Consider the following 57,671-nt stretch of genomic DNA (forward strand, 5'->3'; position numbering starts at 1 on the left):
AACTATGGCTCACCATCTAATCAGCTGAAAACCTTGAGAAAATGGTGTGATATTTAATCCTTATCTACTACAGCCCCCCAAAATTAAGTAATGATTTAGCCGATAATTGTTTGTGATAAATTAACTGTGTAAGTTGTACGTAATGTGACATAAAAACTTAGTATTTTAATCACGTAAAAATAGGGCGTTTTTTGATTGAGAAGGGGGTAGGTAACTGTTTTTTATTTTTGAGTTAGGGTAGTTAGTAAAAGGATAAAACGAGGAAAGAAGACGAGGATAAAAAAGCAGGAAGGTCTGCATCATTATGCTGAAGCACGACTGTAGTAGGATAGAAAAACACGACTGAAATCGTAGTTAGTTTCAGAAGCTAACTACGTTAATAAGTTTGAGATTAGGTTATTTATGTTGATGCTTAGCTAGCCCTGACTAAATCAAGTCAGTGTTAAGCCAGTGCTAAATGAGTGACACACCAGCTCCAGACATCGTCGACAGTCGGTGTTGATAACGAATTCTTCTTGCGAACGAGATAATAGTCTGGAGCAAACGTTAGCGTTGATTCGCATAATAAATCAACTTTATCTATTCGGTCGCGGTCAAAATTAGATGGTTACCAGTACGCCAATGATTACCCTGAGATGATCGAATTAGAGTCTCGGCAATAAGATATATCTTTTTATAGGATTTTGAAGCGTTATTGACTAAGTTTTAGCTATGGCATAAAGACGACTATGTAGTGGCTTTCCCTACTCAATACTCAGTGCTTGAGATTTATGCAACTACCTGAATGATAACTCCTGATATGCCTTACAACTGAATAAACAAGTCCAAAAAGCCGTTGTTTTTTGGACTTGTTTTTATGTATCACAGTTATTTTAAAAATATACTAAAAACTATATCCGCTCCTTTGCTCAACGTAAAAACAATAATTAATATGTCTGTTTCGGCAGTGCTCTTGACTGATAGCGGCTGTAATAAAAAATCGCTAAGCCAGGTATATACAGCAGCAAGGACAACAGCAAGTTATCCACGCCAGCAGCATAAATTAGCCAGATACCATAGACACTCGCGCCCAGACCGATGGCTTTGATGCTCCAGCGTTCTAATTGTGCAAATGATACTTTGACCAGATACGCCCCGACTAAAAAGTAAGGAATCAAAATCATCGAGGTGGAGATAATCACCAAGGTGTTATAGCCTTTACCGGTCAAAAAGATCATCAGTAAGCACAACTGCACGGTCAAACTGGTTAGTAGTAATGATGCCGTTGGCGTGCCTTGTGCGTTTTGCTTGGTAAATATACGTGGAAACGCATTGTACTTCGCCGCGGTAAACGGCACTTCAGCCGAGTAGAGAATCCAGCTCAGGTAAGATGCTAATACCGAGATGATAAGACCAATACTGATAACCCATTTACCCACATCGCCCGTCATTTGCGCCATAATGCCAGCCATTGATGGGTTGCTAAGCGCTGCCACATCCACACGGCTCATGACCCCGAGAGAGAGCAGGGTAATGGCAACATATAGTACCAACGCAAACAATACACCGATGTAAGTGGCTCGGCCGATATCAGCGCGCCTCTTCGCACGTTGCGATAAGACAATCGCGCCCTCGATACCCGTAAATACCCATAGGGTGATCAGCATCGTTCCTTTGACCTGCTCCATAAATGGCACGTCTAACGTCGTACCTGCGCGGTCAGCATTAAAGGTCTGCATATCAAAGGCATAATAGGCAAACACGATAAAAGCAATGAGCGGTAAACTTTTTGCCAAGGTCGCCAGCAAGTTGATAAAGGCCGCTTGCTTAACGCCGCGCAGTACCAAATAATGCACTAGCCATAAAATGATAGACTCACCGACTAGCGCCCACAGCGTGTTGCCTTCACCAAAAACAATACTTGTTGGTGTATCAATAAAGCTACCCAGCGCGGCAAACGCCACGACCAAGTAGCCAACCACACCAATCGTCGCACATAGCCAGTAACCCCATGCTGAAAAGAAGCCTGCCAAATCGCCAAACCCTGTTTTGGCATAGGTATAAATGCCGCCATCCAGCTCAGGCTTTAAGCGTGATAAATGCAAAAAGCAGCCTGCGAGGAACAAAATACCCACGCCGGTGATGATCCATGCGGTAATGATGGCGTTCACGCCTGCCACTTCGGCCATGTTTTGCGGTAGGCTAAAAATACCCGCACCGACCATCGAGCTAAACACGATGGCAGTGAGCATGGTTAGCCCAATTTTTTGTCCATTTTGCATCGTGCGATCTCTATTTTGTTGAGGTGCCTGTCGTCAAAGTATCTGTTGTCAAAGTGCTTGTGAAATGCTGGCTCAATGCCTGAATATGCTCTGGGCCAATACCGCAGCAACCGCCAATCAGTGATGCGCCTTGGGTTTGCCATTTTTTTGCCCAAACCAAGTATGCAGGCGGGGTTAGGTCATCGCGCACTTCATCGAGGCCATCATTAGCGGTGGCGTCTTTTGGCTGTGGTGGAAAAGCGTTGGCATACGCGCCAAGTTTGATGTGCGTGGCATTCTTGTCTTGCAACACGCTTTGCGCTACATCAAGCGCTTGATCAATCACTTCTGGCTGACAGCAGTTAAATAAGATTGCTTCTACATTGATATCTGCCATTTTGGTAACGGCTTCTTTTACCGTCTCACCTGAGCGCAAACGCGGTACATCGAGATGCTCGCTGTCTTCTAGGGTGAATGAAACCCATAACGGCTTATTGTCAGCATCGAGCGTGTCCAGTAGCTCGCGAACAGCGACAGATTCAGCGATTAGGCTTTGGGTTTCTGCCAGCCAAAAATCCACATATTCGCTCAAACCTTTGATAAGTGGCGTGGCGATATCTTCCACGTGATCCGCGTCAAACAAATCGGCACGATATGAGCCAAATAGTGGCGGGATGGAACCTGCAATCTTAGTGTCGCGGCCTTCCATCTCGACTGCAGCGCGCGCCATCTCGCCTGCTGAGGTAGCCAACGCTTGCGCTTGATTGGCAAAACGCTCTTCGCCAATATGAAAGGGTACGAGCGCATAGCTGTTGGTGGTGATGACCGCTGCGCCGCTTTGGATAAAGGCGCGATGCACGTCACGGACGATCTCAGGCGCTTCTATCATTGCCAGCGCCGACCACTCAGGCTGACGAAATGGTGCGCCACGTTTGGCTAGCTCTCGACCCAAGCCGCCGTCAATAATTGTGATTGCGTCAATTGACATAATAAGTCCCTCTTTATAGTGAATAGGTACATCTACTAAGACTCTATAGTCAATTCTCTATAAAAGAGTGACAGCGTTAACCTCACTTGAAATATCACAGTTACATCTGCGCTTGGTTGCCTTGTCTCTCTTTCAAACTGAATCAGCTATATTTTGAGAAATAGAGTTATTTAAAGGGACGAAATACTAGGCGTAATAAGGAGTAGATGCAACCAAAAGTTTAGTAATAATGTTAATTGATTACTTTTGGCATCTGGTTGCCTTGTTCGAGTATAGGTATTGCATGGTTTTTCTGATGAGGTCTATACAAATTGTGAGTAAATACGAGGTGACGATGACTTTTAGTCAGACATAAAAAAGCAGACATCATAGATATCTGCTTTTTTTAACTGTTCTTTAACTTGCAATTAGACTTGAGGCTTGATCAAGTATTTCTCACCAGTCGCCTGTTTGCCATAAGCGGCGATTGATTTTAACTGTAGCGCTTCTTCTAGGGTCACTTCATGCGTATAGCTGCTCGCAAAGGTGGTGGTGATTTCTTCTGCCACGCGTTTGCGCATGGACTGAACCGTTTCACTACCAAGTTTGCCAAGTGCATTGAATAATAAGAAACCATTCACACCCCACGCAAAACCAAAGTTACGGTTTAAGGTGATTGGACCACGGTCTAAGGCGCCATAAATATAAGCTTGTTTAAAGGTATTTGAGCCATAGACGCTGTATTCTTCTACGTCACGAGTGATAGCGGCTTCCATACAGTTTAGAATATCGCTGGTGAGCTTACCGCCACCGATAGGGTCAAACGAAATCGTAGCGCCTGTTTCAGTAATTGCGGCGGTCAAATCAGCAAGGAACGTCTCACTGCTTGAGTTCACCACATATTTTGCGCCCATATCGCGCAATAGCTTTTCTTGCGAGTCTTTACGGACGATATTCACCAAATCAATACCGTCTGCCATACAGATACGGTTTAGCATTTGACCAAGGCTAGAAGCAGCTGCTGCATGTACGATGGCTTTGTGGCCTTCAGCGCGCATGGTTTCGACCATTGCCAGTGAGGTGAGCGGGTTTACAAAAGACGATGCGGCCTCGGTAGCTGTCGTGCCGTCTTGCATTTCTATGCAGCTTCTTACATTGACACAGTGGTATTGACGATATGTACCGCCACCAATCACTGCAACCATTTTGCCCATGAGTACTTGTGCGGCTTCTGATGAGCCTGCTGCGACGACTGTACCAGCGCCTTCGTTACCGACAGGCGTGTCTTTGTTTACCCGCGTTTTGAGTGATGGCATGAATTTCGCAGGCACATCAGCAGTAATGATCGGGCTGTCATCAGTGCCTGATTGTACAGCGGTTGACATATCAGCGGCGCTGAACATCACACCAAAGTCAGAAGGGTTCAATGGCATGGCTTCCATGCGAACGACAACTTCGTCAGCACCGGGTTGCGGCATCTCGATATCTTTTAAAGACAGGGTTAATTTGTTGTCATCACTGATGGTTGAAACCAGTTGTTTATTTTTATCGGTCATAAGATTTGCTCCTGCAAATAGTTAGATTTCTAGACCAATCCCTTTACGGCATTGGTCGTTCTTTAGGTTATTGAATTTTAGTAATTTTCTTAATGTGGCTCATTTTTAGTAGCCACATTGCCACAAGTTATTTAGCATTTGCGGCTTGGATTAGAGCCTTAACGTGTTGCATAAACTCAGGCATGTTTGCTTGACTGTCCGCCTGAACACTTTTTGCAATGTCGGTTTCACTCATGGCTTTGTTCCATTCTTTCATGCCGTCTACTTCTGCCAGTACATCCCACTCAAGCTGAGTCGCTCCAAAAGCGTTGACAATAGTGTTGACGTGATGCACATAGATGTCAGCCATGGTGAATTGCTCGCCTGCAATCCAAGGCGAAAATTGACATAAGCGATTCATAGCAATAATACCGCGGCCCAATACTTGACGTACTTCCTCTTTGACTGCGTTAGGTGCTTGAGTACCAGAAAATACGTATGGAATCAGTCGACGGCTTGGTAGCTCAAAATACAGCTCTGCTATTTTCATAATCTGACGTACAGTCGCGCGTTCTGCTGCATCGGTAGGATATAGCGGCTTTTCAGGATACGTTTCTTCAAGGAAGTCACAGATCACGCTCGACTCTGACAGATTAAAACCGTCAGGCATGGTGATCGCAGGTACTTTACCCACTGGACTAACAGTTAGTAGATCATCACTACCAGCGTACAAAAGATCCTCTTGAAATGGGATACCCTTATATAAAAGAGCGTGTTTTACTATATTGTAATAGTTGCTTGCAGCAAAGCCGTGCAAAGTAATCATAAGTCCATTTCCATTATTAGAGTAAAAGTTGTAGTTTTTAATTTAAACACATTATTACTGGTTTTAATGTGGTTATATATAAAGGAAAACGTGAATCACTATTGCTTTTTAAGCAACAATAAGACCAAAATACTTAAAAGCAGCAATCAATCAATGATCAACTAGCGATGAGATGGAGAGGTTAATTGGATCAGTTACGGGCAATACGCTATTTCAGCAAAGTCGTAGAAACAGGCAGTTTTACTAAGGCGGCAAGTGCATTTAATGTGCCGCCATCCTCACTATCTAGACGAGTGTCTGATTTAGAAAAGAGCTTGGGCGCGACACTATTAAAGCGCTCGACCCGAATCGTTAAATTGACCGAAGTAGGGCAGGTCTATTATGACGATATGCAGCAAGTATTGGATCAGCTCGAACAAAGCAAAGAAACAGTACGCAGTTATCAAACGACGCCAATGGGGCGGTTGCGCATCAGCTCTATGGTGGGTTTTGGTGAAAAAATACTGCTACCACTGCTGGATGAATTTGGTGAGTTGTATCCAGAGATTGTGCTAGATGTAAGTCTCAGTGATGAATTATCCGCATTGGGACGTGACGATGTCGACATTGCGATTCGCGGTGGTTATGCACCAAATGAGCGATTGCTTGCCATTAGGCTCATGGACAATGGGTTTATACCGGTTGCGTCGCCCAGTTATTTAGAGATGCATGGCGAACCTAGTCATGTGATGGAATTAAAGGAACATAAAGGCCTGTATTTTAAAGCGCCAAACGGGCCAACGCCTTGGCTCTGCTATGTGGCCGATCAGTGGCATGATGTCTCAGGGCCAGCAGTGGCAATTTCAAACAATGGACTATGGCTAGCAAAAAAGGCTTGTGATGGTGAAGGGGTTTTGATGTCCACTCGCTGGGCACTACCCTCATATCTTGAGTCAGGCGCATTGCAAGAGATTAAATTTGAGCATCCATTAGCAATCACGCAGCACGCTGATATGGCCGTATATCTGCTGTATCAAAAGCAGCGCTATCTAGTGCCTAAGGTAAAAGCCGCCGTCGATTTCTTGGTTGAGAGGATAAAAGTAGGAAGTGTAGATAAATAGCCTAAGCAATATTTTGTGATTGACTTATAGTAAATAAATATTCTGCTAACCTAATTTGTGTAGACTAGCGTTAGGATGATCAAGTGCCTAAAGAGGATGATGGTAGTCTTGATGCATCGAGCAAGTAACGACTTAGTCTAACAAGCGATAATGCAACATAAACAGCAGATTGCATAAATAGTAAAATGCTAACACTTAAGGATAAATTATGCCTCTGTATAAGTATTTGACAGTTGAAAATACGTTGAGAGTTTTAGAAGGCTCTGTAAGATTTACTCAACCAGGGGCTTTTAATGACCCATTTGAAATGGTGCCGGAATTATATATACCAGAAGATTTTGAACCTAAAGAGATATCTATTAGCTTTGATATCCTTGCTCCAAGAAGGCAGCCGAGTGTTGGTGAGTTGAAGGTTGACTTTGAGTCTGACCATTGTAATGACATAAATTCTAGAAATATTTTAAGTTCGTTGAATCAGTCCATTGGCATTTTGTGCTTATCTAAAAATGAGTCGTCTCTATTAATGTGGTCTCACTATGCTGGTGAGTACTCTGGAGCTGTTATTGAGTTTGATGAAGAGCACGAATTTTTCAAAGGCTTATTTGATATAGATTATCGAGAGTGTAGACCGAAGAAGGACATCAGTTCTTATGTAAGTGGTGAATCACCAATTCCGATAGCCGAACTTTGTGTAAAGCCCAAGGACTGGGAGTATGAAAAAGAATATAGAATTGTTAGAAATCTATCGGATTGTAAGAAAGTTCGTGAATATAATGGTTTTCCTGTATATGTAATGGACGTTCCCTTAGATGCGATAAAGTCTATTACCTTCGGTGAAAGGATGCCTGTAGCAGCTCAAAGAGAAGTGTGGCATAAAATCAAGAATACGAATATCTCATTAAGTCTTGCTGCTATTGCAAACTGGGGATACGAGTTTAGAAAGGAACCTATTAAATATAATTAGCCTGTTTCTGAAATGAATCCTTTAATAAGCCCAAGGACAGCCCATATATTTACCGAGCTTCAAAATGAGTTTGGTGAAATAGCTCGTTGGATAATTAAAGAGCATAAATTGAGCGATGTTGCTAATCACACACTGTAAAGTGTTTGCAAGCACAAGCAGGCGGAAGATTTACTTGCTAGCACTCCGTAGTTTTAACTAGTGATTTAATTCGTTTATTGGACTAATCGTAACGCTTTAGGCCCTACATATATATAAATAACGCATTTACTTTATTGACCCTGTCCTAGATCCTCTAAGATAGCGCAGTCTGCATTATCATCGCCTGCGCAATGATCAAAAGAATTCTGTAGCGAGTCGACCATCTCCTGCAATTGCGCAATTTTTTGATTTAACGTTTCGATATGCTCTTGTGTCAGTTGCTTAACATCTGCACTCTGACGATTGGCATTTTTACGCAGATACAGTAACTCTTTCATTTGCTTGGATGAGAATCCCAAGTCGCGAGAATGTCTTAAAAAGCATAAGTCGTCTATATCGTCTTCAGAATACAAACGATAACCTGAGTTCGAGCGATTTACGGTTTCTAGCAAGCCAATCTGCTCATAGTAGCGAATCATTTTGGTAGAGATACCTGATTGCTTTGATGCTTGACCAATATTCATATTTATCCTCCTAGGGCGTATCCTCAATTCAATAGATAGTCATCTAACTGGGCTAAAAATGGACTTAAATAACCTGTGTATTTAAACCCTATATGGATATCCTTTACGATTCTATATTTACTCTGTAGCGGTTTAGTAGTTCGCTGACTATGCTTTAAAATACTTGAGGCGTAACGCATTACCTAAGACAAAAACAGATGACAGCGCCATGGCGGCTGCCGCAAAAATGGGTGAGAGCAGGATACCAAATGCGGGATACAAGACACCTGCGGCAATCGGAATCAAAGCAACATTGTAAATAAATGCCCAAGCCAGATTTTGTCTGATATTACTGATAGTTGCTTTACTCAAGGCAATTGCAGTAGGTACGCCTTGCAGACTTCCTGACATTAGCACCACTTCAGCTGCCTCAATCGCCACGTCTGTGCCTGTACCAATGGCCAATCCAACATCGGATTGAGCCAATGCAGGGGCATCATTGATACCGTCACCAACAAATGCCACTCGGCCATATTGCTCTTGCAACTGGCGTATTGCATCTACTTTGCCTTCGGGTAATACTTCTGCTACTACCTGATCGATATTCAATTGTGTGGCAATCGCTTGGGCAGTATGGCGATTATCACCTGTAATCATGGCCACTTTTAAGCCCAACTTATGTAGTGCGGCGATGGCGGCATGAGTCGTCTCTTTAATAGGATCTGCAACGGCGATGATAGCAGCCAACTGTTGGTCAATAGATACATAGAGTGGGGTTTTACCTTCTTGCCCCAAACGTAGCGCGTCTTGTTCAAAAAGTGCAACATCAAGCCCCAATTGTTGCATATAACGATCTGCGCCAATATGAATCACTTGGCCTGCCACGTTTGCTTGAATACCCAAACCTGTCATCGCCTCAAAGTCAGTGATAGGCAGCAGTTGAATGTTCTGTTGTTCTGCGGCTTGTACAATGGCTAAGGCGATTGGATGCTCAGACTTTGCTTCAACCGATGCCACCACACGTAAGACCTGTTCTTTCTTAAACCCTTGTTGGACTTGGAAATCCGTTAAGGTAGGTTTGCCTTCAGTCAATGTGCCTGTTTTATCAACGGCAACTACGCTCACATCCTGAAGCATTTGTAGCGCTTCACCTTTACGGAATAGCACACCCAATTCTGCACCACGACCCGTACCGACCATAATAGAAGTGGGAGTGGCCAATCCCATTGCACAAGGGCAGGCCACAATGAGCACGGCAACCGCATTGATTAAGCCAAAGGTTAAGGCAGGGTCAGGACCAAAAATCAACCAGACAATAAAGGTCAATGCTGATAAAAACATCACTGCTGGTACAAACCACATGGTGACTTTATCCACCAATGCTTGAATCGGTAATTTAGAGCCTTGGGCTTGTTCTACCATACGAATGATTTGTGCCAAAACAGAATCTTCACCGATGGCCGTTGCTCGAATATTCACGGTGCCATTTTGATTGATAGTACCGCCGACCACTTGATCGCCTGCTTGTTTTTTCACAGGGACAGGTTCACCAGTAATCATAGATTCATCAATATAACTGTGACCGTCAACGACTTCGCCATCGATAGGCACACGCTCGCCTGGACGAATCTCAACTATCATTTGTGCGGTGACGTTTTCTACAGGGACTTCAATGACTTTGCCATCTTGGTGTACACGAGCGGTCTTTGCCTGCATGCCCACTAAATGCTGAATGGCCTCAGAAGTACGACCTTTAGCCTTTGCTTCAAAATAACGTCCTAATAAAATCAAGCTCACAATCATGGCAGCGGCTTCGTAGTAGACGTGCACCGTGCCTTCAGGTAACGCTTGCGGGATAAAGGTCGCTATGAGGGAAAAGCCATACGCTGCGATAGTACCAATCGCCACTAGCGAATTCATATCTGGCGCAAAACGCAATAAGGCTGGCACGCCTTTTTGATAAAAGCGTTGGCCTGGAAAGAGTAGTACCAACGTGGTCAAGACAAACTGTATCAGCCAACTTTGCTGAGTGCCGAGGTTATTCACTACCCACATATGAAAGGCGGGAATCATATGCGAACCCATTGCTAAAATGAATACGGGCATTGACAACAGCGCAGAAAATCCCAAATCTCGTTTAAGCTGATTTTGCTCCGTGGCTTTCTTATCTTGTCGATCACTTTGGTCTTGTTCTACCAGTTTGGCCTCGTAGCCCGCTTTTTTAACGGCCTCAATTAAGTCACTCGTTTTTATTTGAGCGTCGGCTTTAATCCAAGCGCGTTCAGTCGCAAGGTTTACTGTGGCTTGTTGCACGCCAGCGACTTTGGCCAAGGATTTTTCTACTCGTCCAACGCAAGAGGCACAGCTCATGCCTTCTATGGATAGCTCGATAGGCTTGGTTTCAGTCACCTTATAGCCTGCACGCTCTACCGCTTTGTTTAACTGGGCAACATCTAAAGGCTGCGATGAATAAACAGTCGCCTGTTCAGTGGCAAGGTTTACCTCAGCTTTTTCAACGTGCTCAATATTTTTTAACTGCTTTTCGATACGCCCAACACAAGACGCGCAACTCATGCCTTCAATGCTCAGCACTTCATGATAAGTAGGGGCTTTAGTGTTTTTTGTTTTCATAACAACCTCTGTCGTTTTTGATTCTGTTTTTAATCGTATTTTTAATTCTATAGTGACAGCATATAGGTTGACATCATGGTAAGGTCAAGCGTATTTCTTTGAATACTTTTAAACTCATTTATAGTAGCGCCTTATATTTATCGTTAAGTTCAAAATAGCTCGATTATGGTTTATTGTTGAAGGTGTGGCTGTATTAATTCTAAAATAGGGCAGGATAAATGGCTGATAATAAGATAAACTGCCCAGCGAGCGCTGATAGGGTTCGATAACTCTCGATCAATTCACTGTATTTGGCTGCTAGCGAATAAAGTACCAATAATAAACACGGCTAGCAATGACAGAGTACGCCGTCAACAGCAGGTGATATCAGCACCGTTAACACAAAATATTTATACAAGACCATTGATATTAAGGCACATCACTATGGAAGAAGTACCAAATACGATAGAACAAAGACCCGTATTCATGCCCAAAGTCAACAGTGACAATTTGGTAAAAACGGATATGGTTATGTTTGAGCGACATGTGGGATTTGCGACCAGACAAAAGAAAAAATCCATCAATGACTTACAACAAGTCATTCGCAAAAAGTATGGATTTAAGCAAGTGTTAGAGCTGTCTAGCAAATCTGGTAATAAGCTAAGTTTTCCGCTAAGCCCTTTCAGCTTACAGATTACGGATGAGCATGATGGCAATCCATATAGTGTCGAAAATGCTTTTCAAGCCAGTATGGTTTTTGAAGATGGTGGTCCTTATCTTGATTTGCTGACAGTAGCGCCAAGACAAGCCCGCAAAGATGAGCGATTGATGACCTCAGGCGAGCTCATTGGTTATAATTATTTTGGTATGGAGTGGGGCGTAGAACCGTTAACGACATTTTATGATTGGCTGTACGTGAATGCGCTCAAGCAAAACCCTCAGCTGCATGAGGAAGTGATTCAATATCAGGGATTTACTGATATTACTTTTAATCCTAAAAAATCCATCCATAGTGCAGCGTATGCGTTGGCGCTGTTTGTGGCACTGCATAAACGAGAGTTGCTCGATAATGTTGAAGACCCAATGGCATTCTATGACTTATGCAATAATTTTAAAATCAGCAATACTGAGCACCTACTAGAAGAAGGTTGGATCTGATCGTCAAATCAGCTTGCTTAAATTTGCTTGAGCCGAAAGTCACGATACATTATGTATCGTGGCTTTTTTATGTCTCTATGTTTAAAGCTATATATTCTCATCCCAATACGGCGGCGTGCCATAGTAGTTGGTCATAAAATCGATGAAGCATCTGACTTTGTGAGGTAGTAGTTTTCTATGGGCATAGACGGCATACAATCCCAAAGGGTCAGGTTCATATTCGGGCAGTACTATGTCCAACTTGCCAGTACTTAATGCTTCGCTAGCAATGAAAGTCGGCTGTAATATCAATCCTCCGCCTGCAATAGCTGCTTCAACGAGTACGTCGCCATTATTACTATGGAAAACGCTACGTTCTTTGAATTGTTTGGTTTTCAGGTATTTGTAGATCTGACCCTTAGTTTCGACATTCATATAGCTATAATGCAAATAGCGATGCGATTCTAAATCCTCAAGTTGCTTAGGTGTGCCATGAGCTTTGAGGTACTCGGGCGAGGCGCATAATACCACGCGAATCGGAGCAATCTGCTTGGCGATAAGCGATGAGCTTTGGAGCTGTCCGATACGCAGGGCAATATCAAAGCCTTCTTCAACGATATCTACTTTTCGATCACTCAACTGCAGATCAACGGTAACTGACGGATAGCGCTCCTGAAAATCAGTGATGAGTTTTGCCATATGCTTTAAGGCAAAGGAGACGGGCGCACTGATGCGCAGGACGCCTTTGGGATGCTGCTGTAAGCCGCCTAACTGCGATGCCATCTCATCAATACTCAATAAAATCTGCTGCGCGTGCGTAAAGTATTGACTGCCAGCTTCTGTCAGGCTGACTTTGCGTGTAGTACGGTTGAGCAGGCGAGTATGTAGTTCCTCCTCTAGCTTTGCTACATACTTGCTTACTAGCTGCGGCGAGAGCTGCATCGTAATAGCCGCTTTACTAAAGCTACCTTCTGTCACTACCGCGACGAAAGCGCGCATGGCATCGATTCTATCCATATCTGTCCTTATAACTCTCTCGATATCAAACCCACTATAAACAGTATGTTGATAATTATTCAATATAACTGAGCTTACTCTTTTATAGCGTTGATAGTAAAGTGTGCCTATATCATTTTCGACACTATTTATTCTAATCATACGTTATGGAGTAAGCATCAATGAAATCATCACTATTAAATACTATTTTGACATCAAAAGCTGGAGTGGCGGCTTTAGTGCTTCGGGTACCCGTTGGCTTAATTTTAGCAGCACATGGCGCCCAGAAGCTATTTGGTTGGTTCGGTGGTAATGGGCTAGCAGGTACGGCTCAATGGTTAAGCAGTATGGGTATGGAGCCTGGCTACTTAATGGCAATACTAGCAGGCGGTGCTGAATTCTTCGGTGGTCTAGCTCTGGTATTAGGTCTGCTAACCAGACCGGCCGCTTTAGCCGCAGCTTTTACCATGTTGGTGGCTATTTTTTCTGTCCATATCAGTAATGGGCTGTTCGCTGATAATGGTGGTTATGAATACGCGCTAACATTGATGGTGGCTTCGCTTGCTCTAGCCATCCAAGGTGGCGGTTCCTTCAGTATGGATAAGGTATTGTCAGAAAAATTAGGATAGGTTTTATAGTTGTAAATAGCTTTATTCAATTTTACTGAATAAAGCTATTTAATAAGAGCCATTTAAGAAAAGCAACAAGGGGAAAGCCATGACAACACTTTTATCTAATGAGCCAGTCAGCCAGCCTGTACTGTTTATACCGCATGGTGCAGGGCCTTGTTTTTTTATGGATTGGCAACCAGCGGATACGTGGTATGAGATGGCAACGTTTTTAGAGGGCATTTCTGCTCGTTTACCTGAGCGACCAAAGGCTATCTTAATCATTAGTGCGCATTGGCAGACGGCTGAATTTAGTATCACCGCTAGTAAGCAACCTGATCTCATTTATGATTATTATGGCTTTCCTGAACATACTTATAGTTTGACTTATCCAGCCTCAGGCGCACCAGCATTGGCGGAGAAAGTCAGTAGTCTACTGACAGAGGCAGGGGTAAGCAATAAACAAGATGCGGAGCGTGGGTTTGATCACGGGGTATTTATACCGCTCAAGCTAATGTTCCCTGAGGCGGATATTCCAGTGGTCCAACTATCCTTGCGTCATAATTTAGACCCGAAGGCGCATTTAGCTGTTGGTCAAGCACTGGCGTCACTGCGTACAGAGGGTGTGCTAATCGTCGGTAGCGGCATGAGCTTTCATAATATGCGCGGTTATGGTGATACCAGCTTTACTGAACCATCAGAGCGTTTTGATGAATGGCTAACGAATACTGTGGAATCAGCAGATTCGGATAAACGACTCACGGCATTGGCCAATTGGAAAAATGCTCCTCACGCGCTTGACTCACATCCACTAGGGGCAGAGGAGCATTTGTTACCGCTTATGATAGCGGTAGGTGCAGCAGGACGTGACAAAGGGCACAAGATTTACTCCCAGCAAGTGCTAAAAACACAGTTGTCAGCTTTTCAGTTTGGGTAAGTAGTTTGAAAAGCATAGATCATGGTGTTTCAGCTTAATTGTCAAAAATAAAACATCCTTTGAATCTCAGAATCAAAGGATGTTTTAGGTTAATGTAGTCAATCCTCTATAAAAGAGTGACAGCGTTAACCTCGCTTGAAGTAGTACATTACATCTGCACTCCGTTGCCTTGTCTCTTTTTTAAACTGAATCGAGTACAGAGCAGTTATTAACAACCTATCAAAATAAGAGATAACGTCGCTTATTATTCATACTTTGCCACTACATTATTTCCGTCAAGTTCAAATTTAAAGACTTTCGATGTCGTTTCAAAGTTGGCTATAGCTAAGTCAATTATTATAGATTTCGTAATTGCTCGATTAACCAACGATGTATGCCACTGTCAGCAGTACGTGGATGCCATGCTGCGATGACCTTAAAAGTAGGCGGCAATGCTTCAACCTCAAGTTCTTTGACCTTACTGCTTGGCAATAATCGCGAAGGATAAAACGCAATCATGTCAGTCGTGTGCAAAATATCTGGTACAGCCGAAAAGCTAGGAACCGACATCACAATATTTCGTTTTAGACCTTTTTCTGCAAACCATTGATCATGAGAGCCGCGTAAATTAGCACGCGAGGGTGACACTACTAGCTGCGCGTGTGCAGCCACTTGCGCCAGCGTTAATGGCTCTGTGGCAAAGGTGTTTTCACAACCTGTCACGCATAAATGCTGCTCTTCAAATAAAGTCACATACGATAAGTTATCAGGGATAAACTCTGGAAAGGTAATCAACAAATCAAGCTCGCCTGCTGCTATCAGCTGATTGATATTGTCCGAGGCAAAATCACGGACGATCAGCTTCAGATCAGGTGCGTCGCGTCGCGTAATATTAAACAATTGCGGTAATAATGCCTGCGTCGCATAGTCAGTCGCACTAATCGTAAATATGCCTTTATATGTGTGCGGCATAAAAATCTCTGGCTCTAACAAATCCTCCAACTGTTTTAATATCTGGTCAATAGGTTGCTGCATCGATAGCGCCTTTGGCGTTGCCACCATGCTATTGCCTTGACGAATAAACAGGCGATCATCAAACACCTCGCGTAACTTACGCAGCTGCTCACTGATGGCTTGTTGGGTCAGCCCCATCTTGCGTGCGACTTGTGACAAGTTTTTCAGATCAAGTAACGCTTGTAATACTCTAAGCTGCTTAATATCGAGCCGATTCATTCCATTCATCATGCATACCATTAATAGTTGTATCTTAAACAATAACTGGTTGTTTCTAATTGTACCCTCAAAACGCTATGCTGACCAACATTGCTTAAGTAGCCACTAAATGAGCTGTTAAGCATCAAAACAGGCCGAATACCTTTAATAATAAGCCATCAGCTGCTTTAAAAGAGACACTTATGACACAAACTATTCCAGATACAAAGACATTATTTTCCTCTGTAGCACTTGGGCCTTATACGCTCAACAACCGTATCGTAATGCCACCGTTGACACGCTCTCGTAGCACGCAACCTGACAATATCCCTAATGACTTAATGGCCAGCTATTATGCACAGCGTGCGTCAGCAGGCTTTATGGTGACGGAAGGTACGCAGATTGAGCCAAGAGGTCAAGGTTATGCTTGGACGCCAGGTATCCATTCATCAGCCCAAGTTGAAGGTTGGAAAAAAGTCACGCAAGCAGTACATGACAAAGGCGGTATTATTTTTGCTCAGCTTTGGCATGTAGGCCGTGTGTCGCACACCAGCTTGCAGCCTAATGGTGCTCAGCCGGTAGGGCCGTCTGATATTACCGCTGATAACGTCAAAGTATTTATTGAAACAGGTCCAGGTGCAGGTGCATTGGCTGATCCAAGTGAGCCACGCGCTCTCAGTACCGATGAAGTTGGTGAGTTGGTAACGATGTATGCGGCCGCTGCGCGCAATGCATTGGAGGCGGGTTTTGATGGGGTAGAGCTGCATTGTGCCAATGGCTATTTGGTCAATCAGTTTATCTCTGAGCACACCAATCACCGTGATGATCAATATGGTGGGTCGTTGACCAATCGTTTGCGCTTCTTAAAAGAAATCGTCGCTGCTGTCAGTGATGTGGTGGGTGCTGATCGTTTAGGCGTACGCTTTGCGCCATTATTTGCGAGTACGGATGAGACGCGCGTGTATTTAGGCTTGGTAGAGTCAGATCCCCATCATACCTATGTCGAAGCAGTCAAATTGCTTGAGCAAGCGGGTATTGCTTATTTGTCCATTGCAGAAGCTGATTGGGATAATGCGCCTGATTTACCAGACACTTTTTATCAAGCAGTCAGAGAAGAGTTTTCAGGCCGTATTATTTATGCTGGCAAGTACACGGTACAAAAAGCTGTGAACATTTTAGAAAAAGGCTACGGTGATTTATTCGCGTTTGGTCGTCCTTTTATCGCCAATCCTGATCTGCCAGAGCGTATTGCCAATAACTGGCCATTGAATGAAGTAGATCCTACCACGATGTATGGTGGTACTGATGTGGGCTACAGTGATTATCCTTACTATCAAGAATAGCAAAGTATATAAACAGTGACTGAGATAAGGCCATTAATACTAATGGCCTTATTTTCATTTATAAATTTGTGACTTGTTGGATATTCACAGACAGTCAATCTTTAAGCGACAATTATTGTTTTTGTCGCTTAAAGGTTTTTCTTTTATCGTTTTATCAATAGGTAGTAGGCAATGAATCAGAATTCCAAAGACAGACTTATACGCATATTGATAGGATATGTCGGACTTTATCCAACGCTCCTAATCGTATTGACGTTATTGAAGCCTGTGACCCAAGGATTAAGCCTGCCAGTGGTGGTATTAATTGAAACCATCATACTCGTTCCATTGACACAGCTAGTTTCCTTCCCACTAGCAGGCTGGATCATTGAGCGTCTGAGCAGAAAAAAGTAATCGCTTTTCGCAGCGTTCACTGGTACACCATTCTCTTATTCAAGCTCATCAATCAACTGTTTCATTTCATCAATTTCACGTTTTTGAGCTTTTATAATATCATCAGCAAGCTGTTGCACACGCGGATCTTCAATATCAGCGCGACTACTGGTGAGAATGGCAATCGAGTGATGCGGTATCATCGCCTGCATCCAATCGACTTGATCGACAGTCCCTTGAGATCTAACGCCCCAAATACCAACTACAAACATCAATACACTTAGACCATAGATCATCAAATTGACCTTGGTCTTCTTATACATATTGGTCATAAATGCCAACATGACGACTGCCATACCGGCACCCATGTATAGCGCCATATAAGCTCGGGTTTCACTAAAATAAATGTGATCCCACTGGTAGGTATTGAAGTACATCATGATATACATGATGACAGTCGATGTCAGAATCATTAAGGTAAATTTTACATAAGGGTTCATATTTTTTTGCTTAGCAGCTTCCATGATATGACCTCCATTGTTTTGTTAAATTAAAATGGGTAGACAGTTAAAACCAGAATTTAACCCCCGCAGTCAAACTACTGCTATCAACTGATTCATTTTCTTGACGTCGTTGGCCACGAGCCTTGCCAAGCGCTGTCTCATAACTAACACCTACATAAGGAGCTAGCTGGCGACTGAATGTCTCGTAAGTCAGCCTGACCTCAGTTTCCATCTCATTAAAGCCTTTGGTAATACCATTATCATGGTCATCTTTACTAAAGGCAGTCAGTCCAACCTCCGGTATGACTACCCAATGCTGATCCAAACGCCATTCGTACTCTGCGCCCAGATCAAGACGAAGTTGACCATCGGTATATAAGTAGGCTCTCGCATCCGTTTCTATAAAATAAGGCGCGGTACCGACAATACCTGCCATTACGGCAGCGTTGTCGTTTTCAGTATCGTAAGCGACACCAGCTTCACCATTCCAGAAAATGCTCAGTGGTTTCCAATAAGCAAGGGAGCTCAAGCTGTCTATTTCTTTATCATCTTTAGTCTGAGCACTACCTTCCGTGCGTAGCCTGATACGATTACTGTCAGTACCATACCAACCCGTCGCCTCGAAGTTGATTTGATCTTCATCAAACTGATAGCCCAAGTCGTCTACTGACACTCCCCATAATGGCATGCTGCCCATCATCATTGGCTTACCATACTGCCCGTAGGGAACCCCATTTGAATAGTCTGGACTGCGAGCATCGGCTGGTGGCTGCCCACCTTGCATACCAGACATATCCATACTGCCATGCTCCATGCCCGACATATCCATGCCGCTATGATCCATATCAGACATATCGCCCGACATATCCATACCACTATGATCCATATCAGACATATCACCTGACATATCCATGCCACTGTGATCCATATCAGACATATCGCCCGACATGTCCATACCACTGTGATCCATATCAGACATATCACCTGACATATCCATGCCGCTATGATCCATATCAGACATCTCAGCAGCTGTTGCAAAAGAGGATGTGAGCAAGACTAGCGATGACAAACCAATGAATGGCAGATTTTTCTTAGATATTTTCATAATAAGCCTCATATTTGAAGGTTTGTTAAACAACGGCAACTTCTCGGAACATACCAGCTTCCATGTGATAAAGCAGATGGCAATGCCACGCCCATCGCCCAAATTCACCCGTCACATCAAAGCTAATCTTTTGCGCAGGTTGCACCACAATCGTATGTTTGCGTACCTGAAAGTCTCCAGATGGCGTGCGCAAATCACTCCACATACCATGCAGGTGCATCGGATGATTCATCATCGTGTCATTGACTAAGGTAATACGTACGCGCTCGTTAGGCTTAATATTGACAGGGGTTGCATCCTTAAACATGACTCCATCTAAGGCCCAAATATAGCGTTCCATGTTACCCGTTAAATGTAGCTCGATCTCTCGGGTAGGCTTACGCTGCTCTGCAAATATGGCCTCATCGACAGAGTGCAGCTGACTATAATTCAGCACCTCTCGATTGATATTGCGCAGATTAATACCGGGATCATCGAGGTTCATACGTGGACTATCGACACGCATATCAGATTTGAAGTCATACTCGGTCTTAGCATGCTTTGCTTTATAGCCTTTATCACCCATCGCACCCATCATATCGGCCATGGTCAACCATTCGATCTTATCCATAGCAGGTATTGCAGCACGAGCGCCTTTTTTGGTTGCAAGCGTGGTCGCGACATAGCCTGAACGATCAATGTTTTGGGCAAATATGGTATGTGCATCTTGAGTAGGCGTGACAATGACGTCATAAGTCTCAGCCACGCCAATGCGGAAATCATCAATCGCAACGGGTGCGACGTCAATACCATCTGTTGCTACCACAGTCATTTTGAGACCCGGTATACGCACATCAAATATCGTCTGTGCTGAGGCGTTGATAAAGCGTAGTTTGACGGGCTGTCCCGCTTTCACTAGCTGTGTCCAATTGGCGGCTGTGGTCTTACCGTTCATCAGATACGTAAAAGTCTTCTCACCAGATAGATCGGTGAAATCCGTCGGCATCATGCGCATCTGATTCCACATTTTGCGCTTATCAAACGCAGTTTTCATATCTGTTGCGGCAATATCAGACAATAGTTTTTTGAAATCCGGCAAATGATAGTTATCAAAATCAGCGCGCTGTTTGAGCAACTTCAAGAGATTGTGCGGATCGCGGTGCGTCCAATCACTCAGCACGATTACATGGTCTTCCTCGATTGGATGACGCTCACGGCCTTTGGGTTCAATGACGATAGCACCAAGCATACCGGTTTGCTCTTGGAAACCACTGTGTGAGTGATACCAATAGGTGCCTGATTGTTTAAGTTTGAATTTATAGGTAAAGGTGCTATTTGCAGGAATACCATCGAAACTGATACCTGGTACGCCATCCATCTCAAAAGGTACGAGCAAGCCATGCCAATGGATAGAGGTTGACTCATTCATCTGGTTATGAACACGAATGGTTACTGTATCGCCTTCACGCATCTTTAGCGTTGGCGCTGGCAGCGAGTCATTAATCAGCGTCGCCATACTCGACTTGCCATTAACAGTAACGAGCTTCTTGCTGACATACAGCTCAAACTCATTACCGGTTAGGATAGGTACGATATGGTCAGATTTATCACTGTTGACGGCTACATTCTGCTGGCCTTTACCGAGCGCACTATTGGCAATAGACGGTAGGGTGGACAGCATGGATGCCCCTAACAAGGTAGAAGATCCTGTCAAAAAACGCCTGCGGTTAAGCATAGTTTTGTTCATAATAATTCACCTGATTTATATCCATAAAGTGAGAGTTGAGTCTGTATTTATCAGCTAAGTCTATGACTTTGGTCACTTATTAATAGAGCTGGATAAGCGATTTAAACGACAACCAAGCTAGATTTGCTGCTGCGGTGTGTCAATAGTTGCATAAATAGCTGTTGAGCCATCTTTATTAAGCTGCATCACTTTATATGGCATAAATTTATCTTGGTATTCCATACCTGGGCTACCGACTGGCATGCTCGGTACGGCAAGACCGATCGCATCACTTGGCGGGTTTTTTAGGAACTGCGCCATATACTTAGCAGGGACATGACCTTCAAATACGTAGCCATCAGTAGTGACGGTGGTATGGCAAGAGCGCATTTGCTGCGGTACGCTGTATCGCTCTTTAAACAAGGACACGTCTTCGACATTCTGTGCGGTTGCGTTTAGGCCATGACCTTCGGCATAACCGACCCATTCTTTACAGCAGCCACAATTGGCATCTTTATAGACGGTGGCTGAGATGTTTTTTAGGATAGTTGATTGGGTATCTGAAGGAGCGCTGACTGGCATTATTTCAGCTGTTGGTTGCTCCGTGTGCGTAGCAACAGTTGGCTCAGTCGCTGGTGTTGAGTCAGCAGCAGCGGAGTTAGGTTGACTACAAGCGGCAATCGTTAACGATAACGGCAATACCACGATCGCCGAGAGCACACAGCCAGATATCAGATTATGTTCATTAATAAATCTATTCATAAAACCACTCCCGAGCGTCTGTCTGACGATTAAATATTATAAAAATTAGAGCCACATCACTGGATAAAATAGCACTGGACAAAATAGTGCTAGCAAAGCTTAAAACTCAAATCGCAAAAAGCAGCACTATTGAGCACTGCATTTTGTACAAAAAATCAATGTTGCATGCCGGATCCATCACCTGACATATCCATCTCACCATCAAATGACATATCCAACATACTATCGTCTAACCGAGTCGTTAGCATGGTGTACTGGTTTTCATTTAAGTCAGGTAACGATCTAATAAAAGCAACCATCGCCCATATTCTGTCATCATCGTGAGTAGCGCCCCAAGCGGGCATGCCAGACGCCATAATGCCATGTTTAATCGCCCAAAAGCTTTGTCTGGCACCAGCCTCGTTTTGATAGCGCTTAACGATATCCGCCTCAGTAAAGTTAGGAGGCTTTGGGTACATACCGCTATTTAAATCTGTGCTGTTGACGCCAGGAGACAAATGACAGCCAGCACACATATCTTTGTAATCTGCACCGCCCGAGCTGATCATTTCTGCCTTCTTTAAATTGGGAACCAAAATATTCTTACTGGCATGTTCAATTGAGCGTGTGCGGGCAGTTTCTAAAAAATCGTAAACCAGCGGACTATGAGCTCGATCAGCACCGATATTTATCATGCCGCTAGTCACCGTAATAAAAATGCCCACAATAGCGACAAAGACAGTAAAAAGTATTCCTAACAAAAACTTCATAGGTTTGTCCTAAAAATCCATTTTATTTAATATCCCATTACTGCTTGATCAGCTTCTCTGACAATATAGTCAAGTCTATATAAATCCGCTACAGCGTCATCCTCGCTAAGCATACTAATGTATAACTTGCACTCGGTTTCCTTGTATCGAAATTATATTGAACTGACTATAGTATTGAACTTATAAATTGATATTTAAGAATCGCTATCGCTGCTCACACAGTGCTTTTGGTACATCGCTTTCATTTTGCTCATGTTAGCCATCATGGCTTTCATAGCAGGATCATTCATATCCATTTTGCTATGATCCATTTTTTGCATCATCTGCATATGCTTTTGCATTTTCTCACAGTTCATTTGGTCTTTTTCAGCGTGCATTTTGGGATCGTGTGCCAACGCAGAGGTTGAAACAACTAAGGCTATAGCAGTTGCTACGATTGATTTAGAAAGTGGCATTGATTTGAGCAGTGGCATTGGTTTGAATAATGACATGGTAAATCCTTATTTAAATTGGTATGTAGTCGAAAAGACTTTAAGATATTAAGTTACTTTAAAGCATACTTTAGTGATTCTGACAGAGAGATGACGGTAAGATTACAATTCTGTCATCTTGAGATTTTTTGATGTTCAAAGTGGGGTTATGCTTTACTATGCTAGGTAAGCGTGAAAGGTATATGGGAAGCTATTATGAAAGTGCTGCTGGTAGAAGATGAATTGAAGCTTGGCGAGTACATAAAAAAAGGCTTAACGGAAGCTGGGTTTATTGTGGATCATCACATAACAGGTTTAGATGGCTATCATGCATTGATGACGGAAGAATTTAGCGTGATACTGATGGATGTCATGCTACCTGATGTTAGTGGCTTTGAGCTAGTGCGCAATTACCGAGCGGCAGGCAAGCATACGCCTGTGCTCTTTCTAACGGCAAAAGATGACTTAAGTGACAAAATAAAAGGGATTGAAATTGGAGGCGATGATTATTTAACCAAGCCTTTTGCGTTTGCAGAATTGATCGTCAGAATCAAAAGCTTATTACGACGTGCCAATCAAGCCGATTATCAAAGTACGATTATGCAAATAGCAGATCTTAAAATGGACATTGCTAAGCGCACTGTGCATAGAAAAGACAAGGCTATTAAGCTCACGGCAAAAGAGTTCTCATTATTACAGTTTCTATTAGAGCGCCGAGGTGAGGTGCTACCTCGCTCAGTCATCGCCTCTCAAGTATGGGATATGAATTTTGAAAATGATACCAATGTGATTGATGTGGCGATAAGGCGTCTTCGCATAAAAATAGATGATGAGCATGAGGCAAAGCTGATTCATACTGTGCGTGGTATGGGGTACCGATTGGAGGCTGTCGATACAGTGCTTGATAATAATCCATCTCACGAAGCTGGCAATATCTAATATGAAATATAGGTTTGATAATCGGCGCTTGCCACTATTATGGCGTACTGTGTTGTTGCTCACGATATTTGTTGTTATATCGCAGGTTATTATTTATATATGGATACAACGTTCTGTCAAAGGCCATTTTGAGCAAATGGACGCTGAGATTATGACTCATGCGGCTTTTAACCTACGTAAACGAGTGATAGAACCTAGTAGCCCTATAACTTCCCAAACCCTACCAAGCTCTCAATATACATTGGATAGTCAACAGCCGCTAAGAGCGGCACCTGACGTAATGCCTGATAGAGATACTTCTACCGCAGCGATATCAGATGAAGCTGATCATCAGCATTCTTCTTGGCTGGATTACGATCTAAAAACCATTATCGCTAATAAAGAAGGGCAGATACTGTCTAGTACCCCCAATAACTTTGCTCAAGAGCTAGGGGCAGGGTTTAACCTATTATCACTGAAACAAGATAATGATAAGCAACAGTTTGTGATGAATATCAACAGCCGATATTATCGAGCAATGGTCATTGAAGACGACAAAATGCTCGCGCTTATCGCATTGCCTATAGATGTGCATCATCAGTATTTATTACAGTTCAATCGTCAGCTTAGTATGATTTTGTTCGCGATTACCTTGTTGCTCGTCTCAGTAGCGGCATTGGGCGTGTACTGGGGTTTTGCACCTTTGGCGACCATCGTCCAAAAAATGAAAACAATGAATCCTGACAGATTGGATGACAGAGTCACGGTCAGTGATATGCCGTTAGAGCTGCGACCACTAGCAGAATCTTACAACTCAATGATGGCCAAGCTTGAAAGTAATTTTGAATCATTGTCACGGTTTTCAGACAATATCGCCCATGAGCTGCGCACTCCAATCGCGACACTCAGCACGCAAACGCAAGTCATGTTAAACAAACCGAGAGCTAGTGATGAATACATTGAGCAGCTACACCATCAGCATGACACCTTAGAGCAGCTATCGGCCATGATAAATAATATGCTGCTGCTAGCAAAAACCCAAAAAGGATTGAGTGACTCGCAAATCAGTCACGTGGATACGGACAGTTTAATCACCAAGCTCGTTGATTACTACGAAATGATTGCAGAAGACCGAGGTATCGCTATTGAAACCAAAGGTGAGTTCAGCGCTGTTTTAGGAGATAAAAGTTTATTACAAAGGCTCTTTGCTAATCTGATATCGAATGCGATTTATTATGCTGCTCAAGATAGCGTTATAACCATTAGTGCAGATAGAGTAAACTCAGATGAGATGGTGGGTACAACAATAAGCAGTCTTCAACAATCAAAACAAGCTGTTTTACGAATGACCATCACTAACCAATTAGATGAGCCATTGACACAAAGTGAGGCAGATAAGTTGTTTGAGCGCTTCTATCGACATCATAAAACAATAGATCGCCACACAGGAACAGGTTTGGGTCTATCTATCGTACAGTCTATCGTTGGGGCGCATAACGGTAACGTCAGTATTACTATAAAAGACGATGATTACTTTCAAGTAAGTGTCGAGTTATTAGCAGAGGTTTAATCTTTTAGTAGTCAACGCTAAATATTCAACCTGAACAGATAGATTTGATAGGCTATTGCCTTGAAAACGAGCTGATAATGACCAAGTAAATGTATGTCTAGTGCCCAATATAAAGCTAGAGATTATTACAAGGCAATAGGTAGAACAGTAAGTCGATAACGAACATAATACTTAAAACACAATCATAAAAATCAATTAGGGAATGACTATGCATATCACAGCTAATTTTGATGCAGGCAACATTGACATTATTAATGCAGACAACAAAAAAGACATTCAATTAGCGATTCGCCCAGATGTTGGTGGCGAGTTCTTTCAGTGGTTTAACTTTCGTCTGTCAGGTCAAATAGGAGAGCAGTATGTTCTCAATATTCTGAATGCAGGAGAGGCCTCTTATCTGGAGGGTTGGGAGAACTACCAAGCGGTGGCTTCTTATGATCGTCAGCATTGGTTCCGTCTGCCAACCTCTTACAAAGATGGCAAGTTGACCATCGTGGCAGAGTTAGAATGCGAAACCATTCAGATTGCTTATTTTGCGCCTTATAGCTATGAGCGTCATCAAGATTTATTGGCCGCTGTGCAAGTGCATCCGCTAGTGACGTTAGAGCATCTAGGCGAAACGCTTGATAAACGTGACTTGACCCTAGTCAAAATAGGTGACGGTGCTGCTCACAAGCGCAATATATGGATTACTGCTCGTCAGCATCCAGGTGAGACGATGGCTGAATGGCTCATTGAGGGTTTGTTGTATAGCTTGTTAGATAGCGATAATGCGACTGGCAAACAGTTATTGGACAAGGCAAACTTTTATATTGTCCCTAATATGAACCCTGATGGCAGTGTACGTGGACACCTGCGTACTAACGCTGTCGGAACCAATTTAAACCGTGAATGGCAAAGTCCAAGCTTAGACAAAAGCCCTGAAGTGTTTCATGTGATTAATAAAATGGAAGCGACGGGCGTGGATCTATTTTACGATGTGCATGGCGATGAAGCATTGCCGTATGTATTCCTTGCTGGGTCACAAGGGACGCCAAGCTACAGTGACCGTCTTGCTGGACTACGTGATAGATTTTCAGAGGTATTAAAGTTAGCCAGTGCTGATTTTCAGTCTGAGATTGGCTATGAGATTGATGCACCAGGTGCTGCCAATATGACCGTTGCCACCAATTGGGTAGCAGAGCGTTTTGATTGTCTTGCTAATACGTTAGAGATGCCATTCAAAGACAATGATAATCTACCCGATGAAGAGATGGGTTGGTCACCCGAGCGTTCTATCAAGTTAGGGGAAGCATCACTGGTAGCAATGCTAGCTGTCGTGGATGATTTACGATAACTATAGAAAAAAAGCTGCAGAAAATAAAAAGCTGCTAATGATGGCCGAGTGTTTTAGTAGTCATCGTTAGCAGCTTTTTTTTATTTTCATCTTCACATTCGCCAATAGCAGTCCTGATAAGATCAACATCATGGCCAGCATCTTCCACCACGTCACTACTTCTCCTGTGAGTAGTACTGAGGTCACCATACCGAATACGGGCACCAATAGCGCAAACGGCATAACCTTGGAGGCGGTATTTTGACTGAGTAAGTGTGCCCACAGGCCAAAGCCAATTAAGGTTGAGATATAGACGATAAACCCAAGTGAGAGCCAAGACTTGAGCGATGCTTCAGTAAACGTCTCCAGCTGCCATGCATCAGTCTCAAATGTAAGAGAAGATATCGTTAACATCACGCAAGCAATGAGACCGCCCCAGACGACCAGCGCTAGCGCAGACAGAGCAGAGGCTTTATTTTTTCCAGTGCTAGATGTAGCAACAGATACCCTTGTTCCTTGCTGCGTCTCTTGTAGGGCAGCTTTTTCTGAGGCCTGTTTTGATGCTTGCTTGGAGGCTTGCTTGGATGCAATGTTACCAAAGCTCCACCCGATGGCCGCAATCAAAATACAGATGAACCCTGCCAAAGGCATATCACCGCCAAGGTTTAGCGCAATCACGCTAAGTCCTAGCACACCGACCAACATACCGACGATTTGCATACGGCTGACTGCTTCACCCAATATAAAGTATGCTAGCAATACCGTGATAAAAATCTGAATTTGTAGCAGTAGTGCCGTCAGCCCCGGGGATGAACCCAGATGCATCGCTGTAAATACAAAGGCGTACTGCATGACAAATGTACCGATGGCATAAATAAACAGGGTACGGTTGAATTTAGGCGGCTTTAGAAATAAAACCAGAGGCACAGCAGTAAAGAAAAAACGCAGAGCAGTAAGCATCAATGGCGGAAAGCTCTCAAGACCCCACGCAATAAAAGTAAAATTTACGCCCCAGATAAAAGTAACCAGTACAGCCAATGCAATATATATAGGGGACATATGAGCTATCCTAGAGAGTTATTGTCCGTTTTGGGGAATGGTTCGATTTGCTTGTGTTCGGCTTGTGTTCGGCTGATATTTAGGCTTAGAATTATAGTCGAAAGGTCACTATATAATAGGACGGTACTAGCACTATAGTCGATTCAATTTAAAAGTAGTACAAGGCAACCGAGTGTAGATGTATATGTGATACTTCAAGCGAGGTTAACGCTGTAATACTTTTATAGTGGAATGACTATATAAGTCTCTGATTGGTTAGTCTAACGATTGAGCCAATACCTCGAAAACTTTTGAATGACTCATCTGCGCCACATTGAACCGCATAAAGTTCTCAGCATTGTCCGATTGGCTAAAAACATTGCCCGGCGCCAATACCACACCTTTGGATAAACAGCGATTGGCCAATTCGGTCGCATTATTATTCTCAGGCAATCGGCACCATAGGAACATACCTGCTTGTGGGAGCAGCCACGGTACGATGCCTAATTTAGCCAATCGTGGTAGCGTATGAGTACGCGCGCTTGCCAGCCGAGTATGGATATCATTCATATGCTTACGGTAGCCGCTATCAGTCAACGCTGAGAACACAACCGCCGCTGCTAACTGACTGCCACCAAAGCCAGTCGCTATCTTTAAATCTACCAAGCTCTCGACCCATTCTGTAGGCGCTGCGATATAACCACAGCGTAGGGATGCGGATAACGTTTTAGAAAAACTGCCGATATAGAATACTCGTGACAACCCATCCAAAGCCGCCAATCTCGCCGCAGGCTTGACTTCAAAATCTGCAAAAATATCGTCTTCTATAATGTACAAGCCAGCCGCCTGAGCCAATTGTAATACACGGTATGCCGTAGCAGGTGATAACGTTGCACCAGTAGGATTGTGAATGGCAGCATTGGTGATGTACAGGCGCGGCTTATGCTCATCTAAAATCGCTGCAAAGGCCTCTACATCTGGTCCGTTTGGCGTATAAGGGACGCCAACCACTTTGACTCGGTGGGCAAGCAGTTGTGCTCGAAAGTTAAAATAACAAGGATCATCGACGATTACCGTGTCACCTGGCGTCAGCAAAAATCGAAAAATCAAATCTATCGCCTGAGTGCCTGAATCCGTCAATATGACCTGTGACGGTTCTGCATTGATACTCAATCCTGCCATACGCCGCGTGAGTAATTGGCGCAATGCTAACAGTCCTAGCGGCGTTGCATACTCACTGATAATAGACGCGTCAGCTTTTGCTACATTTCGCAGACCACGGCGTATACCTGCCTCAAATAGCCAGTCCGCTGGTAACCAGCCGCAGCCTGGCTTTAGTGCACCATCGGGTGGCTCCAGCGACTGCCGCGATACCCACAATGGATCTACCACTCGATCAATTTTTGGTGCTATATCTGTCAATGATAGCGGCGCTGTCGTCTCTGCCACATAGAACCCTGCACTAGGCCGAGAGTAAATAAAGCCCTCAGTTTGCAGGCGCTCATAGGCTTCAACCACGGTAGATGGCGAGAACCCATAATCTTTGGCAGCAGCACGGACGGAGGGTAGTCGCGACTCTGGCATATAGATGACGGTTGCTATTTTATCTTTTACGTCAGCCATGACAACTTCGATACGTGTTAGCTTCTTATTCATATTTTTTACAATTTTTGGTAAGGCGGCTTTTATGAAGGTCTTATCTCAAGGTTACAGCTATGACGATATATGGGTAGGATATCCCAACTGTATGGGTTTTATAGACCAAACAGTTCTGTCTAATTGTACTGGATTGTATATAGATAACCTACTGTACTTTTGTTTTAATCATTGAACGTAAACGATGTAGAGGTAGGTGTCATTCTATTGTGAAACGCACTTACCTCAGTCAATTCAACGATTATTCTTCAAAAAGCAGCGATATATGACCACGAAAAAATATAATAAATATTTGGCCTTTGCCTTATGCGTGATAACGACAAGCGTCAATATCCAAGGGCCGCTTTATGCCGTCTATGCACACAATGATGGCTATGGTGTACTAGCAACTACGATAGCGTTTTCCTTTTATGTATTAGGCGTCATACCTGTATTATTAGCTTTCGGTGGGTTGTCGGATCGGATCGGACGACGTAAGGTGATTTTAATCTCTCTAGCACTATCGATAGCAGCGACGGCTCTCATGCTATTTTATCCTTACACACGAGCGTTAGCAGTAGCACGATTCATACTGGGTGTGGGAACCGCTCTAATGGCTGCTACGGCGACTGCCTATATGATTGAGCTGCTTGGTTCATCAGATACGATGCGTGCGACAGCGTGGGTGACGGCCAGTACAACGATAGGTTTTGGTCTTGGCCCTGTATTGACGACGGTTTCTTTGATGCTTTATGAAACTGAACAACCAGCCAGTTTTTTCTTACTACTAGCGAGCGGGCTGTTCGCTATGTTTCTGTTATATCAATTACCAGAGACGGCACCTAAATGCACTAATTTGCCCACATCTATGCTACGGCTACCTTATTTTAACCGTGAGGTCATCTGGTATGGCAGCGGTATTTTGATTTGTTGGGCGACGACAGGATTGGTATTGTCAGTTATTCCCTCAGTACTGGCCACGCATGGCCTCGCTAAGTATGCAGGGGTATCTTCTATGTTAGCCATCAGTTGTGGATTGATCGTTCAGCCAATCGCTCGAAAACTTGACCCTCAAGTTTCAAGCAAGCTTGGTCTTCTGATTTTACTACCAGCTTATGCTTTATTGGCTTGGGGGACGTTGAATGCCAACCTACCAGTCATTCTTTTGGCGGCATTTTTGGCCAGTACTAGTTGCTATGGCTTTGTCTATTTAGGCGGTATGTTAGGAGTCGCAAAATCTGCTGGAAATGAGCAGGCACGTGCAAGTGCAGGCTATTTTCTGATGGCATATATAGGGCTTAGTGTACCCGTCATCTTTACTGGTTTGATTGTGGATCGGTATGGTGCTGCTACTGCATTCTACGCCTTTGGTGTGTTTTCATTAGTTGGTGTGATTGTCTTATTTGCTAGCCAGCCTATGTTGAGGACTGGACGTCATTCGAACGCCAATTTGCATAGCGTGACTTAAAATAAGATTGATAATGCAGTTTTCTATTCATTATCTTTTTAATTTTTCATGATTAGATTACTTGTCCTTTTTGTTATATGAGTTTTTTTAGTTCATTTATTATATCTGACAGGCATGAGTGGTTCTTTGATGTCATTCATATAGCTCATGTATCTGAATATCTACTACTGCCCAATCCATTCCTTCAAAATCTAGATTATCTTTATGTTTAGTACTATCGGTAGGTAGAGGAATGGCTTCGCCGTCTTCTATCAATCCTTTTAGATGGAGCATAATTGCTTCTTTAGCATTATTAAAGATATCTGCACGTTCATCGCTGGCTGAATAGCAACTCACTATGTCTGGGATAAATATGCCGTAAGCTGTTGTTTCATTACTTGGTGTAATTGCTATCGGATACTGCATTTAACATTCCTCATGAAGTTTGAACCTAAGTATAACTGCAAATTGCTTAGATAAGGCTCTACATAACCCCTTAAATAAAACTCACTTTCAAAATTATATTGAAAGTGTTTTAGGTGATGGCTACTGTTTGACCCACAACACTTTCATTACAATGGGCGCTATCACGATGGATAAAATAGAACAGGTATCCAAAACTGAAACAATAATTCAAACAATAAGGGCGGTTTATGACTCTGAATATCACTAAAACAATTTTAATTACTGGCAGCACAGATGGCATTGGCAAATTGGCAGCGTTAAAACTGGCAGAAGCTGGACACCAAGTGTACTTGCATGGCCGCGATGCTGACAAGCTTGCTAGCGTCATTGCAGAAGTTCAAGCAGTCGCGACAGGCGCAGCAGTAGATAATATTGATGGGTTTGTGGCTGATTTTTCTGATCTAACGGATGTGCTAAAGATGGCAGCAGACGTCAATGAAAAACTGCCAAAGCTCGATGTGCTCATAAATAACGCAGGGATTTATACCACGGCATCAGCATTGACTAAAGACGGTTTGGATGTACGTTTCGTAGTCAATTACCTAGCGCCTTATGAGCTGACCAATGCTTTATTGCCTTTGCTCAAGCAGTCTGATAAAGCACGTATCGTGAACTTAAGCTCAGCTGCGCAAGCGTCAATATCTTATCAAGCACTTGCAGGCCAGACCCGCCTCGATGATAAGGATGCTTATGCCCAAAGTAAGCTGGCACTCACGATGTGGAGTATGGCATTAGCTGATACCGTCGCTAGCAACGATATCAATGTCATTGCCGTCAATCCAGGCTCGCTGCTGAACACAAAAATGGTCGATGAGGCGTATGGTCAGCATTGGTCATCAGCAGACAAAGGCGCAAATATCCTAACGGAGTTGGCCATCTCGGATGAGTTCGCTAACGATACTGGTAAGTACTTTGATAACGATATAAAAGATGGCACACATGGCGATGCAAGAGGAGCGTTTGGTCGACCACATGCTGATGCTCTAAACCAAGCAGCCATTGCAGAGCTTGAGCAGCAGACTCAGACAGTATTGCAGTCAATTTTTGCATAAGATGCATAAGATTTATATTTTGCGGCATCAATAAATTTCGAACAATTAAACCATTACTAACTATATTTTCAAATTTTATTATTAAAAACTTTCCCATTAAAAACAGGACACAATATTATGCAAACTATCAAAGCCATTGGTTATCAAAACAATCTACCTATCGATAACGAACAATCGCTACAAGACATTACCCTTGATAAGCCAATTGCTTCAGGCTGCGATATTCTCGTAGAAGTAAAAGCCATATCAGTCAATCCAGTAGATTACAAAATCCGTGAAGGGCGTCCTGCTGCAGAGGGTGAGTATGCTGTTATTGGTTGGGATGCTGCTGGTACTGTGACGGCTGTCGGTGAAGACGTCAGTTTATTCTCAGTAGGCGACAATGTCTATTATGCTGGAGATTTGACCCGTTCAGGCAGCAATGCTGAATATCAGTTGGTCGATGAGCGTATCGTTGGGCACATGCCAGCCTCTTTGTCTTTCGCTGAGGCAGCAGCATTACCACTGACGACGATTACGGCTTGGGAGATGTTATTTGACCGTTTACAAGTGCCTGTCTCTGATAGCAAAGCGAATGTCAGCGGTAGTAGCGAGAATGCTAATAACGTCTCAGTATTGGTCATTGGCGCAGCGGGCGGTGTTGGATCTATCTTAACTCAGTTATTAAAAACAAGAACTTCTGCCACGGTTATTGGTACGGCTTCAAGAGATGAGAGCGTGCAGTGGCTCAAAGATTTGGGTGCTGATCATGTCATCAATCACCGCAACCCATTGTCTGATGAACTACAAAAAACGGGTATTGCTGAAGTAGACTACGTGGTGAGTCTCAATAATACTGAGGATCATTATGAAGAAATCATTAAATGCTTAAAGCCGCAAGGTAAGCTTGGACTGATTGATGATCCAAAATCATTAGATGCCAACCCTCTTAAAACCAAGAGCTTAAGCCTGCATTGGGAATTTATGTTTGCACGCTCAATGTTCAATACGCCAGACATGATTGAACAGCATCATTTATTAAATGCAGTGGCAAAATTGATTGATGCAGGCGAGATCAAAACCACAGTTGCTCACAATCTTGGGGCTATCACCGCTGAACACCTACGTAGTGCGCATCAAATGCTAGAAAAACAGCAAGCGCATGGCAAGATTGTATTAGAAGGCTGGTCTGCATAACGCCATTTAGATTAATAGTTAACGAGAGTTTGGAATATTTTAGGCTGAAGCACAGTACAGCCGTAAAAGGTTAAGTCTTTTAGATAAAGTGTTCTAATATCTAGCTCCAGTGATTTATAAACCGCTACTATATTAAATACTCACTTCATCATTACCGATCCATTTGGGTCCTATCTCAACCTCAATATCACGTGCAGTAATTGGCTCAGCGCACTCGGAGCATACTGTCACAGGATGCATAATGTGACCACATGCCTTGTGTCTATGCAACAGCGGCGCCCCGCGTTCATCAACCATGTATTTATCACCCCAACTGACCAATGCCAGTACGACAGAGTGCAAATCTAATCCACACTCTGTCAGTCTATATTCCTCACGTAGCGGCCGCTGCTGATAGGCGACTTTTTTTAAAATATCGTATTCAACCAGTTTGCGAAGACGGTCAGATAGGACATGACGTGTAATGCCTAAGCGTTGCTCAAATACGTCGAATCGTCTGACTCCCAAAAAACAATCACGTAAAATAATGAGCGTCCAACGATCACCAATGACTGCTAAAGTGCGAGCTACCGAGCAAGACTGTTGGTCCAGTTCATCCCAGCGCATAGGTTATCTCCTTTATCTTTAAGCTATAGGTTAGCTTGACAGGGTCCAAAAATAAAGCTATATTTTTGTTAGTTCTAAAAAGGAACCTATAAGGAAATAGACATGAACAGAGCACCCGTAGCAGTTGTAATCGGCGCAGGCGATGCCACTGGCAGTGCTGTTGCCAAACGTTTTGCGCGAGAAGGTTTTACTTTGTGCGTGACCAGAAGGAACGCTGAGAAGCTAGAGGCATTAGTCAGTGATATCGAAGCGGCTGGGGGAGTAGTCAAGCCATTTGGTTGTGATGCGCGTGTAGAACAAGAAATGGTTGAGCTGTTTGCCCATATTGAAAAAGACATTGGGCCGATTGAAGTAGTAGTGTTTAACATCGGGGCAAACGTTCATTTCTCTATCTTAGATACGACAGAAAGGGTCTATCGAAAAGTATGGGAGATGGGTGCTTTGGCGGGGTTTTTGACAGGTAGAGAAGCGGCAAAAGTCATGATTCCACGTGCGAGGGGGACAATTATTTTTACGGGTGCAACAGCGTCTTTACGCGGTAGTAAAGGGTTTTCGGCTTTTGCTAGCGCTAAGTTTGCTCTGCGGGCATTGGCACAAAGCATGGCGCGAGAGTTAGGACCTAAAGGCATACATGTCGCACACCCTATCATTGACGGTGCCATTGATACTGATTTTATTCGTGACAACTTTCCCGAGCGCTATGAGCTAAAAGACCAAGACGGTATTTTAAATCCAGAACATATCGCTGAGCAGTATTGGCAGTTGCACTGTCAGCCAAGGGATAGCTGGACGCATGAGCTGGATTTACGCCCATGGATGGAAACTTTTTAATCCTATCTGGTTAATAACCATCAAAATTTTTAATGGATTTTTAACATATTGCAAGGAATGCAAAAATGAGTAAACAAGTAGAATTTTTCTTTGATGTGGGCAGCCCAGCCAGTTATTTGGCATGGACACAGTTAGCGAGTATCGCACAGCATCACAATGCCGAGATCGTTTGGCGACCTATGCTACTTGGCGCAGTGTTTCAAGCCGTTGGTAACACCTCACCAGCTGCCGTACCTGCTAAAGGCGCTTATATGCTCAAAGACCTTAAGCGTTTTTCAGCTATCTATGACGTGCCTTTTCGCTTCAATCCATTTTTCCCAGTCAATACGATGCAGCTTATGCGCGGTGTTACCGCTTATTTGGGGACACCTAAATTTGAGAGTTATTTATCCGCTGTCTTTAATGGGCTATGGGCTGAAAAGTTAAATATGGAATCACCAGAAGTCGTGGCTGAAGTTTTGTCGAAAGTAGGCATTGAGGCGACTGATTTTATGGCGCGTATTAGTGAGCCTGAGGTCAAGGCGCGTTTAAAATCTAGTACCGAAGAAGCAGTAGCACGAGGCGTATTTGGGGCACCAAGTTTCTTTGTAAATGGTGAGATGTTTTTTGGTCAAGACCGGTTGAGCTTTGTTGAAGATGCTTTGAGAGACTGAGAATAGTAAGTCATAGGATATATAGATTGCGCTGTACTAGCTCAACGATAGTCGATTGGCTTTCAATCCACCAGACATCAGCCGCGATAAGTAACCGTGATTTTTCTTCACTGTGGTTTCTCCAGAAAATAACCTTGCCACTCAGTTTAATGATTAAGCTCTATGGTTACATTAAGACAAGTTTATATATTGATAGTTTTGTTTAGACTGCTCTAGTTCCTCTAAATCTATATTTACTGTTACTATATCTGGCGACGAACCAAGTTTTTTGATGATTCGTCCCGTAGGAGAGACCACTAGACTCTCTCCTACAAACTGACCGCCATGACCGACGCCCACACCGTTGCAAGTAATCACAAAACATTGGTTTTCAATGGCACGCGCTTGAGTCAATACATAGTGGGTATTTGCATAGGGAGACATATTGCCGTTTGGCATAAATATGATCTGTGCGCCTTTTTTTGCCAGTGCTCTTGAGCCTTCTGGAAACTCTAGCTCAAAACAAATCTGAGCACCGCAAACCACATCATTAATGCTAACCACTGATAAGTCTTCTCCGCTCGTAAATACCCCAACATCATCAAGCCAAAGCTTTGACTTTCTGTGTTTATGAATGATTTTGCCGTTTTTTATAAAAGAACATGCGTTATAGAAAAGTTGATCCTGTTTGTCAATATGTCCAATAATAATGGTTGAATCTGTATTTTTGCTTGCTTCCAATATGCTGTGAAAGTGCTCTGTTGATTGATGATACAACGCTTCAATATTGTCTAGCGTCGGAAAGCCAGTCAAAGCAAGTTCTGGAAAAATCATAAAGCCATCGCAGGCTTGATGATTATGGATTGATTTTAATATCGCAGCAGCATTTACTGATACTTGATAATCGGTAATATCCATTTGATTGAGGATTATTTGCATAGGTCTTGCTCTTTATCGTAGGGGGGGGGTGATACTTTCACAGTGCTTATTGGTCGCAATTATAGGTAATATTCGTTAATGACGGTCTTTAGAAACACTTATTTAAAATGCTATTTAAAACACGTTTAAAGACATTGTGACTCTAACCAACGACTCAATTTAATGATGTCTGGTTGATTTGACTTTAAGTCATTATAAAAGAAATAGAAACTGTCGCCAGTGAGTAATTCATGCATTGGGATTTTGACAAGATTTTGCTGATGTGTTTGTTCTAGCATCATATAGTTGTCGGTAAGCGTAATACCTAAGTTATAACGCGCGGCCTGTGCGGCAAGCAGTACATGGCTAAACTGATTAATCTTTACCTCGCTTGGCAGCTCAAACCCGCCTGCTTTACACCATTTTAGCCAATCATTAGCCGTACCTTCACTTTTGTCAGAATATTTTACGGACAGTATAGGGTGTTGCCATAACCCATCAGGCAATGGCTGATCCTTTATTTCTGCCCAAAGCTTTTGGCCACAGACAGGAAATAGCTTCTCAGCGAATAAAAGCTTGCTGACTACATTGCGTTTCGGTGGATTGACGGTAATAAAGCAATCCGAACATTGCTCATTATAGTCGTCTTGGTCTGTCACCATATTTAAGGTCAGCTCAATCTCTGGGTGCTGTTCGCGGAAGTTTTCTAACCGAGGAATCAACCAATTGACAGCCACTGAACTATACAGCGCTAGGCGAATATGGCCAGGCTTATCATGGCGAATGGCCTGACTGGTATTGGATAGAGTAGTCAGCGATTGATTCACCTCTGTGAAATAGCGAGCACCTATATCTGTTAAAGAAAGGGTTCGGCCCTGCCTATAAAACAACGCTTCACCAAGATATTCTTCAAGCGTTCGAACCTGATGACTCACGGCACTTTGCGTCACGTTGAGGCTTTCTGCTGCCTTAGAAAAACTATTAAGCCTTGCTACAGATTCAAAGCATTGTATGGCACGTAATGGGGGGAGTTTCATTATGAGTTCAACTAATACTAAACGTTTTTATATCATTATACGTCATGAGTAAACGCGAATATACTATTTATCTGACCATTGGATTGAATGGCTTAATTTAAAATTTTATGTATTTTGAGATAGGTATAAGCATGATAATGCCGAAGATGAGTGTTGGGTTTGCAATGTTACTATTGGTTGCAGGAAACATGATTGCAGTCCTTTCAGATGCGCTGATAAAAGAGTTGCCAGATGGCGCAGCGGTCTATCAATTTGTGCTATTGCGTCAGCTAACAGCTGTCTTGATGCTGCTACCGTTTTGTTTATTCAACCAAAAAGCCAAGCTACTTAGTCACGTAAAATGGCATTTTGTACGTGGGCATATTTGGTTGTTTGGCGCGGTATTTATGGTGTTGTCTATCCAAGCGCTACCGCTAGCCACGGTCAATGCGATTTTTTATACTGCGCCTTTACTGATGTTGCCGTTAGGGTTTTTGTTTTATAAAGACAGACTTACAGCACCAAGCATCATTGTGGCAATACTAGGCTTCATAGGTATTCTTGTCGTGGTAAAACCGACACAAATTAATATGGGTGCTATATTTGCGTTGATCGTGGCCTTAACCATGGCGACAAACAATCTATTGGTTCGTAAATTGCCTTCGAATCATACCGTTGCACAAACACTGTTTTTGACCAATTTAGTCGGAATACCGTTGGGGCTTGGTTTGGCTATTTGGGAAAATGCTCCTTTGAGTTGGTACGCGCTATGGATAGCAGCAGGCTCAAATTTGTTTATTTTGATCTATGCGGGTATCTGCGTACTGGTCTACCGAGCGGTTGAAGCACATAAAATATCTAGTGCAGAATATACCGGTCTGTTAGGAGCAGTGGTTATCGGCATCGTATGGTTTGATGAAATACCAGATATCAGTCTTTTGATAGGTTCTGCTCTGATTGTCTTACCTTTGATTTGGCTCGCCACGCTTGAGTCTATTAAATATAAAAGAACAGCCTTATAGAGCTTTTAGATTGTATTTTTTTGGTCATCATGGATGATTGTCTCTATAAACGTGTTAAGACAAGAGTTTGATGTAGGTGAAGTGCATTATCTGCGGATTTAGGTGGTTAGGATACTGATCAACACGTTGATAGCCATTATTATCGTAGTACTGATAAGTACATAAAGTGTCTGTATGTAATGCATACGTGGTTACGCCCTGTGCCACGAGATAAGTCTCAAATGCCTGAATTAGCGTCGCTCCAATACGGTGGCGACGATAGTCAGGATCTACACAGAAGAACTGTAATTCGTTGTCAAAATCGACTTTCTTTTGTTTCGCGCCAGCCGATTCTTTTTTCTGTAAATCACTTAATACCTGTCGACCTTGATCAGATAAACGCAGCTTGTTTTCTATCTGATCAATAATGGGCTTATCATCGAATGACAAAGCTTTATGTGGATCTTGTCTAGTGATCCCTATCACCACACCGCAAATAATGTCACCATATTCTGCAACTTGTATAAAAGTAGCATGATGACAGTCTTTAGCTAGAAATAGGGTAGCCAGTTGCTTTAGAACCTGCTTATCTGTTGCAGTAGTAAATACACTCAAATTCATATTGACGATAAAAAGGTCAACAATGGCTGCAAAGTCTTCAGGCGCAGCACGACGATACTGTATTGTCATAAGTTGCTCTCATTTATCATTAAAAGTACTGGCGTATGCTGATTGACCCGGCATACGCCAGCATTTTGACACTAATATCTGGTTAGTGGGTTTAGTAAAGTATTAGTGTTTTTTACTTAATAGTTGTCCTATATTTACCACTCTATTTCACCTGTATTGACTTGACTGCTCAACTCTAAATCACTTCCTCCGGGCAACGCTGGATAAGCTGACTTCATGATTGAAATTACTTTTTCTGATTGCTTAGAATCTTGTTTTTTTGCCTCGCCCAGTGCTTGCTCAAAAGTTTTTAGATAACTGAGAGTGAAATCAACAGCATAGTCTTTTTTGAGTAGGTTGCCTGAATAGTGACCTGGTATCACAAGGTTTGGCTTTAATTGCTTCATGTGTTCCAATGATTGCATCCACTCGCTACGAGCTTCTTTAGTTTGGGTATCAGCAGTCCACACATGCATACCTGATGTTACCGACACACCGCCGAAAACGGTTTTTGACTCTGGTACCCACATATATGCTTGATGGGTTCCCATCTCTTTGATTTCGATTTTGTGACCTTCTAGGGTCAGTGTAGACTGATCAAGTGTTTGCGGTACTGTGATCTTGGTAGGCGCATGTTTACCAAGGATTGGGCCCCAATGCTTTAATTTTGCATCTTTAGTCGCTTCAATGTGTTTAATAATAGAAGGGCTAGACATAACCTTTACATCAGGGAAGGCTTTGACTAAAGGCTGAAGACCAAAATAGTAATCTGGATCGCCTGCCGTGATATAAATCATTTTTAGGTCTTTATTGCTCTTTTTGATCATATCAACCAAAGCTTCACCGTCTTTGACACTAAACTGTGCATCGAACAAGATAGCATCTTTCTCGCCACTTGCCAGCACAGAGGTCACTGGGAAAATAGCATTTTGATCAGGTTTATATGCTTGCAGTTTTAGATCGGCTGCGTTTACTTGGGTTGCGAGCAGTAGCACACTGGCCGCCATAGAAGCTGTCATTAATTTTTTCATAATTCACCTATATTTTCGTTTGAGTAAATAGACCGCGTTAATGGCGGTATTCGTTATTAGCGGCTATTCTATTCGATTGTATTTCGTTTAAATACGCTATAATTCGGTATTTACTGTTTCAGTTTTCGCGCAAATAAGGATGGAGAGATGGATAGGCTGACCGCGTTGCAGGTGTTTGTTACGATCGTTGAACAAGGTAGCTTAAGCCGTGCCGCGGACAATTTAGACATATCTAGAGCTAAGGTAACGCGCTATCTGACAGAGCTTGAGAGCTGGATGGATATGCGCTTATTACATCGCACAACTCGAAGTCTGAGCCTCACTGCACCTGGTGAGCAGACTCTTGAGGTGGCGTACCAGTTGTTTGGATTGACTGACTCGTTGGATCAGATACGCAATCAAAACACTTTGGAGCTAAAAGGTCAGCTGCGAATCACTGCCAGCTTTTCGCTGATTGATAGCCTTTTGATGGATGTGGTTGGTCGCTTTGTTTCTCACTGGCCCCGAACAGCAATTGATATTCTTACCACTGATGATTCGGTCAATTTAGTTGATGCCCGTATTGACTTGGCGATTCGTATCACCAATGACTTGGAGCCAAATGTCGTTGCCAGACGTATCGGTGAGTGCCACTCTATCGTATGCGCTGCACCTGAGTATTTACAAAGGCGTGGCAGACCTACAGATGTACAGTCGCTTGTACATCACAACTGTCTATCATTTGCGTATTTTGGACGGTCGGCATGGGTGTTTGACGGGCCAAATGGTCCAGAGTCTGTTCCTATCTCTGGCAATATTAGCGCCAATATCTCTGAAGTCTTGCTCTCTGCCACGTTGCGTGGACATGGGATTAGTTTACAGCCATCTGGCGCAGTCAAATCTTTGATTGCATCTGGACAACTTATTGAGTTATTACCTGAATGGAAACCTAAAACTTTGGGTGTTTATGTGGTTTATGCCAATCGAAAGCAGATGACACCATTACAAAGAAGGTTTATTGATTTTCTCGCTGAAGAAATAAAGCGTTCGCCTTATTGGTAGCAAGTAATGGATGGCTCGGAATATTTGTTTATACTATTTTAAAAACAATACAATAGATCAATAAGAAATATTATTAAAAAACGTCAGAAATCTATAGCAGAAACTCAAACGGTCAATAGCAACGTTACAATGATGTTTATTGACCATTTGATAATGTCTAGACTTCGCTATATCCCATATAGGATGGCCAAGCCTGCTTATAGAATTGTTGTTCTTTTATATAGTCGCTATATCGTTGGGAGCTATCGCTATAAATATTTGAGGATAGTAATGTGCTTATTACTATGTTTGAATTTGGCAAAAGCACGCATTAAGGGATACAGTAAAATGCTCAGTGCAATCGCAATGAACCAGAGTGTACTGACGGCATTTGCACCAAAATATTCTCCATGCGTTATACCGAACTGTTGAACGGCAAATACATACATTAGTTTCAATACACAGAGATGTACGATATAAAAAAACATTGGCACAGAACCAATGACTACCAGTGGTTTTATCCATGACTTGGTTTCAATCTTTTGGAGCATCACTAATAAAACCAGTCCTATACCCACGTTCCACAATATAAAGAGTAACGATGGTGGATATTTGGTGAGATTCATAAAGCTCATGAAGGTTTCACTCAGAGTCGGCATCATCAGCCATGCTTGATCGCCGTATATATTGGCCAGTCGCAGTACTACAAATAACGCGATACTCACCATGCCAAATGTAAGTAACGTACGATTTCTCTTTTGCACAGACGTAGAGTCACCGAACACAGATGTACCGATACAGTAGCCCAGTATGATAACGCCAATCCAAGGTAGTACAGGATAAGAGGTTCTAAAACGAATCACCTCACCAAACTCAATCCAGCCGCGTTCATGAAGTATCAGCCACAGTTGATGCATAATAGGAATGTCGGCAAAGGAGATGGTATCTAATAAATTGTGCCCAAATATAACCACCAAGCTCAGTAGCCACAGCCACTTCTTAGGCAGACCAATAACCGCTGAGAGCGCAATCATACTGAAGCCAATCGCCCATATCACTTGGAGGTAAACTACATCAGGTGGAAATTGTGCTGTCCAAGCAAAGTTGATGACAATCAGCTCCAAAAACACCAAAAAAAGCCCGCGTTTGATTAAAAATTCGCGGGTCATTTGGATACTATTGTGCTTGTGTTGGTACAAATAAGCAGACAGTCCCGTCAGTAACACAAAGACAGGCGCACATAAATGGGCAACCATTCGGCTGAAAAATAGTGGTTCATCCGTTCCTGGTATCAGCATTGGATCAGGAACTTGATGGTGTAAGTAAAAGGTCTCTCGAACATGATCCACCATCATGATGAGCATCACAAGCCCTCGAAGTGCGTCGATCGCTTGTAACCGTTGAAACGGTATCGCCATACAATAGCCTTTGAATAGTTAAAATGAAACATTATAACATATCAATTATCGGCTCTTATTCATTTAAGTGCGAATTTTCGCAGAGGTAATCATTTATTTAGATATTCATGCTTGTCTTAACCTTTTATGCTGTGTCTGACCTAACGATAGCGTACCGCTGTTAAAACGGCGCGAAATTATCAGGCTGACTGTGCGTAGCAGTCCAACGTTGATTGGCATCAATATGACTATTAAGCCCAACTCCTCGTGGTATTTGCATATTATCGCCATACAGCCAAAGCACCATATTGGTACGTTTGCCACTAGTAATTGGATGTGCGGCGTGCGGCACCGAGCCTCTATGAATAATCGCCATGCCAGGTTTAAAGATGGCACGTTTGGTTTGCCCCAAATGGCGATCAACAAAGTCAACTTCTGATCCAGTAAAGTCTTCGCCTGGCAGATTTAGGTTAATATTCATAGTCACCGCTGAAGCATCAGTATGCAGTTGTAGCGATGTGTCGCCTGTCGGCTGGTATTGAATCGAGAACCCAAAGGTCTGAGTGTCATAGCCATAAACATTGGCAAATAATAGCCGAGCGATAGGACGCATATATTGATTCATGACTTTATGATAAAACGCCTGAACATTAGGGGTGGCCAAATAGCCTAGTGAGCGGGCATCTAGCATGGCCCCATTACTGTTCAATGCGATACCATAAGGAGGACGTATTGGGATATTAGCGTCTGCGATTGCTTGCAGATAACGGCGCAGCGTTGATAGTTGTGCTGGATCAAAGAGTTGTCCTTGGTATACGTCAGGTAGTATCTCTTGCCATAAATTTTTAACAGCCGTCTCCGTAGAAGGAGTGCGCCACGCTTGCGTCACTGCATCACGTAGAGTTGGATCAAATAATGAGTCATCAAGTACAGGCAAGTCATGCTCAGTGGTTTCCCACTCTGTCTATGCTTGCTCTAGTAACTGGCTGTTTTGATGCCAGAAATGCTCTACCGATGATGCACGTCTAAGCATGTCTGATTTTGAAGGTAGTGGTAAGTTGCGTGCTTGCTGTAGTGCGCTCTGTTGATTATCTCCATCATGGTGGCTATGGTGTTGAGTATCCTGTGTGCTCGTAGGCCGTATTATAGTATCCATCGTGTATCTCCAAATGTGTGAGTAAATCTTATAGGTGCATGCTACTATAATTAATGATTTTGATAATCAGCAGGTTTAGAGAAACAGTTTCAATAATTTTTATATAATGATGAGGCTAGCAGCAGCAAGCGATGGTGGTTGCTAAGTTAGACGCTAATTGAACGAAGGCATGACGATGAAAAATTTGCAGGATTTACGTATTTTTATTGAGACCGCTCGCTTAGGCAGCCTATCTGCCTGTGCTCGGCACTTAGACCTGTCGCCTGCAGTTGTGAGTGCAGCGGTCAAGCGATTAGAAGCCGAAATTGAGACGGTGTTGTTTGTTCGCTCTACTCGTAGACTGCGTTTAACTAGCAAGGGTGAGCAATATTTAAAGCATTGCCGAGATGCGGTGGCTATTTTAGACAACGCCTATGCAGGACTACATGATAATGATGCTGAGCTGACCGGTACCATCCGACTGTCGGCATCATCAGATTTGGGACGAAACCTAATTTTGCCTTGGTTGGACGATTTTATAGACATTCACCCAAAAGTGACGGTGCAGCTACATATGTCTGACAGCTATGTGGACTTGTACGGTCAGCAGATTGATTTGGCACTACGTTATGGCGCACCCAAAGATTCGTCACTGGTCGCATTACCCATAGTGTTGAATAATCGCCCTATACTGTGTGCGTCAAAGGAGTATTTGAGCAAAATTAATAAGGGTATCGGTATCCCAAAAATGCCGGAAGATTTGTCGCAGCATAATTGCTTACGTTTGGGGCATGATGAAAAATATTTGAGCGAGTGGACTTTTGAAAAAGAGGGCAAGACTAAACGTGTGGAAGTGGATGGCAATCGCAGAAGTAAAGACGGTGACGTTGTACGCCGCTGGGCAGTGGCGGGTAAAGGCATCGCATTAAAGTCTCAGTTAGATATAGCAGGCGATTTAAAGGCGGGGAGACTGGTCGAGGTGGAGTTGGACGGCTGGCAAGTGACCAACTATCCGCTGTATTTGATTTGCCCAGAACGGCGCTTAATCGATCCATTGTTTAATGCGGTCAAAGAATACTTGATTGAACGGGTAGAGCAGGTATTAAGGTAAAACGAGAACTAATGATTACCCTGTTTACTCAGACGAGCAAAACAACAGTTCCTAGACAGTAATTGCTTGATTATTATGACTATTGCCATACCTTATCAAGCACCGTAAACCAGTTTTTTGACGTTACCTTTTCAATAAGTTGGTTTGAGAAATGACGCTGCTGCATCCGCTCAATCAGCATAGAGATTTGACTGATATCAGATAACTCATCAGGTAGTAGACAACCATCAAAATCAGAGCCAAAACCAACATGATCTTCGCCTAGATGGTCGATCAGATAATCAAGATGGTCGACAATCACATCAAGCGAGGTTTGCGTATTACGTTGTCCATCTGCACGAAGAAACGCCACATCGAAATTTACCCCAACCATACCATCGCTTTGTTTAATAGCAGCTAGCTGCTGATCAGTTAAGTTCCGTGCTTGCTGACATAGAGTATGTGCGTTTGAATGTGTCGCAACAATCGGCTGGCAGGCAATCTCTAGCGTATTCCAAAAAGCACGCTCATTCATATGCGACACATCGATCAGCATATGCTTTTCACTGCATTTAAGAATGAGGTCTTTACCTTGAGTCGTGAGCCCAGCTCCCGTATCTGGAGAGTGCGGAAAAGACGCATTCAAGCCATCACCGAAGAGGCTCTTTCTATTCCATAGCGGGCCAATGCTTCTGAGTCCTGCCTCATAAAACACATCTAGCAGATCAGGCTGTATGGCTAAAAACTCAGCACCTTCCAAATGCAATACAATCGCCAGTTGCTTATTCTGCTGACAGGCTTTGATTTGTTCTAACGAGGTGCAAATCTGAATCTGACCGTCAGATCTTGCCTGTAGTTGCTGGGCTAGTTTCAATTGCGCACAGCAGATATCGACGATTTCTTGCGGAGTAAAATCTGAATTTGAGGGGTTGGCTAATTTGTCAGGATGGTTGTTTTTCACATAAGCATAGGGCGGTAAAAAAATGGAAAATAATCCGCCCATCCAATTCGCTTTTCGGCAGCGTTGTAAGTCCAAATGTCCCGGTAACGTGCCATAAATAAAGTCATGTACCGGATCGGCAGCTGAACTCAGCCACAGGCGAGTCAACAGATCATTATGTCCATCAAATATGACAGGCTTAGTATTAGCATTCATATTTCACCCGTTACCATACGAGTAGGAATCAATTTGTCTTTATTCAGCTGTTTGTTACTCAGTGTTTTAGAATTCTTTGGATTACGAAAGCGCAACTCTTCAAAAGGTACAGGTGTCTCGCTGTTGATACGTGCCTCCTCAATCAGATAGTGATAAGGCGATTTGCCACAGACAGGATCGGCGTTTTTGGCATCCCCAGTTAGCATAAACGCTTGGCAACGGCAGCCGCCATAATCGCGCTCTTTATCTGGGCAGCTTTGACAGATATCAGGCATCCAGTCATCACCGCGAAATTGATTGAAACTCGCAGATTCATACCAGATATCCGACAGTGGTGTATGTCGTACATTAGGAAACTGTATTGGCATTTGTCTGGCAGCATGGCAAGGTAGGGCTGTACCGTCTGGTGCCACTGTTAAGAAAATCTTGCCCCAGCCATCCATACAGGGCTTTGGACGTTCTTCATAATAATCAGGCACCACAAAAATAAGTTTGCATTTGATACCACGTTCTTCAATCTGCTTACGGTATTCATTGGTAATGCGCTCGGCTCGGACCACTTGCGCTTTGGTTGGTAGTAAACCATCTATGTTCTCAAATGCCCAACCATAAAACTGACAAATAGCTAGCTCGACCGTGTCGGCTTCAAGCTCTAAGCAGAGATCAATAATTTGGTCAATCTGATCGATGTTTTGCCGATGAATGACAAAGTTAAGCACCATCGGATAGTCGTATTGCTTAACCAGACGTGACATCTCATACTTTTGCTCAAAGGCATGCTTTGAACCTGCCAAGGCATTGTTGACCGTTGGATCACTGGCTTGAAAGCTAATTTGAATATGCTGAAGACCGGCTTCTTTTAAATGCGCAATCCGAGCTTCGGTCAACCCCATACCCGACGTGATCAAGTTAGTATAAAAACCTTGATTGTGCGCATAAGCGACTAATTCTTCTAGGTCTTGACGAACCAGTGGTTCACCGCCAGAAAAACCAAGCTGCACCGCACCCATTTGACGTGCCTGATCGAACACATCAAACCATTCTTGCGTCGTTAGCTCCTGCTTATACTGAGCATAATCGATAGGGTTTGAGCAATAAGGGCATTGTAATGGGCAACGGTAGGTTAGCTCAGCAAGTAACCATAGCGGAAGCCCGACTGGCGCAGTCATACTAAATCAATCCAATGTTCACGCTGGGCGACCAGCATATATTCGATGATGTCTTGCTCGATTTCGGGAATATCGCCAAACATAGCTTGCACCTTTTGGATAATATCAGCAATGGACGCTTGACCATCAATATGTTGCCCGATGATGCTGGCACTCTCATTTAGTTTGATCATGCCTTCAGGGTAGAGTAAGACATAGGCATCTTGCGCTGGTTCAAACTGAAAACGATAACCGTGACGCCATACCGGTACGATGGATTGATCCAGCTCAGGTAAACTAGCAGGTATACTCATTTGAACAATCCTTTATGCCAGACATTGTCAGTGGTAACGCTTTGATAAGGGGCTTGATTATGCACATAGGCCAAGCTCAAGGCATCCAAAATCGTCCATAAGATATCGAGCTTAAACTGTAGGATCTCAAGCATACGCTCTTGTTGTTCAGCTGTTTTGAACGAGTCGAGTGTGATGGTCAGACCATGCTCAACATCGCGGCGAGCTTGACTCAAGCGCGAGCGGAAATAGGTATAGCCTTGCTCCTTTATCCAAGGGTAGTGCTTGGGCCAAGACTCTAAACGCGACTGATGAATCTGCGGAGCAAACAGCTCGGTCAGTGAGCTACTCGCCGCTTCTCGCCATGATGTCCGACGCGCAAAGTTCACATAAGCATCCACGGCAAAACGCACACCCGGTAGCACCAGCTCTTCAGAAATCACTTGCTCACGAGTCAAACCAACTGCTTCTGCCAGACCCAACCATGCTTCACGACCACCGCCGTCAGGATAGACGCCATCTTGATCAATCATGCGTTGAATCCATTCTTGACGTACGCGCTGATCAGGACAGTTTGCCATAATAGCTGCGTCTTTTAGCGGGATATTGATTTGGTAATAAAATCGATTGGCAACCCACGCTTGGATTTGCTGCTGGCTGGCTTTGCCTTCATGCATCATGATATGAAAAGGATGGTGGATATGATAATACTGACCTTTTGCCATAATCGCTTGTTCAAACGCTTCTGGACTGAGTGCTGTGTTTTCTTCTTGCATTGTTCTCACCTTACGATTGCTATCATTGCCTTACCGTTTGTCTTACAGCTCAATCTGCATACCATCAAATGCTACTTCAACACCATGTTGTTTTAATGTCGCGGCTTGTTCAGACTGTTCATTTAATATCGGATTGGTGTTATTGATATGGATCAGCACCTTACGAGCGTTATCTAACTGATCTAGATAATGCAGCGAGCCATCTTCACCACTAATATGTAAATGCCCCATGTCTTGGCCGGTCTTCGTACCGACACCGCACTCTTGCATTTCATTGTCCGTCCATAACGTACCGTCAATCATCACGCAATCAGAGCTTTTCATAATCTGCATCACTTGATCATCAATCTTACCGAGACCTGGCGCATAAAAGAGTTGTTTTTGTGTTTTTAAGTCTTTTACAATCAGTGCAATATTATCGCCATCATGCGGATCATTACGATGCGGGGAGTAGGGCGGTGCTGAGCTTCTAATCACTAAAGGCGTCAATTCTAAATTGTCAAAACCTTCAATCTTAAACGTCTTTTCTGGATCAATTTGATTATATTGCAAACCGCCATTCCAGTGCTTTAACATATTAAAGAGAGGAAATCCTGTCGTTAGATCTTGATAGACCATGTCAGTACACCAAACAGGAATTGGACAACCTTCACGCAGGGTCAACAGCCCCGTCGTATGGTCAAGTTGACTGTCCATCAAGACCACATTGGTGATGCCTGTATCTCTCAAATGACGTGCTGGCTGTGCTGCCTTGAACTCAAATAATTGTTGGCGGATATCAGGGGACGCGTTGAATAAGATCCAATCCACACCATTTTCTGATATGGCTATCGAAGATTGGGTACGGGTCTTTGCCTGAATCGTGCCTTGACGCACGCCGTGGCAGTTATCGCAGTTACAGTTCCACTGCGGGAAACCACCACCAGCAGCTGAGCCTAAAACGTGAATATACATAAATCAATATTTCCAAAAAAATAAAAGCCCTAATCATCTAGGGCTTTTAATGGATTGAGTGCTAATGAGTTTTAACGTGCTTCGAAATACATAGTCACTTCGAAACCGATACGAATGTCTTGAAAAGCTGGTTTGGTCCACTGCATGGGATTACTCCGGAACGATCTTACTATTTAAGAAGTAAGATTAATAAAGTGAATGAGTGATAAAGGGTAGTATAAGCTGCCCCCCGCTGTCAATTTCTTAGATGTTAGTAAAGCGTTAACGAGTATCGATTAAGCAGTCTTTTATAGCATAAATGAAAGCCGATTTATCATACCGAAAAGACAGTATATGGAGCATAAGATTGAAAATATCTTTGAATAGTTTGAGTGTAAATTCTAACTATAAAAAATCTGCTCGAGGGAAGTCAGGTGTATTTCGAGAACTTATGAGTTATACAGATATATTGCAAAAACCGAATTTATCTATAAAGTAATAGATTAACTTGATAGATACTGGAGCCTGAAGATGATTGCTGAATTACAAGGCAGTGAATTAACCAAAGCCATCTTGGGAAATGTCAGCAACTATGTATGGTGTGCTGTCAGCAACGTTAGCGATGATTATGCTATCGCAACCATAGATAATGGTTACTACGAATTACTGGTTCCTATTGTAGCTTTCAATAACGACCAGTTTGTTTGTGATAAAGGTGAGCTATGGGAATATGCTGTCTCAGTAAAGAGAGTGGCACTTACTCATGATGATGTAGGGCTATAACTCATTATTAATATAATGACTGTTACGTTCTACATGCAGGTTAGTTTTACAGCCTATGCGTGAAAATCTACCATCTGTCTACAACTTCTTGTTCTAGTTGACAATACATCTGTACTATCTATTTATAAGCTCATCTGTCTAACCACCAATATTTTGCAACGATAGATAAAACAAGTTCGAAGATGCTCAAGCGATTGCTGCTATAAAACCGCTTGTTTAGCTTACTAATCATTGTCATTGAATAGGAGTAACAACATGGATACAGTAATTGTTGGAAGCGAATTGACTCGTTCAATGCTTGAGGATGGTCATCAAAGTATATGGTGTGCTGTCAGTGACGAGAGTGATGAGAACGCTCTAAAAGATCAGGTAGGTAATGACTTCACATCTCGCATTGTGGCTTTTGAAGATGGCCAGTTCTATTGTACGGGCGGTATGCCTTGGAGGTATGCAGTGCCAATTGAAATAATTGCATTGACGCGATATGACTTTTCTTTTTAGTGAACAACATAACTTAGATAGGTTTGGATAGTCATCGCCGAAAGTAAACCCTAATATCAAGATATTTAGTTAGATAAAATGCGCGACTGACAAGGCCATTCAAGCGATGCAATATACAGCTTGAATGGCCTTTTGTGTTTTGGAGCCAGTTTGAAAGCGATCTATTATTTCAAAAATTCAGGGCGCATAAAGGCTGGGTTTGGATACGTGTAGAATCCTTCACCAGTCGCGAATCCTAGTTTGTTTTGATCGATTAATTGCTCTTTTAAATATTGAGCAGCCTTGAACCTCACAGGATTTTGAGTTTTTTCAGCAGATAGTTTTGTGATGTTGTAGGCAGTGTTGATACCGATAGTGTCCAATATGGCAAAGGGACCTGACGGCGCGCCAGTTACTATCATCCACGTTTTATCTATCGTATGTGGATCGGCAACCTCTTTTGCAACCAATTGCAAAGCTGCATCTATAAAAGGCGCCAACAAACTGTTCATGATATAGCCGGGTTGCTCCTTATCCAGCGGCATTGCCACCATACCGATGGCAGTAGCAAAAGCAACAACCTCATCAAATACTTTAGGATCTGTGCCAGGATGCCCCATGATTTCGGCGACATTATGCATCCAAATTTTATTGGCAAAGTGTAGCGCTAAAAACTGCGCAGGTCGTCCCGTTGATTCTGCAAACTGACTAGGAAGTAAGGTAGAGGTATTGGTCGCAAAGATGGTTTTCTCTGGCGCTAGTTTGGCAAGTTTTTCATAAAATTCGATTTTAATCTCAGGAATCTCGGGAATGGCTTCAATCATTAGATCAGCATCTTTGACTGCTTCTGCTAAGTCTGAGGTGTAGCTGAGATTATCAAAAGCCTTATCCAACTGCTCTTGAGTTGCCCTCAAATCCTTTCGAAAAGCCTTGCACATCAATTGAAATTTTGACTTTGCTTTTTCTAAAACCTCATCATTGATGTCATAGACACTGACATTAAAACCATGAAATGCGGCCTGAAAAGCAATTTGGTAGCCTAGGATGCCGCTTCCCGCGACAGTTACATTTTTATACGTCATTGTATTAACTTCCTAAAAGTAGTGGGTATAAGTTGCTAGATAAATGTCTAGAACTTATAGACCTATTATTAGATGGTTTTACCTTATTATTCAACCTTCATTTTTATAAAAACATTTAAGAGAACCCAAAAATATCGCTATGCAGGTATCAAATAATTTCACACCACTTGACTTCTTATATTGTTAGATAATTCAATAGCTTGCTAGTAATATCACTAGCTTCACACCTGATAATTTTATGATAATTTTATGATAATTGAAGGCTAATTTAATATCATAATGGCATTTTTAATGACTGTTGATGTCAAAATCTTGTCGACGAGGTTGTAAAGGAGGACGTAAGCAGTGATGTACGATGAAAATCGCATTTAACGCATTCGATATGTAAGGAAGGCTATTATCCCTATTATCATTCTTACGTATGAATCCGTTACTGAATTTTAAGGTTTACACTGGTATCATGCGCCATTTTCCCACTGTGCTATGCGCGTCAGGATTGCATTAGCGGAGAAGCAGCTAGAGTGGACAAGCCTATTGATCTGTCTAAAGGTTATTAGCAGTAGTAAGCCTGTTTTTGATGTAATGATTCTCGCAGATGCGCTACAAGCAGTTTCAACTTTTGGTCCGGTTGCCGTGCCTTGGGGTAAACCGCATACATACCCATTTTCTTTCGTGTAAAGCGCTGCAAAATCTGAGTAAGCGTATTTTGCTGCATTTCTTCATAAACAAGTGCTTGTGGTAAAAAGGCGATACCTAGGTCGCTGAGAGTCGCTTGTTTAATCGCATTAAGATGATTGCTATGAAACCGACCCTGTACAGGAAGCAATTGCTCTGTACCATCTATATATAGCGGCCATATACCATTCGCCGTATGATCAAACTTATAGACCAAACACTCATGACTCCGTAATTGTTCAGGGGTTTGAGGTGTACCATGTCGCTCTAAATAGTCTGGTGTCGCACATATGACCCACTGGCTATCTATAAGACGTCTTGCAATGAGTGATGAGTCTTCAAGCTCTGCTGTCCTTATCGCTAGATCAAACCCTTCTTCTATCAAATCAACCAGTCGATTGGTAATCTGTAAATCTACTGATATTTCTGGGTGTTGTTTACAGAATTCGGCAATGGATTCGCTCAATATTAGATTTGCAGAGACCGCTGGCATGGTTATACGTATGTTGCCTTTCATGTCCTCACCATAGCCTGTTACAGCATTTTCAGCTTCCTGAAAGGCAAATTTAGCGATTTTAGCTTTGTCATAAAGCGTCCTTCCTGCATCGGTTAAGCTTAACTTTCTGGTTGTCCTATACAGTAGCTGTGCGTTTAAGCTCTCTTCTAATCTTGCAATGCGTTTACTTACCACTGAATTCGTTAATGACAGCTTTTCAGCGACCCGAGAAAATGACCCTTCATCAACCACTTGGACGAATAAAATCATATCGTCAGCTTTGCCCATACTTGTTCCCCAATTGGTGTAATACGTTTTAGATTATAGCAAAAAAAGAAAATAACATTGTCCTTTGATGCAATATATCAATGTATTGATAAGGCGTAGAATATTTTAGGGAATATTTAAAATATTTAATCGATACACTGATAAGCAATTGCTGTGTATGGCGGCTTGAAAGGTTCTAATCACTATTTTTACCTACCATCTATTATGTGTTGTTCTGCGGGATTATCGTCATGGCTGCCATTTACCTCTTTGGTTTTCAAGGGCCTTTAGCATCATGAGTGACACACAACCACTAAATAAAGAGCGTCATATGCCTTCATTGAATAGAGCTTCACCAAACCTTTTCTCATCAAATATAGCGCATCAAGACACACTCCATCCTGAGCAAGTGTTAGACAAGCTAACCCATTTACTGGGAGCTAGCAATGTACAGGCTGATCCAGAAAAAAACGAACACTATAGAATGGGGTGGCGCTCTGGTGGTGGCAGCGCTTTGGCTGTTTTGTTTCCGCAAACACTGCTCGAGATTTGGCGTAGCTTAGAGATATGTGTGGCAGGCGACTGCATTATTATCATGCAAGCAGCAAAAACAGGACTGACTGAAGGTTCAACACCGAGCGGTAATGACTACGATAGGCCAGTGGTTGTGATCAATACCCTTGCAATGAATCAGTTGTATTTGGTGAATGATAACGAGCAAGTGATTAGCTTACCTGGCGCCACGTTGCATCAGTTGCAAAGTCAGCTTAAAGCCGTAAATAGAGCACCTCACTCGGTCATCGGTTCATCGACTTTGGGTGCGTCAATTATTGGCGGTGTTTCTAATAATTCAGGTGGGGCACTGGTTAAAAGAGGTCCTGCTTATACCGAACTTGCTTTGTTTGCCCAAATAGACAAGCACGGTCAGCTAGTGCTGGTTAATCACCTAGACGTAGAATTGGGCGACACTCCAGAAGAAATACTCACTAATCTACAAACAGGTAATTTTGATAAAAGAGAATTACCTAACACTGGCAAGCTCGCATCTGACAAAGAGTACATCGCCAGAGTAAAAGATGTTGATGCAAGCACACCAAGCCGCTTTAATGCGGATAAGCGAAGACTGTATGAGGCTAGTGGCTGTGCTGGCAAGCTAGCGGTATTTGCAGTGCGTCTTGATACCTATCCAACCGCTGTAAAAGAGAAAACCTTTTATATAGGCACCAACAGTGTGAGTGAGCTTGCACAGTTGCGACGGCAGATATTATCGAGCTTCGATAATATCCCTGAAGTGGGTGAGTATATGCATCGTGATATATTTGATGTATCTGCTAAGTATGGCAAGGACACGTTCCTGAGTATTAAGCATCTCGGTACCAATGCTTTACCTCGACTATTTTCTATCAAAGGCGCTATGGATGCAAAATTCCATAAATGGCCATGGATGCCAAAGCATTTCACTGACAAAGTCATGCAGTTCGTCGCCAATATATTTCCAAAGCATTTACCGAAGCGAATGCTAGAGTATCGCGACCAATATGAGCATCATCTCATCTTAAAAATGAGTGATGACGGCATAGCAGAAGCACAAGATTTTCTGAAGGTGTTTTTCGACGCTTCAAATACGGGTAACTATTTTGAATGTAGTCAAGAAGAATCAGAAAGCGCCTTTTTACATCGCTTTGCCGCTGCAGGTGCTGCATTACGTTATGAAGTCATACATGAAAAAGACGTCGGCGATATATTGGCATTAGATATTGCCATACCACGTAACGAATTAGAATGGCTCGAAACGCTACCTAAAGACATTGAACAGCATTTAGAAAAGAAACTCTATTATGGACACTTCTTTTGTTATGTATTTCATCAAGACTATATTCTGAAGAAGGGTAGTGATGCACATCTTGTTAAAAAAATGATGTTAGAGCTGCTGAGCACACGCGGAGCCAAATATCCTGCTGAGCATAATGTCGGACACTTATACGAAGCAGAACCTGATTTGCAGAACTTTTATAAAAGTCTAGACCCAACCAATACCTTTAATCCGGGTATTGGTAAAATGTCGAAAACCAAACGCAATTGCTCGTGCTGTTTATAACTGAATTCTATAACTGATATTTAAAACTGGCCATGGGCTGATTATTTATCAGTTGCTAAGTTGCTAAGTTGCTGAATAGTTCAGTGTTTGTCTATTATAAATTGTTCAATACATCCTCAGAAGCACTGCCGATTGGTAGTGCTTTTTTATTATTTCTCGGTAAATGTATCAGCAGCCTCGAGTTCAGAAGCACATTTATTCAAAATGATTTTGTTATCTATTGTTAAATACCAGTCGATGCTATGTATAATGCAGCACTAGCATAGCTTTCACTCAGTATGGCTTTCACTCATATGCCTTTAATAAGAAGATTACATTATGTCAAATAAGCGTCCTTTATATATTCCTGTTGCTGGACCCGCTCTTTTAGAGACACCTTTATTGAATAAAGGTAGTGCTTTTTCATCAGAAGAACGTAGTAGCTTTAATTTAACGGGGCTATTACCTCATAATATTGAAACGATTGAGGAGCAATCATTACGTGCTTATCATCAACTAAGCTCATTCACTGATGCGATGGATAAGCATATTTACTTGCGTAACATCCAAGATACCAATGAAACCTTATTTCATCATCTAATTGAGCAGCATATCGAAGAAGTCATGCCGCTCATTTATACCCCAACCGTTGGTCAGGCGTGTGAAAAATTCTCGCAAATTTATCGCCGTAAACGGGGTTTGTTTATCTCATATCCTGAGCGTCACAAAATCGATGATATGCTACAAAATGCCACCAAACAAAACGTCAAAGTGATCGTTGTTACTGACGGTGAACGTATATTGGGCCTAGGGGATCAGGGTATTGGCGGTATGGGTATTCCAATCGGTAAGTTGTCTTTATATACGGCTTGTGGTGGTATTAGCCCAGCTTACTGTCTACCTATTTTGCTGGATGTCGGCACCAATAACCAACAGCTACTTGACGATCCTATGTATATGGGCTGGAGAAATCCGCGCATCTCTGGCGATGAATATAATGAATTTGTGGACTTATTTATTCAAGCTGTTAAGCGTCGTTGGCCAGAGGTATTATTGCAATTTGAAGATTTTGCTCAGGAAAACGCGACCCCGTTATTGAATAAATATCGTGATCAGCTATGCTGCTTTAATGATGATATTCAAGGAACTGCTGCGGTATCAGTTGGTACTTTGATTGCAGCGTGTCTAAATAAAGGTCAAAAACTTAGCCAACAGAATATCGCGTTTTTAGGCGCAGGATCTGCGGGTTGCGGTATTGCTGAGCATATTATTCGCCAAATGCAGCGTGAAGGATTGACTGAAGAGCAAGCTCGTAGTCAAGTATTCATGGTTGATCGTTATGGCTTGCTAACAGATGGCATGACAGAACTGCAAAAATTCCAAGAACCGTTAGTACAAAAAGAATCAGCTATTGCAAGCTGGGATAAAAGTAAGAAACTCGGCTTAGCGCAAGTGGTTAAACAAGCAAAAATCACCGTATTATTTGGTGTTAGCGGACAAAAAGGTCTGTTCACCCAAGAAGTGATCGAGTCGCTATGTGCTAATACTGAGCACCCAATTGTACTACCACTTTCAAATCCAACGTCTCGTGTGGAGGCAACACCGCAAGAAGTCATGAATTGGAGTAAAGGTAAGGCAATTGTTGCGACGGGTAGTCCGTTTCCTCATACCACTTATAACGGTCAGTCTTTTGAGGTTTCTCAGTGTAATAACAGCTATATTTTCCCTGGTATTGGTCTGGGTGTTTTAGCAGCACGTGCGACAGGTATCAGCGATAATATGCTAACGGCGGCAAGCCAAGCCCTTGCAGATATATCAATGGAATACGAAAAAGCACCTGGTGCCATACTACCGCCGATCAAAGTTATCAGAGAGATCAGTGAAAAAATAGCGTATGCAGTGGCTTTGCAAGCTGCTCAAGACAAGCTAGCACTACCTATCACATCGGAAAATTTACAACGCCGATTAAAAGCGAACTTTTGGTTACCTGAATATCGTAACTATCGCCGGACTTCTTTCTAGGTTAGAAGTTAGATAGTTAGCTATTATCAATATTGCAAACACCATAAAAAATCACCTTAACTTGAACAGTTAGGGTGATTTTTTTATCTATGCATTAATATAAAACTATAGGGTCTGTATGGTCGCTTGTTTTGGTGGTGAGTTAGTCAACGCCTTGATAATTTCAGATATTTTAAAGTTATTCTAAGAAGTGTTAGTCGATACCTTTATCATTAAGGTATGGAAGGTTAGGGTGTATTATAGACACGCAATAAAAAACCCTTGCAGCATAAGGCTTACAAGGGTTTAATCGGTACTACTCATATCTTAACTGGTGCGCCCACCACGCAACGACTAACTTAGCATAATCCTTTATTATTAAGGGATAAGGTAGTTAAGTATTTATTTTTAACAACAAATTTAACAACTTCTTAAGGTTTATTGATTTGCCATCCGATTGAGATTGGCTTTTATATCATGAATGACCTGATTTGATAATTCTTTCTCAATGTTATGATCTTTAATAACAGTCAAAAAGTCCTCAGCAACTGATGCTACCTGATCAATAATAGCTTGTGCCTTTTTTTGCTTAATATCAGCAAGTTTAGCCAACTTTAATAAGTGAGATCGGGTAGGGTATTGAGCTTCACCAGTCACATCCATTTGATGATAACCGTTCATACCTGAGTTATAAACGAGATCATAGACAGGCGACAATGACCACCTGCCAGCCTTGTCCATCATAAAAGAGAAGTTCTTGCTATGATCGTCTTTATTGTTA

56 protein-coding genes (1 of these 56 running past the window's edge) are annotated in these 57,671 nt (G+C 42.7%); 22 read left to right on the forward strand and 34 right to left on the reverse strand.

Features of this window, described 5'->3' with window-relative positions; all coding sequences use genetic code 11:
• Positions 1 to 926: 926 nt before the first annotated feature.
• The 4 genes from JMY00_RS09285 to JMY00_RS09300 form a co-directional block, all read right to left on the reverse strand.
• On the reverse strand, positions 927 to 2,261 hold the full coding sequence (locus JMY00_RS09285; RefSeq protein ID WP_201579966.1) for a basic amino acid/polyamine antiporter: 1,335 nt from the start codon (positions 2,259 to 2,261) through the stop codon (positions 927 to 929).
• 10 nt (positions 2,262 to 2,271) lie between these two features.
• A complete protein-coding gene (locus JMY00_RS09290; RefSeq protein ID WP_240990721.1) occupies positions 2,272 to 3,213 on the reverse strand; it encodes a homocysteine S-methyltransferase family protein in 942 nt (313 codons plus the stop codon).
• A gap of 422 nt (positions 3,214 to 3,635) precedes the next feature.
• On the reverse strand, positions 3,636 to 4,763 hold the full coding sequence (locus JMY00_RS09295) for a zinc-binding dehydrogenase (protein WP_201579968.1): 1,128 nt from the start codon (positions 4,761 to 4,763) through the stop codon (positions 3,636 to 3,638).
• A gap of 127 nt (positions 4,764 to 4,890) precedes the next feature.
• The gene (locus JMY00_RS09300) at positions 4,891 to 5,568 is read right to left on the reverse strand and encodes a glutathione S-transferase family protein (RefSeq protein ID WP_201579969.1); all 678 of its coding nucleotides are present in this window, start codon (positions 5,566 to 5,568) and stop codon (positions 4,891 to 4,893) included.
• Between the two features lie 185 nt (positions 5,569 to 5,753).
• Here JMY00_RS09300 and JMY00_RS09305 point away from each other — a divergent pair, with 185 nt between their 5' ends.
• Both JMY00_RS09305 and JMY00_RS09310 read left to right on the forward strand, forming a co-directional pair.
• Positions 5,754 to 6,668: a LysR family transcriptional regulator gene (locus JMY00_RS09305; protein WP_201579970.1), complete on the forward strand. Its 915-nt coding sequence runs from the start codon at positions 5,754 to 5,756 to the stop codon at positions 6,666 to 6,668.
• A gap of 208 nt (positions 6,669 to 6,876) precedes the next feature.
• Positions 6,877 to 7,632, forward strand: coding sequence for a DUF2971 domain-containing protein (locus tag JMY00_RS09310; RefSeq protein WP_201579971.1), 756 nt, complete (start codon positions 6,877 to 6,879; stop codon positions 7,630 to 7,632).
• A gap of 269 nt (positions 7,633 to 7,901) precedes the next feature.
• Here the strand turns inward: JMY00_RS09310 and cueR are convergent, their stop codons facing one another.
• Positions 7,902 to 8,294 (reverse strand): Cu(I)-responsive transcriptional regulator, encoded by a 393-nt coding sequence (gene cueR, locus JMY00_RS09315; RefSeq protein ID WP_201579972.1) that lies wholly within the window; start codon positions 8,292 to 8,294, stop codon positions 7,902 to 7,904.
• A gap of 147 nt (positions 8,295 to 8,441) precedes the next feature.
• Complete coding sequence (locus JMY00_RS09320; protein ID WP_201579973.1) at positions 8,442 to 10,904, reverse strand: heavy metal translocating P-type ATPase; 2,463 nt, start codon at positions 10,902 to 10,904, stop codon at positions 8,442 to 8,444.
• Between the two features lie 423 nt (positions 10,905 to 11,327).
• Here JMY00_RS09320 and JMY00_RS09325 point away from each other — a divergent pair, with 423 nt between their 5' ends.
• Positions 11,328 to 12,041: a hypothetical protein gene (locus JMY00_RS09325; RefSeq protein WP_201579974.1), complete on the forward strand. Its 714-nt coding sequence runs from the start codon at positions 11,328 to 11,330 to the stop codon at positions 12,039 to 12,041.
• Between the two features lie 87 nt (positions 12,042 to 12,128).
• On the opposite strand, the gene JMY00_RS09330 is transcribed toward JMY00_RS09325, so the two are convergent.
• A complete protein-coding gene (locus JMY00_RS09330; RefSeq protein ID WP_201579975.1) occupies positions 12,129 to 13,037 on the reverse strand; it encodes a LysR family transcriptional regulator in 909 nt (302 codons plus the stop codon).
• A 161-nt stretch (positions 13,038 to 13,198) separates the two neighbouring features.
• Here JMY00_RS09330 and JMY00_RS09335 point away from each other — a divergent pair, with 161 nt between their 5' ends.
• Positions 13,199 to 13,645, forward strand: coding sequence for a DoxX family protein (locus JMY00_RS09335; RefSeq protein ID WP_201579976.1), 447 nt, complete (start codon positions 13,199 to 13,201; stop codon positions 13,643 to 13,645).
• A gap of 88 nt (positions 13,646 to 13,733) precedes the next feature.
• A complete protein-coding gene (locus JMY00_RS09340; protein WP_201579977.1) occupies positions 13,734 to 14,561 on the forward strand; it encodes a class III extradiol ring-cleavage dioxygenase in 828 nt (275 codons plus the stop codon).
• A 336-nt stretch (positions 14,562 to 14,897) separates the two neighbouring features.
• Here the strand turns inward: JMY00_RS09340 and JMY00_RS09345 are convergent, their stop codons facing one another.
• Positions 14,898 to 15,782, reverse strand: coding sequence for a LysR family transcriptional regulator (locus JMY00_RS09345; protein WP_201579978.1), 885 nt, complete (start codon positions 15,780 to 15,782; stop codon positions 14,898 to 14,900).
• A 185-nt stretch (positions 15,783 to 15,967) separates the two neighbouring features.
• Here JMY00_RS09345 and JMY00_RS09350 point away from each other — a divergent pair, with 185 nt between their 5' ends.
• Both JMY00_RS09350 and JMY00_RS09355 read left to right on the forward strand, forming a co-directional pair.
• Positions 15,968 to 17,095, forward strand: coding sequence for an alkene reductase (locus JMY00_RS09350; RefSeq protein WP_240990722.1), 1,128 nt, complete (start codon positions 15,968 to 15,970; stop codon positions 17,093 to 17,095).
• Positions 17,096 to 17,266: 171 nt separating this feature from the next.
• On the forward strand, positions 17,267 to 17,488 hold the full coding sequence (locus JMY00_RS09355; RefSeq protein ID WP_201579980.1) for a hypothetical protein: 222 nt from the start codon (positions 17,267 to 17,269) through the stop codon (positions 17,486 to 17,488).
• A gap of 35 nt (positions 17,489 to 17,523) precedes the next feature.
• Here the strand turns inward: JMY00_RS09355 and JMY00_RS09360 are convergent, their stop codons facing one another.
• The 6 genes from JMY00_RS09360 to JMY00_RS09385 all read right to left on the reverse strand — a co-directional run bounded on the left by JMY00_RS09360 (position 17,524) and on the right by JMY00_RS09385 (position 22,782).
• Positions 17,524 to 17,991 carry a DUF305 domain-containing protein gene (locus JMY00_RS09360; protein WP_240990717.1) on the reverse strand — a complete coding sequence of 156 codons (468 nt, stop codon included), beginning with the start codon at positions 17,989 to 17,991 and terminating at the stop codon, positions 17,524 to 17,526.
• 43 nt (positions 17,992 to 18,034) lie between these two features.
• Positions 18,035 to 19,075 carry a copper resistance protein B gene (locus tag JMY00_RS09365; protein ID WP_201579981.1) on the reverse strand — a complete coding sequence of 347 codons (1,041 nt, stop codon included), beginning with the start codon at positions 19,073 to 19,075 and terminating at the stop codon, positions 18,035 to 18,037.
• A gap of 25 nt (positions 19,076 to 19,100) precedes the next feature.
• Entirely contained in the window at positions 19,101 to 20,801 is a 1,701-nt protein-coding gene (locus JMY00_RS09370; protein ID WP_277350418.1) for a copper resistance system multicopper oxidase, read from the reverse strand.
• Positions 20,802 to 20,918: 117 nt separating this feature from the next.
• Positions 20,919 to 21,542, reverse strand: coding sequence for a DUF411 domain-containing protein (locus tag JMY00_RS09375; RefSeq protein ID WP_201579982.1), 624 nt, complete (start codon positions 21,540 to 21,542; stop codon positions 20,919 to 20,921).
• 155 nt (positions 21,543 to 21,697) lie between these two features.
• Complete coding sequence (locus JMY00_RS09380) at positions 21,698 to 22,291, reverse strand: cytochrome c (protein WP_201579983.1); 594 nt, start codon at positions 22,289 to 22,291, stop codon at positions 21,698 to 21,700.
• Positions 22,292 to 22,485: 194 nt separating this feature from the next.
• Entirely contained in the window at positions 22,486 to 22,782 is a 297-nt protein-coding gene (locus JMY00_RS09385; RefSeq protein ID WP_227522875.1) for a hypothetical protein, read from the reverse strand.
• Between the two features lie 195 nt (positions 22,783 to 22,977).
• On the opposite strand from JMY00_RS09385, the gene JMY00_RS09390 reads away from it, so the two are divergent.
• The 3 genes from JMY00_RS09390 (at position 22,978) to JMY00_RS09400 (ending at position 26,585) form a co-directional block, all read left to right on the forward strand.
• On the forward strand, positions 22,978 to 23,700 hold the full coding sequence (locus JMY00_RS09390) for a heavy metal response regulator transcription factor (RefSeq protein WP_201579984.1): 723 nt from the start codon (positions 22,978 to 22,980) through the stop codon (positions 23,698 to 23,700).
• A 1-nt stretch (position 23,701) separates the two neighbouring features.
• The gene (locus JMY00_RS09395) at positions 23,702 to 25,249 is read left to right on the forward strand and encodes an ATP-binding protein (RefSeq protein WP_201579985.1); all 1,548 of its coding nucleotides are present in this window, start codon (positions 23,702 to 23,704) and stop codon (positions 25,247 to 25,249) included.
• A 208-nt stretch (positions 25,250 to 25,457) separates the two neighbouring features.
• Positions 25,458 to 26,585 (forward strand): M14-type cytosolic carboxypeptidase, encoded by a 1,128-nt coding sequence (locus JMY00_RS09400; RefSeq protein ID WP_201579986.1) that lies wholly within the window; start codon positions 25,458 to 25,460, stop codon positions 26,583 to 26,585.
• A gap of 66 nt (positions 26,586 to 26,651) precedes the next feature.
• Here JMY00_RS09400 and JMY00_RS09405 read toward each other — a convergent pair whose 3' ends face one another.
• Positions 26,652 to 27,623, reverse strand: coding sequence for an EamA family transporter (locus JMY00_RS09405; RefSeq protein WP_201579987.1), 972 nt, complete (start codon positions 27,621 to 27,623; stop codon positions 26,652 to 26,654).
• Positions 27,624 to 27,878: 255 nt separating this feature from the next.
• Positions 27,879 to 29,258, reverse strand: coding sequence for a PLP-dependent aminotransferase family protein (locus tag JMY00_RS09410; RefSeq protein WP_201579988.1), 1,380 nt, complete (start codon positions 29,256 to 29,258; stop codon positions 27,879 to 27,881).
• Positions 29,259 to 29,523: 265 nt separating this feature from the next.
• Here JMY00_RS09410 and JMY00_RS09415 point away from each other — a divergent pair, with 265 nt between their 5' ends.
• Positions 29,524 to 30,705: an MFS transporter gene (locus tag JMY00_RS09415; RefSeq protein WP_201579989.1), complete on the forward strand. Its 1,182-nt coding sequence runs from the start codon at positions 29,524 to 29,526 to the stop codon at positions 30,703 to 30,705.
• A gap of 132 nt (positions 30,706 to 30,837) precedes the next feature.
• On the opposite strand, the gene JMY00_RS09420 is transcribed toward JMY00_RS09415, so the two are convergent.
• Positions 30,838 to 31,110 (reverse strand): type II toxin-antitoxin system HicB family antitoxin, encoded by a 273-nt coding sequence (locus JMY00_RS09420; RefSeq protein WP_201572310.1) that lies wholly within the window; start codon positions 31,108 to 31,110, stop codon positions 30,838 to 30,840.
• A 227-nt stretch (positions 31,111 to 31,337) separates the two neighbouring features.
• On the opposite strand from JMY00_RS09420, the gene JMY00_RS09425 reads away from it, so the two are divergent.
• Together JMY00_RS09425 and JMY00_RS09430 are read left to right on the forward strand one after the other, a co-directional pair.
• Positions 31,338 to 32,201, forward strand: a complete 864-nt coding sequence (locus JMY00_RS09425; protein ID WP_201579990.1) for an SDR family NAD(P)-dependent oxidoreductase — start codon at positions 31,338 to 31,340, stop codon at positions 32,199 to 32,201.
• A 126-nt stretch (positions 32,202 to 32,327) separates the two neighbouring features.
• On the forward strand, positions 32,328 to 33,377 hold the full coding sequence (locus JMY00_RS09430; RefSeq protein WP_201580018.1) for a zinc-binding alcohol dehydrogenase family protein: 1,050 nt from the start codon (positions 32,328 to 32,330) through the stop codon (positions 33,375 to 33,377).
• A gap of 132 nt (positions 33,378 to 33,509) precedes the next feature.
• Here the strand turns inward: JMY00_RS09430 and JMY00_RS09435 are convergent, their stop codons facing one another.
• Entirely contained in the window at positions 33,510 to 33,983 is a 474-nt protein-coding gene (locus JMY00_RS09435; RefSeq protein ID WP_201579991.1) for a helix-turn-helix domain-containing protein, read from the reverse strand.
• A gap of 102 nt (positions 33,984 to 34,085) precedes the next feature.
• Here JMY00_RS09435 and JMY00_RS09440 point away from each other — a divergent pair, with 102 nt between their 5' ends.
• Both JMY00_RS09440 and JMY00_RS09445 read left to right on the forward strand, forming a co-directional pair.
• Positions 34,086 to 34,814 (forward strand): SDR family oxidoreductase, encoded by a 729-nt coding sequence (locus JMY00_RS09440; RefSeq protein ID WP_201579992.1) that lies wholly within the window; start codon positions 34,086 to 34,088, stop codon positions 34,812 to 34,814.
• Between the two features lie 65 nt (positions 34,815 to 34,879).
• Entirely contained in the window at positions 34,880 to 35,467 is a 588-nt protein-coding gene (locus JMY00_RS09445) for a 2-hydroxychromene-2-carboxylate isomerase (protein ID WP_201579993.1), read from the forward strand.
• Positions 35,468 to 35,638: 171 nt separating this feature from the next.
• Here the strand turns inward: JMY00_RS09445 and JMY00_RS09450 are convergent, their stop codons facing one another.
• Positions 35,639 to 36,385 (reverse strand): carbon-nitrogen hydrolase family protein, encoded by a 747-nt coding sequence (locus JMY00_RS09450; protein ID WP_201579994.1) that lies wholly within the window; start codon positions 36,383 to 36,385, stop codon positions 35,639 to 35,641.
• 125 nt (positions 36,386 to 36,510) lie between these two features.
• Positions 36,511 to 37,401 (reverse strand): LysR family transcriptional regulator, encoded by an 891-nt coding sequence (locus JMY00_RS09455; protein ID WP_201579995.1) that lies wholly within the window; start codon positions 37,399 to 37,401, stop codon positions 36,511 to 36,513.
• A gap of 131 nt (positions 37,402 to 37,532) precedes the next feature.
• Between JMY00_RS09455 and JMY00_RS09460 the strand changes: the two genes are divergently transcribed.
• Positions 37,533 to 38,402 (forward strand): DMT family transporter, encoded by an 870-nt coding sequence (locus JMY00_RS09460; protein WP_240990718.1) that lies wholly within the window; start codon positions 37,533 to 37,535, stop codon positions 38,400 to 38,402.
• Between the two features lie 54 nt (positions 38,403 to 38,456).
• Here the strand turns inward: JMY00_RS09460 and JMY00_RS09465 are convergent, their stop codons facing one another.
• Positions 38,457 to 39,071 (reverse strand): GNAT family N-acetyltransferase, encoded by a 615-nt coding sequence (locus tag JMY00_RS09465; RefSeq protein ID WP_201579996.1) that lies wholly within the window; start codon positions 39,069 to 39,071, stop codon positions 38,457 to 38,459.
• A gap of 134 nt (positions 39,072 to 39,205) precedes the next feature.
• Positions 39,206 to 40,081 carry an MBL fold metallo-hydrolase gene (locus JMY00_RS09470; protein WP_201579997.1) on the reverse strand — a complete coding sequence of 292 codons (876 nt, stop codon included), beginning with the start codon at positions 40,079 to 40,081 and terminating at the stop codon, positions 39,206 to 39,208.
• 147 nt (positions 40,082 to 40,228) lie between these two features.
• On the opposite strand from JMY00_RS09470, the gene JMY00_RS09475 reads away from it, so the two are divergent.
• Positions 40,229 to 41,122, forward strand: a complete 894-nt coding sequence (locus JMY00_RS09475) for a LysR family transcriptional regulator (protein ID WP_201579998.1) — start codon at positions 40,229 to 40,231, stop codon at positions 41,120 to 41,122.
• Between the two features lie 248 nt (positions 41,123 to 41,370).
• Here JMY00_RS09475 and JMY00_RS09480 read toward each other — a convergent pair whose 3' ends face one another.
• From JMY00_RS09480 to JMY00_RS09490, 3 genes are all read right to left on the reverse strand, one after another.
• On the reverse strand, positions 41,371 to 42,519 hold the full coding sequence (locus JMY00_RS09480) for a heparan-alpha-glucosaminide N-acetyltransferase domain-containing protein (protein ID WP_201579999.1): 1,149 nt from the start codon (positions 42,517 to 42,519) through the stop codon (positions 41,371 to 41,373).
• Positions 42,520 to 42,679: 160 nt separating this feature from the next.
• Positions 42,680 to 43,435 carry a hypothetical protein gene (locus tag JMY00_RS09485; protein WP_201580000.1) on the reverse strand — a complete coding sequence of 252 codons (756 nt, stop codon included), beginning with the start codon at positions 43,433 to 43,435 and terminating at the stop codon, positions 42,680 to 42,682.
• 27 nt (positions 43,436 to 43,462) lie between these two features.
• Entirely contained in the window at positions 43,463 to 43,654 is a 192-nt protein-coding gene (locus tag JMY00_RS09490; protein WP_201580001.1) for a hypothetical protein, read from the reverse strand.
• Positions 43,655 to 43,829: 175 nt separating this feature from the next.
• On the opposite strand from JMY00_RS09490, the gene JMY00_RS09495 reads away from it, so the two are divergent.
• Positions 43,830 to 44,744, forward strand: coding sequence for a LysR family transcriptional regulator (locus JMY00_RS09495; RefSeq protein ID WP_201580002.1), 915 nt, complete (start codon positions 43,830 to 43,832; stop codon positions 44,742 to 44,744).
• A 79-nt stretch (positions 44,745 to 44,823) separates the two neighbouring features.
• Here the strand turns inward: JMY00_RS09495 and JMY00_RS09500 are convergent, their stop codons facing one another.
• From JMY00_RS09500 to pqqA, 6 genes are all read right to left on the reverse strand, one after another.
• Entirely contained in the window at positions 44,824 to 45,879 is a 1,056-nt protein-coding gene (locus tag JMY00_RS09500; RefSeq protein ID WP_201580003.1) for a dipeptidase, read from the reverse strand.
• Positions 45,876 to 47,048, reverse strand: coding sequence for a pyrroloquinoline quinone biosynthesis protein PqqE (pqqE, locus tag JMY00_RS09505; RefSeq protein WP_201580004.1), 1,173 nt, complete (start codon positions 47,046 to 47,048; stop codon positions 45,876 to 45,878). Before pqqE ends, JMY00_RS09500 begins: the two co-directional genes overlap by 4 nt.
• On the reverse strand, positions 47,045 to 47,341 hold the full coding sequence (pqqD, locus tag JMY00_RS09510) for a pyrroloquinoline quinone biosynthesis peptide chaperone PqqD (protein WP_201580005.1): 297 nt from the start codon (positions 47,339 to 47,341) through the stop codon (positions 47,045 to 47,047). The genes pqqE and pqqD overlap by 4 nt, the downstream gene beginning before the upstream one ends.
• Entirely contained in the window at positions 47,338 to 48,096 is a 759-nt protein-coding gene (gene pqqC / locus JMY00_RS09515; RefSeq protein ID WP_201580006.1) for a pyrroloquinoline-quinone synthase PqqC, read from the reverse strand. The genes pqqD and pqqC overlap by 4 nt, the downstream gene beginning before the upstream one ends.
• 42 nt (positions 48,097 to 48,138) lie before the next feature.
• A complete protein-coding gene (gene pqqB / locus JMY00_RS09520) occupies positions 48,139 to 49,050 on the reverse strand; it encodes a pyrroloquinoline quinone biosynthesis protein PqqB (RefSeq protein ID WP_201580007.1) in 912 nt (303 codons plus the stop codon).
• Between the two features lie 71 nt (positions 49,051 to 49,121).
• A complete protein-coding gene (pqqA, locus tag JMY00_RS09525; protein ID WP_082894360.1) occupies positions 49,122 to 49,196 on the reverse strand; it encodes a pyrroloquinoline quinone precursor peptide PqqA in 75 nt (24 codons plus the stop codon).
• 364 nt (positions 49,197 to 49,560) lie between these two features.
• Here pqqA and JMY00_RS09530 point away from each other — a divergent pair, with 364 nt between their 5' ends.
• Positions 49,561 to 49,812 (forward strand): hypothetical protein, encoded by a 252-nt coding sequence (locus JMY00_RS09530; protein WP_101205844.1) that lies wholly within the window; start codon positions 49,561 to 49,563, stop codon positions 49,810 to 49,812.
• A gap of 255 nt (positions 49,813 to 50,067) precedes the next feature.
• On the forward strand, positions 50,068 to 50,313 hold the full coding sequence (locus JMY00_RS09535; RefSeq protein ID WP_201580008.1) for a hypothetical protein: 246 nt from the start codon (positions 50,068 to 50,070) through the stop codon (positions 50,311 to 50,313).
• A 164-nt stretch (positions 50,314 to 50,477) separates the two neighbouring features.
• Here JMY00_RS09535 and JMY00_RS09540 read toward each other — a convergent pair whose 3' ends face one another.
• On the reverse strand, positions 50,478 to 51,374 hold the full coding sequence (locus tag JMY00_RS09540) for a 3-hydroxyacyl-CoA dehydrogenase (RefSeq protein WP_201580009.1): 897 nt from the start codon (positions 51,372 to 51,374) through the stop codon (positions 50,478 to 50,480).
• A gap of 553 nt (positions 51,375 to 51,927) precedes the next feature.
• Positions 51,928 to 52,833, reverse strand: a complete 906-nt coding sequence (locus tag JMY00_RS09545) for a LysR family transcriptional regulator (RefSeq protein ID WP_201580010.1) — start codon at positions 52,831 to 52,833, stop codon at positions 51,928 to 51,930.
• Between the two features lie 274 nt (positions 52,834 to 53,107).
• Here JMY00_RS09545 and dld point away from each other — a divergent pair, with 274 nt between their 5' ends.
• The gene (gene dld, locus JMY00_RS09550; RefSeq protein WP_240990719.1) at positions 53,108 to 54,910 is read left to right on the forward strand and encodes a D-lactate dehydrogenase; all 1,803 of its coding nucleotides are present in this window, start codon (positions 53,108 to 53,110) and stop codon (positions 54,908 to 54,910) included.
• A gap of 318 nt (positions 54,911 to 55,228) precedes the next feature.
• Positions 55,229 to 56,911: an NAD-dependent malic enzyme gene (locus JMY00_RS09555; protein WP_101205849.1), complete on the forward strand. Its 1,683-nt coding sequence runs from the start codon at positions 55,229 to 55,231 to the stop codon at positions 56,909 to 56,911.
• Positions 56,912 to 57,328: 417 nt separating this feature from the next.
• On the opposite strand, the gene JMY00_RS09560 is transcribed toward JMY00_RS09555, so the two are convergent.
• Positions 57,329 to 57,671, reverse strand: the final stretch of a protein-coding gene (locus JMY00_RS09560; RefSeq protein ID WP_160022927.1) for a type II toxin-antitoxin system HipA family toxin. 917 nt of this gene lie beyond the right edge of the window; the window shows 343 of its 1,260 coding nt (coding positions 918-1,260); its start codon lies off the right edge, out of view; it ends in the stop codon at positions 57,329 to 57,331.

The sequence above is a fragment of the Psychrobacter sp. Pi2-52 genome (assembly GCF_904846705.1).
Taxonomy (GTDB): Bacteria; Pseudomonadota; Gammaproteobacteria; order Pseudomonadales; family Moraxellaceae; genus Psychrobacter.

Coding starts and splice junctions, on each gene's coding strand:
- pqqE (WP_201580004.1), bottom strand. CDS start 47,048: ATGACTGCGCCAGTCGGGCTTCCGCTATGGTTACTTGCTGAGCTAACC.
- cueR (WP_201579972.1), bottom strand. CDS start 8,294: ATGAATATTGGTCAAGCATCAAAGCAATCAGGTATCTCTACCAAAATG.
- JMY00_RS09500 (WP_201580003.1), bottom strand. CDS start 45,879: ATGAATGCTAATACTAAGCCTGTCATATTTGATGGACATAATGATCTG.
- JMY00_RS09480 (WP_201579999.1), bottom strand. CDS start 42,519: ATGGCGATACCGTTTCAACGGTTACAAGCGATCGACGCACTTCGAGGG.
- JMY00_RS09470 (WP_201579997.1), bottom strand. CDS start 40,081: ATGAAAAAATTAATGACAGCTTCTATGGCGGCCAGTGTGCTACTGCTC.
- JMY00_RS09425 (WP_201579990.1), top strand. CDS start 31,338: ATGACTCTGAATATCACTAAAACAATTTTAATTACTGGCAGCACAGAT.
- JMY00_RS09410 (WP_201579988.1), bottom strand. CDS start 29,258: ATGAATAAGAAGCTAACACGTATCGAAGTTGTCATGGCTGACGTAAAA.
- JMY00_RS09400 (WP_201579986.1), top strand. CDS start 25,458: ATGCATATCACAGCTAATTTTGATGCAGGCAACATTGACATTATTAAT.
- JMY00_RS09345 (WP_201579978.1), bottom strand. CDS start 15,782: ATGAATGGAATGAATCGGCTCGATATTAAGCAGCTTAGAGTATTACAA.
- JMY00_RS09295 (WP_201579968.1), bottom strand. CDS start 4,763: ATGACCGATAAAAATAAACAACTGGTTTCAACCATCAGTGATGACAAC.
- JMY00_RS09360 (WP_240990717.1), bottom strand. CDS start 17,991: ATGGAAGCTGCTAAGCAAAAAAATATGAACCCTTATGTAAAATTTACC.
- JMY00_RS09415 (WP_201579989.1), top strand. CDS start 29,524: ATGACCACGAAAAAATATAATAAATATTTGGCCTTTGCCTTATGCGTG.
- JMY00_RS09355 (WP_201579980.1), top strand. CDS start 17,267: ATGAATCAGAATTCCAAAGACAGACTTATACGCATATTGATAGGATAT.
- JMY00_RS09395 (WP_201579985.1), top strand. CDS start 23,702: ATGAAATATAGGTTTGATAATCGGCGCTTGCCACTATTATGGCGTACT.
- JMY00_RS09465 (WP_201579996.1), bottom strand. CDS start 39,071: ATGACAATACAGTATCGTCGTGCTGCGCCTGAAGACTTTGCAGCCATT.
- pqqD (WP_201580005.1), bottom strand. CDS start 47,341: ATGAGTATACCTGCTAGTTTACCTGAGCTGGATCAATCCATCGTACCG.
- JMY00_RS09285 (WP_201579966.1), bottom strand. CDS start 2,261: ATGCAAAATGGACAAAAAATTGGGCTAACCATGCTCACTGCCATCGTG.
- JMY00_RS09405 (WP_201579987.1), bottom strand. CDS start 27,623: ATGTCCCCTATATATATTGCATTGGCTGTACTGGTTACTTTTATCTGG.
- JMY00_RS09545 (WP_201580010.1), bottom strand. CDS start 52,833: ATGGGCAAAGCTGACGATATGATTTTATTCGTCCAAGTGGTTGATGAA.
- JMY00_RS09490 (WP_201580001.1), bottom strand. CDS start 43,654: ATGGATACTATAATACGGCCTACGAGCACACAGGATACTCAACACCAT.
- JMY00_RS09390 (WP_201579984.1), top strand. CDS start 22,978: ATGAAAGTGCTGCTGGTAGAAGATGAATTGAAGCTTGGCGAGTACATA.
- JMY00_RS09330 (WP_201579975.1), bottom strand. CDS start 13,037: ATGGATAGAATCGATGCCATGCGCGCTTTCGTCGCGGTAGTGACAGAA.
- JMY00_RS09335 (WP_201579976.1), top strand. CDS start 13,199: ATGAAATCATCACTATTAAATACTATTTTGACATCAAAAGCTGGAGTG.
- JMY00_RS09450 (WP_201579994.1), bottom strand. CDS start 36,385: ATGCAAATAATCCTCAATCAAATGGATATTACCGATTATCAAGTATCA.
- dld (WP_240990719.1), top strand. CDS start 53,108: ATGAGTGACACACAACCACTAAATAAAGAGCGTCATATGCCTTCATTG.
- JMY00_RS09340 (WP_201579977.1), top strand. CDS start 13,734: ATGACAACACTTTTATCTAATGAGCCAGTCAGCCAGCCTGTACTGTTT.
- JMY00_RS09440 (WP_201579992.1), top strand. CDS start 34,086: ATGAACAGAGCACCCGTAGCAGTTGTAATCGGCGCAGGCGATGCCACT.
- JMY00_RS09325 (WP_201579974.1), top strand. CDS start 11,328: ATGGAAGAAGTACCAAATACGATAGAACAAAGACCCGTATTCATGCCC.
- JMY00_RS09300 (WP_201579969.1), bottom strand. CDS start 5,568: ATGATTACTTTGCACGGCTTTGCTGCAAGCAACTATTACAATATAGTA.
- JMY00_RS09460 (WP_240990718.1), top strand. CDS start 37,533: ATGATAATGCCGAAGATGAGTGTTGGGTTTGCAATGTTACTATTGGTT.
- JMY00_RS09535 (WP_201580008.1), top strand. CDS start 50,068: ATGGATACAGTAATTGTTGGAAGCGAATTGACTCGTTCAATGCTTGAG.
- pqqB (WP_201580007.1), bottom strand. CDS start 49,050: ATGTATATTCACGTTTTAGGCTCAGCTGCTGGTGGTGGTTTCCCGCAG.
- JMY00_RS09445 (WP_201579993.1), top strand. CDS start 34,880: ATGAGTAAACAAGTAGAATTTTTCTTTGATGTGGGCAGCCCAGCCAGT.
- JMY00_RS09530 (WP_101205844.1), top strand. CDS start 49,561: ATGATTGCTGAATTACAAGGCAGTGAATTAACCAAAGCCATCTTGGGA.
- JMY00_RS09475 (WP_201579998.1), top strand. CDS start 40,229: ATGGATAGGCTGACCGCGTTGCAGGTGTTTGTTACGATCGTTGAACAA.
- JMY00_RS09365 (WP_201579981.1), bottom strand. CDS start 19,075: ATGAAAATATCTAAGAAAAATCTGCCATTCATTGGTTTGTCATCGCTA.
- JMY00_RS09540 (WP_201580009.1), bottom strand. CDS start 51,374: ATGACGTATAAAAATGTAACTGTCGCGGGAAGCGGCATCCTAGGCTAC.
- JMY00_RS09420 (WP_201572310.1), bottom strand. CDS start 31,110: ATGCAGTATCCGATAGCAATTACACCAAGTAATGAAACAACAGCTTAC.
- JMY00_RS09370 (WP_277350418.1), bottom strand. CDS start 20,801: ATGAACAAAACTATGCTTAACCGCAGGCGTTTTTTGACAGGATCTTCT.
- JMY00_RS09385 (WP_227522875.1), bottom strand. CDS start 22,782: ATGTCATTATTCAAACCAATGCCACTGCTCAAATCAATGCCACTTTCT.
- pqqC (WP_201580006.1), bottom strand. CDS start 48,096: ATGCAAGAAGAAAACACAGCACTCAGTCCAGAAGCGTTTGAACAAGCG.
- JMY00_RS09455 (WP_201579995.1), bottom strand. CDS start 37,401: ATGAAACTCCCCCCATTACGTGCCATACAATGCTTTGAATCTGTAGCA.
- JMY00_RS09380 (WP_201579983.1), bottom strand. CDS start 22,291: ATGAAGTTTTTGTTAGGAATACTTTTTACTGTCTTTGTCGCTATTGTG.
- JMY00_RS09375 (WP_201579982.1), bottom strand. CDS start 21,542: ATGAATAGATTTATTAATGAACATAATCTGATATCTGGCTGTGTGCTC.
- JMY00_RS09495 (WP_201580002.1), top strand. CDS start 43,830: ATGAAAAATTTGCAGGATTTACGTATTTTTATTGAGACCGCTCGCTTA.
- JMY00_RS09435 (WP_201579991.1), bottom strand. CDS start 33,983: ATGCGCTGGGATGAACTGGACCAACAGTCTTGCTCGGTAGCTCGCACT.
- JMY00_RS09320 (WP_201579973.1), bottom strand. CDS start 10,904: ATGAAAACAAAAAACACTAAAGCCCCTACTTATCATGAAGTGCTGAGC.
- JMY00_RS09310 (WP_201579971.1), top strand. CDS start 6,877: ATGCCTCTGTATAAGTATTTGACAGTTGAAAATACGTTGAGAGTTTTA.
- JMY00_RS09555 (WP_101205849.1), top strand. CDS start 55,229: ATGTCAAATAAGCGTCCTTTATATATTCCTGTTGCTGGACCCGCTCTT.